The sequence below is a fragment of the Bradyrhizobium sp. 138 genome, from assembly GCF_023074075.1.
Classification (GTDB): Bacteria; Pseudomonadota; Alphaproteobacteria; order Rhizobiales; family Xanthobacteraceae; genus Bradyrhizobium.
This window is the reverse complement of record NZ_JADPKT010000029.1, coordinates 114,235-170,240: the sequence shown is the minus strand read 5'-3', so window position 1 is coordinate 170,240 and position 56,006 is coordinate 114,235. Positions and strand designations below refer to the sequence as shown.

54 protein-coding genes and 1 pseudogene (2 of these 55 only partly in view) are annotated in these 56,006 nt (G+C 63.5%); 22 read left to right on the top strand and 33 right to left on the bottom strand.

Going from position 1 to position 56,006, the window contains the following annotated elements; translation table 11 throughout:
- The 5 genes from IVA79_RS15210 to IVA79_RS15190 form a co-directional block, all read right to left on the bottom strand.
- A protein-coding gene (locus tag IVA79_RS15210; protein WP_247554004.1) for a polysaccharide biosynthesis tyrosine autokinase crosses the window boundary here: on the bottom strand, positions 1-1,006 show its start. It extends 1,259 nt beyond the left edge of the window; only the first 1,006 of its 2,265 coding nucleotides appear in the window; the start codon lies at positions 1,004-1,006; its stop codon lies off the left edge, out of view.
- 252 nt (positions 1,007-1,258) lie between these two features.
- On the bottom strand, positions 1,259-1,870 hold the full coding sequence (locus IVA79_RS15205) for a hypothetical protein (RefSeq protein ID WP_247554002.1): 612 nt from the start codon (positions 1,868-1,870) through the stop codon (positions 1,259-1,261).
- Between the two features lie 142 nt (positions 1,871-2,012).
- A complete protein-coding gene (locus IVA79_RS15200) occupies positions 2,013-3,461 on the bottom strand; it encodes an O-antigen ligase family protein (protein WP_247554000.1) in 1,449 nt (482 codons plus the stop codon).
- Positions 3,462-3,542: 81 nt separating this feature from the next.
- The gene (locus IVA79_RS15195; protein WP_247553998.1) at positions 3,543-4,004 is read right to left on the bottom strand and encodes a hypothetical protein; all 462 of its coding nucleotides are present in this window, start codon (positions 4,002-4,004) and stop codon (positions 3,543-3,545) included.
- A 288-nt stretch (positions 4,005-4,292) separates the two neighbouring features.
- A complete protein-coding gene (locus IVA79_RS15190) occupies positions 4,293-5,495 on the bottom strand; it encodes a polysaccharide biosynthesis/export family protein (RefSeq protein ID WP_247553996.1) in 1,203 nt (400 codons plus the stop codon).
- 276 nt (positions 5,496-5,771) lie between these two features.
- Between IVA79_RS15190 and IVA79_RS15185 the strand changes: the two genes are divergently transcribed.
- From IVA79_RS15185 to IVA79_RS15175, 3 genes are all read left to right on the top strand, one after another.
- Positions 5,772-6,341, top strand: a complete 570-nt coding sequence (locus IVA79_RS15185; protein ID WP_247553994.1) for a hypothetical protein — start codon at positions 5,772-5,774, stop codon at positions 6,339-6,341.
- Between the two features lie 76 nt (positions 6,342-6,417).
- Positions 6,418-6,693, top strand: coding sequence for a hypothetical protein (locus tag IVA79_RS15180; RefSeq protein WP_247553992.1), 276 nt, complete (start codon positions 6,418-6,420; stop codon positions 6,691-6,693).
- A 235-nt stretch (positions 6,694-6,928) separates the two neighbouring features.
- The gene (locus tag IVA79_RS15175; RefSeq protein ID WP_247553990.1) at positions 6,929-8,113 is read left to right on the top strand and encodes a hypothetical protein; all 1,185 of its coding nucleotides are present in this window, start codon (positions 6,929-6,931) and stop codon (positions 8,111-8,113) included.
- Between the two features lie 11 nt (positions 8,114-8,124).
- Here the strand turns inward: IVA79_RS15175 and IVA79_RS15170 are convergent, their stop codons facing one another.
- Positions 8,125-8,751: a transglutaminase-like cysteine peptidase gene (locus IVA79_RS15170; RefSeq protein ID WP_247553988.1), complete on the bottom strand. Its 627-nt coding sequence runs from the start codon at positions 8,749-8,751 to the stop codon at positions 8,125-8,127.
- Between the two features lie 193 nt (positions 8,752-8,944).
- Here IVA79_RS15170 and IVA79_RS15165 point away from each other — a divergent pair, with 193 nt between their 5' ends.
- Positions 8,945-9,682 carry a metallophosphoesterase family protein gene (locus IVA79_RS15165; RefSeq protein ID WP_247553986.1) on the top strand — a complete coding sequence of 246 codons (738 nt, stop codon included), beginning with the start codon at positions 8,945-8,947 and terminating at the stop codon, positions 9,680-9,682.
- Positions 9,683-9,743: 61 nt separating this feature from the next.
- Complete coding sequence (locus IVA79_RS15160) at positions 9,744-10,406, top strand: hypothetical protein (RefSeq protein ID WP_247553985.1); 663 nt, start codon at positions 9,744-9,746, stop codon at positions 10,404-10,406.
- A gap of 3 nt (positions 10,407-10,409) precedes the next feature.
- On the opposite strand, the gene IVA79_RS15155 is transcribed toward IVA79_RS15160, so the two are convergent.
- Positions 10,410-10,712 (bottom strand): hypothetical protein, encoded by a 303-nt coding sequence (locus IVA79_RS15155; protein ID WP_247553984.1) that lies wholly within the window; start codon positions 10,710-10,712, stop codon positions 10,410-10,412.
- A 287-nt stretch (positions 10,713-10,999) separates the two neighbouring features.
- Here IVA79_RS15155 and IVA79_RS15150 point away from each other — a divergent pair, with 287 nt between their 5' ends.
- Together IVA79_RS15150 and IVA79_RS15145 are read left to right on the top strand one after the other, a co-directional pair.
- Positions 11,000-11,392, top strand: a complete 393-nt coding sequence (locus IVA79_RS15150) for a hypothetical protein (protein WP_247553983.1) — start codon at positions 11,000-11,002, stop codon at positions 11,390-11,392.
- A 263-nt stretch (positions 11,393-11,655) separates the two neighbouring features.
- Positions 11,656-12,033: a hypothetical protein gene (locus tag IVA79_RS15145; RefSeq protein ID WP_247553982.1), complete on the top strand. Its 378-nt coding sequence runs from the start codon at positions 11,656-11,658 to the stop codon at positions 12,031-12,033.
- A gap of 31 nt (positions 12,034-12,064) precedes the next feature.
- Here the strand turns inward: IVA79_RS15145 and IVA79_RS15140 are convergent, their stop codons facing one another.
- Positions 12,065-12,301: a hypothetical protein gene (locus tag IVA79_RS15140; RefSeq protein WP_247553981.1), complete on the bottom strand. Its 237-nt coding sequence runs from the start codon at positions 12,299-12,301 to the stop codon at positions 12,065-12,067.
- A 76-nt stretch (positions 12,302-12,377) separates the two neighbouring features.
- Positions 12,378-12,620 (bottom strand): hypothetical protein, encoded by a 243-nt coding sequence (locus tag IVA79_RS15135; protein WP_247553980.1) that lies wholly within the window; start codon positions 12,618-12,620, stop codon positions 12,378-12,380.
- A gap of 160 nt (positions 12,621-12,780) precedes the next feature.
- Here IVA79_RS15135 and IVA79_RS15130 point away from each other — a divergent pair, with 160 nt between their 5' ends.
- Positions 12,781-13,998, top strand: a complete 1,218-nt coding sequence (locus IVA79_RS15130; RefSeq protein WP_247553979.1) for a hypothetical protein — start codon at positions 12,781-12,783, stop codon at positions 13,996-13,998.
- A gap of 15 nt (positions 13,999-14,013) precedes the next feature.
- Here IVA79_RS15130 and IVA79_RS15125 read toward each other — a convergent pair whose 3' ends face one another.
- The 3 genes from IVA79_RS15125 to IVA79_RS15115 form a co-directional block, all read right to left on the bottom strand.
- Entirely contained in the window at positions 14,014-14,250 is a 237-nt protein-coding gene (locus tag IVA79_RS15125) for a hypothetical protein (protein WP_247553978.1), read from the bottom strand.
- 354 nt (positions 14,251-14,604) lie between these two features.
- Entirely contained in the window at positions 14,605-15,021 is a 417-nt protein-coding gene (locus IVA79_RS15120; RefSeq protein WP_247553977.1) for a hypothetical protein, read from the bottom strand.
- Positions 15,022-15,064: 43 nt separating this feature from the next.
- Positions 15,065-15,355 (bottom strand): hypothetical protein, encoded by a 291-nt coding sequence (locus tag IVA79_RS15115; protein ID WP_247553975.1) that lies wholly within the window; start codon positions 15,353-15,355, stop codon positions 15,065-15,067.
- A 1,003-nt stretch (positions 15,356-16,358) separates the two neighbouring features.
- On the opposite strand from IVA79_RS15115, the gene IVA79_RS15110 reads away from it, so the two are divergent.
- The 3 genes from IVA79_RS15110 (at position 16,359) to IVA79_RS15100 (ending at position 19,441) form a co-directional block, all read left to right on the top strand.
- Positions 16,359-16,532: a hypothetical protein gene (locus IVA79_RS15110; protein ID WP_247553973.1), complete on the top strand. Its 174-nt coding sequence runs from the start codon at positions 16,359-16,361 to the stop codon at positions 16,530-16,532.
- Positions 16,533-17,474: 942 nt separating this feature from the next.
- On the top strand, positions 17,475-18,989 hold the full coding sequence (locus tag IVA79_RS15105; RefSeq protein ID WP_247553971.1) for an EAL domain-containing protein: 1,515 nt from the start codon (positions 17,475-17,477) through the stop codon (positions 18,987-18,989).
- An 86-nt stretch (positions 18,990-19,075) separates the two neighbouring features.
- On the top strand, positions 19,076-19,441 hold the full coding sequence (locus IVA79_RS15100) for a VanZ family protein (RefSeq protein WP_346658177.1): 366 nt from the start codon (positions 19,076-19,078) through the stop codon (positions 19,439-19,441).
- A gap of 46 nt (positions 19,442-19,487) precedes the next feature.
- On the opposite strand, the gene IVA79_RS15095 is transcribed toward IVA79_RS15100, so the two are convergent.
- The 13 genes from IVA79_RS15095 to IVA79_RS15035 all read right to left on the bottom strand — a co-directional run bounded on the left by IVA79_RS15095 (position 19,488) and on the right by IVA79_RS15035 (position 32,327).
- The gene (locus IVA79_RS15095; protein ID WP_247553969.1) at positions 19,488-19,943 is read right to left on the bottom strand and encodes a CHRD domain-containing protein; all 456 of its coding nucleotides are present in this window, start codon (positions 19,941-19,943) and stop codon (positions 19,488-19,490) included.
- Between the two features lie 151 nt (positions 19,944-20,094).
- The gene (locus IVA79_RS15090; protein WP_247553968.1) at positions 20,095-20,376 is read right to left on the bottom strand and encodes a hypothetical protein; all 282 of its coding nucleotides are present in this window, start codon (positions 20,374-20,376) and stop codon (positions 20,095-20,097) included.
- Between the two features lie 108 nt (positions 20,377-20,484).
- Complete coding sequence (locus IVA79_RS15085) at positions 20,485-20,931, bottom strand: hypothetical protein (RefSeq protein ID WP_247553967.1); 447 nt, start codon at positions 20,929-20,931, stop codon at positions 20,485-20,487.
- Positions 20,932-21,081: 150 nt separating this feature from the next.
- Positions 21,082-22,803 (bottom strand): chemotaxis protein, encoded by a 1,722-nt coding sequence (locus tag IVA79_RS15080; protein ID WP_247553966.1) that lies wholly within the window; start codon positions 22,801-22,803, stop codon positions 21,082-21,084.
- A 5-nt stretch (positions 22,804-22,808) separates the two neighbouring features.
- Entirely contained in the window at positions 22,809-23,900 is a 1,092-nt protein-coding gene (locus tag IVA79_RS15075; RefSeq protein ID WP_247553965.1) for a chemotaxis response regulator protein-glutamate methylesterase, read from the bottom strand.
- 15 nt (positions 23,901-23,915) lie between these two features.
- Entirely contained in the window at positions 23,916-24,770 is an 855-nt protein-coding gene (locus IVA79_RS15070; RefSeq protein WP_247553964.1) for a CheR family methyltransferase, read from the bottom strand.
- Positions 24,771-24,908: 138 nt separating this feature from the next.
- Positions 24,909-26,717 carry a methyl-accepting chemotaxis protein gene (locus IVA79_RS15065; RefSeq protein ID WP_247553963.1) on the bottom strand — a complete coding sequence of 603 codons (1,809 nt, stop codon included), beginning with the start codon at positions 26,715-26,717 and terminating at the stop codon, positions 24,909-24,911.
- Between the two features lie 65 nt (positions 26,718-26,782).
- Positions 26,783-27,271 (bottom strand): chemotaxis protein CheW, encoded by a 489-nt coding sequence (locus tag IVA79_RS15060; protein WP_247553962.1) that lies wholly within the window; start codon positions 27,269-27,271, stop codon positions 26,783-26,785.
- A gap of 64 nt (positions 27,272-27,335) precedes the next feature.
- Positions 27,336-29,036, bottom strand: a complete 1,701-nt coding sequence (locus IVA79_RS15055) for a methyl-accepting chemotaxis protein (RefSeq protein WP_247553960.1) — start codon at positions 29,034-29,036, stop codon at positions 27,336-27,338.
- A 42-nt stretch (positions 29,037-29,078) separates the two neighbouring features.
- Positions 29,079-29,540: a chemotaxis protein CheW gene (locus IVA79_RS15050; protein WP_247554048.1), complete on the bottom strand. Its 462-nt coding sequence runs from the start codon at positions 29,538-29,540 to the stop codon at positions 29,079-29,081.
- Entirely contained in the window at positions 29,540-31,642 is a 2,103-nt protein-coding gene (locus tag IVA79_RS15045) for a chemotaxis protein CheA (protein WP_247553959.1), read from the bottom strand. The genes IVA79_RS15050 and IVA79_RS15045 overlap by 1 nt, the downstream gene beginning before the upstream one ends.
- Complete coding sequence (locus tag IVA79_RS15040) at positions 31,639-32,004, bottom strand: response regulator (RefSeq protein WP_247553957.1); 366 nt, start codon at positions 32,002-32,004, stop codon at positions 31,639-31,641. Before IVA79_RS15040 ends, IVA79_RS15045 begins: the two co-directional genes overlap by 4 nt.
- The gene (locus tag IVA79_RS15035; RefSeq protein WP_247553955.1) at positions 32,004-32,327 is read right to left on the bottom strand and encodes an STAS domain-containing protein; all 324 of its coding nucleotides are present in this window, start codon (positions 32,325-32,327) and stop codon (positions 32,004-32,006) included. Before IVA79_RS15035 ends, IVA79_RS15040 begins: the two co-directional genes overlap by 1 nt.
- A 293-nt stretch (positions 32,328-32,620) precedes the next feature.
- On the opposite strand from IVA79_RS15035, the gene IVA79_RS15030 reads away from it, so the two are divergent.
- The 3 genes from IVA79_RS15030 to IVA79_RS15020 all read left to right on the top strand — a co-directional run bounded on the left by IVA79_RS15030 (position 32,621) and on the right by IVA79_RS15020 (position 36,770).
- Positions 32,621-33,745, top strand: a complete 1,125-nt coding sequence (locus IVA79_RS15030) for an HD domain-containing phosphohydrolase (RefSeq protein WP_247553953.1) — start codon at positions 32,621-32,623, stop codon at positions 33,743-33,745.
- A gap of 186 nt (positions 33,746-33,931) precedes the next feature.
- A complete protein-coding gene (locus IVA79_RS15025) occupies positions 33,932-34,600 on the top strand; it encodes a hypothetical protein (protein WP_247553951.1) in 669 nt (222 codons plus the stop codon).
- Positions 34,601-34,619: 19 nt separating this feature from the next.
- Positions 34,620-36,770 (top strand): adenylate/guanylate cyclase domain-containing protein, encoded by a 2,151-nt coding sequence (locus tag IVA79_RS15020; protein WP_247553949.1) that lies wholly within the window; start codon positions 34,620-34,622, stop codon positions 36,768-36,770.
- Positions 36,771-36,783: 13 nt separating this feature from the next.
- Here IVA79_RS15020 and pobA (IVA79_RS15015) read toward each other — a convergent pair.
- Positions 36,784-37,884: pseudogene (gene pobA, locus IVA79_RS15015) on the bottom strand (4-hydroxybenzoate 3-monooxygenase); the annotation flags it as partial.
- An 88-nt stretch (positions 37,885-37,972) separates the two neighbouring features.
- Positions 37,973-39,145, bottom strand: coding sequence for a 4-hydroxybenzoate 3-monooxygenase (gene pobA / locus IVA79_RS15010; RefSeq protein ID WP_247553947.1), 1,173 nt, complete (start codon positions 39,143-39,145; stop codon positions 37,973-37,975).
- A 50-nt stretch (positions 39,146-39,195) separates the two neighbouring features.
- On the opposite strand from pobA (IVA79_RS15010), the gene IVA79_RS15005 reads away from it, so the two are divergent.
- Together IVA79_RS15005 and IVA79_RS15000 are read left to right on the top strand one after the other, a co-directional pair.
- The gene (locus IVA79_RS15005) at positions 39,196-40,095 is read left to right on the top strand and encodes a helix-turn-helix domain-containing protein (protein ID WP_247553945.1); all 900 of its coding nucleotides are present in this window, start codon (positions 39,196-39,198) and stop codon (positions 40,093-40,095) included.
- 344 nt (positions 40,096-40,439) lie between these two features.
- Positions 40,440-41,051, top strand: coding sequence for an NYN domain-containing protein (locus IVA79_RS15000; protein ID WP_247553943.1), 612 nt, complete (start codon positions 40,440-40,442; stop codon positions 41,049-41,051).
- Positions 41,052-41,073: 22 nt separating this feature from the next.
- On the opposite strand, the gene pcaG is transcribed toward IVA79_RS15000, so the two are convergent.
- Positions 41,074-41,700: a protocatechuate 3,4-dioxygenase subunit alpha gene (gene pcaG, locus IVA79_RS14995; protein WP_247553941.1), complete on the bottom strand. Its 627-nt coding sequence runs from the start codon at positions 41,698-41,700 to the stop codon at positions 41,074-41,076.
- Between the two features lie 4 nt (positions 41,701-41,704).
- Positions 41,705-42,493: a protocatechuate 3,4-dioxygenase subunit beta gene (pcaH, locus tag IVA79_RS14990; protein WP_247553939.1), complete on the bottom strand. Its 789-nt coding sequence runs from the start codon at positions 42,491-42,493 to the stop codon at positions 41,705-41,707.
- A 100-nt stretch (positions 42,494-42,593) separates the two neighbouring features.
- Between pcaH and IVA79_RS14985 the strand changes: the two genes are divergently transcribed.
- The 3 genes from IVA79_RS14985 (at position 42,594) to IVA79_RS14975 (ending at position 46,461) form a co-directional block, all read left to right on the top strand.
- Complete coding sequence (locus IVA79_RS14985) at positions 42,594-43,514, top strand: LysR family transcriptional regulator (RefSeq protein WP_247553937.1); 921 nt, start codon at positions 42,594-42,596, stop codon at positions 43,512-43,514.
- A 79-nt stretch (positions 43,515-43,593) separates the two neighbouring features.
- On the top strand, positions 43,594-44,898 hold the full coding sequence (pncB, locus tag IVA79_RS14980) for a nicotinate phosphoribosyltransferase (RefSeq protein ID WP_247553935.1): 1,305 nt from the start codon (positions 43,594-43,596) through the stop codon (positions 44,896-44,898).
- Between the two features lie 249 nt (positions 44,899-45,147).
- Positions 45,148-46,461, top strand: coding sequence for a GGDEF domain-containing protein (locus IVA79_RS14975; protein WP_247553933.1), 1,314 nt, complete (start codon positions 45,148-45,150; stop codon positions 46,459-46,461).
- Positions 46,462-46,835: 374 nt separating this feature from the next.
- Here IVA79_RS14975 and IVA79_RS14970 read toward each other — a convergent pair whose 3' ends face one another.
- Positions 46,836-47,171 (bottom strand): hypothetical protein, encoded by a 336-nt coding sequence (locus IVA79_RS14970; RefSeq protein WP_247553930.1) that lies wholly within the window; start codon positions 47,169-47,171, stop codon positions 46,836-46,838.
- A gap of 61 nt (positions 47,172-47,232) precedes the next feature.
- On the opposite strand from IVA79_RS14970, the gene IVA79_RS14965 reads away from it, so the two are divergent.
- Entirely contained in the window at positions 47,233-49,323 is a 2,091-nt protein-coding gene (locus IVA79_RS14965; protein WP_247553928.1) for an autotransporter domain-containing protein, read from the top strand.
- A 10-nt stretch (positions 49,324-49,333) separates the two neighbouring features.
- On the opposite strand, the gene IVA79_RS14960 is transcribed toward IVA79_RS14965, so the two are convergent.
- Positions 49,334-49,969 (bottom strand): TetR/AcrR family transcriptional regulator, encoded by a 636-nt coding sequence (locus IVA79_RS14960; protein ID WP_247554047.1) that lies wholly within the window; start codon positions 49,967-49,969, stop codon positions 49,334-49,336.
- Positions 49,970-50,020: 51 nt separating this feature from the next.
- On the opposite strand from IVA79_RS14960, the gene IVA79_RS36950 reads away from it, so the two are divergent.
- Positions 50,021-50,287: a hypothetical protein gene (locus tag IVA79_RS36950; RefSeq protein ID WP_346658176.1), complete on the top strand. Its 267-nt coding sequence runs from the start codon at positions 50,021-50,023 to the stop codon at positions 50,285-50,287.
- 360 nt (positions 50,288-50,647) lie between these two features.
- Positions 50,648-54,052, top strand: coding sequence for an acyl-[ACP]--phospholipid O-acyltransferase (locus IVA79_RS14955; RefSeq protein ID WP_247553926.1), 3,405 nt, complete (start codon positions 50,648-50,650; stop codon positions 54,050-54,052).
- Positions 54,053-54,088: 36 nt separating this feature from the next.
- On the opposite strand, the gene tcuB is transcribed toward IVA79_RS14955, so the two are convergent.
- Both tcuB and tcuA read right to left on the bottom strand, forming a co-directional pair.
- On the bottom strand, positions 54,089-55,189 hold the full coding sequence (gene tcuB / locus IVA79_RS14950; protein ID WP_247553924.1) for a tricarballylate utilization 4Fe-4S protein TcuB: 1,101 nt from the start codon (positions 55,187-55,189) through the stop codon (positions 54,089-54,091).
- A protein-coding gene (tcuA, locus tag IVA79_RS14945; RefSeq protein ID WP_247553923.1) for an FAD-dependent tricarballylate dehydrogenase TcuA crosses the window boundary here: on the bottom strand, positions 55,176-56,006 show its 3' portion. Its footprint extends 561 nt past the window's final position; 831 of the gene's 1,392 nt are visible here — the last part of the coding sequence; the start codon falls outside the window, past its right edge — the gene reads right to left on this strand; its stop codon occupies positions 55,176-55,178. The genes tcuB and tcuA overlap by 14 nt, the downstream gene beginning before the upstream one ends.

Below are 56,006 nucleotides of genomic sequence, written 5' to 3'. Positions count from 1 at the left end.
TGCGCAGATTGACCGCAGCGAGGTGGTCCGATCCGTACTTGGCCGACCAAATCGATTCCTTGGAGGCCATGTCGACATATTGCCCGCGCAGCTTGACGATGGTGTCGTTCTTCAGCGCGTCGGTGACGTTGGCGTCCGGAACGTCCTGCTTGAGGATGTCGTTGATGCGGTCCATCCGGGCCTTGGCCTCCGCGGTCGACGCATGCGCCATCACCAGCTGGCTGTTCACCTCGGCGAGCTGCTGCTCGTTCATCAGCCGCCCGCCGCTATCGACGATGTTGTTGGCGATCTTGAAATCGACCACCGCCTTCTGCGCGGCGGAGGCCTGGGTGCGCAGCTCCTTGATGCGGTCCTGCAGCCAGACACTGGCGCGACGCGTCGCCTGATATTTCGCCTCAAGCTGATCGACGATGTAGGCGTCAGCGATCGAATTGGCGATCTTGGCTGCCTTCTGAGGGTCCTTTGAGGTAAAGCCGATCTCCATGACGTAAGTCATACCTAGTCGCTTAATCGTGCGGCTTTTCTCAAATCGTTCGAGCGCCTTGCGAGTCAGCTCAAATTCCGATGGGGACGGCCCGCTCGAGATCAAACTGGATACGAACTGAATCAAAGAGCCTAATGCCCCACCACCGCCGCCCGTGAATTCTGGATCGTCGATGAGATGCAGATCACGAGTTACCGCGAGGCTGATATTCTCGGATTTTAGGATTTCAACCTGCGTTTCTACCGTCGGCGAGTCGACAGCGATGTCGCTCAGCATAGATTGTTGCTGAAAAAGCTGCACCTTACGCGTATCGATCACCATCGAAGCGGTCGAGGTGAATTGCGGTGCGGCGGTGAAGAGATAGAGCAGCGCCAGGATAACGCAGGCCGACACGATTGCGACCATGGTCGGGAACTGGCGGCGGACTATGTCGACATAGGAAGTCAGCGTCTGCGCCTGGGAGCCGTCGGCCTCGGCGAAATCACGGTTGATTTCCGAGGTCGGCTTGTTCACCTGCAACATCTAGCAATTCCTGAAAATGGATCGATGTGTCGTTTAAGGATGACGTTCGCCACAAGCCCACCTGCGCCCCGGAGGAAACCCGATGCCAAGCCCGCGCTGCGTGCAAGACTAGCACAATCCTGTCTGCAATTGAACGTGGTTGATGCAGCGCACAGCGCCGCTTACGCGAGACTTTGCATGAAGCTTAACGACGCAAAAGCAGAGCAGCGCTCGATGGCGCCGCTGCCCTGATGTCTCATGGGCCGGCTCCGATCAGCGCGGGCTGACGCTGTTCGTGCTGCCGCTGACGCCACCGCTGCCCCCGTTGGGAGCGCTATTCCCGGTCGTGTTGTTACCGAACACGACGATTCCGCCGCCACCGCCGCCGGTCGGGAAGCCGTTGCCGGTTGGACCGCCTGCGCCGGTGCCGCCGCCCGCGCCGCCGCCGGTCGCGGCGATCGCGACGTCGCCGGTCGCAGCCTGGTAGGCCGCGATCACGTCGGGATTGCCGGTGCCGGCGATCGCCGCCTGGATTTCATTGGCGTAGGCCTGATCCTGCTGCGCGGCCATGCGGGCGACCTGGGCGAGGCCGGCGACGATCGCGCGCATCTGCTCGGTGGTCGTCGCGGGATCCTTCAGCAGCGCGATCAGGCTCGGGAGCGTGGTCGGATCGGAGGCGCCGAGATCGCGCGCGCGCGATATCAGCTGCGGACCGCCGGTCGGATATTGCTGCAACAGACTGTTTGGAGAAGCCTTGAACTCTGAAATGACTGTGGCCGGCAGCTGGCGCTGCGGCGGGTAAATGGCGGCGCTGGCGGCTGAGGTGATCGTCGCGGCGAGGGCCGCGGCCGCAGCCATGCGAAGCGCAGTCTTGATAACGCTCATAAATCAACCTCCAAAAAATCAGCTGCCCCGATGTGCTTCCTCGGCCCGGGCAAATGGCTGTGCAGTGCAGGAAACTTATCCGAAGAGAAAAGGGCTGTCCATTTATTCTAAAGACTTCGTAAACGACGCAACTGCTTCAAATCTAGACACTTTTGTGAAGCTGGGGCGTTCGCCGCAGGGTTGTGTCCGCAGTTGTCGGAGGGCCCTCGCCTCGCCGACTGGCAGAGACTGCATCCGCTGGGATGCGGCCCTCTTTGGTGCGGAAGGATTGCGCCAGGCCCGCGCCGAAAAGCGCAAAGAATGGAATGCTGTAGCCGGGCACCTGGAGCGTGAAATCAAGGCAGGAATGCAACAGCGACAGCGTCGCGGTCGCCGCCGCGGACAGTGGGATAATGACATCGCGTCGGCGTCCGAACACGCCCCGCGCCAACACGAGCAGCATCACCGCCCAGCCCAGCGACACCAGGAGCGCCATGGGAATGCCCACCTCGGAGGCAAGCTCCAGCGGGGTCGAATGCGCGGCATCCCAGACGCCACGAATCGAGATGTTGGGGCTGCGGTACGGCGGGAAGGCCCATTGGAAGGTGCCCATGCCGGTGCCGAACCAGGGATTGTCGCCGATGATCCGCAATGTGGATTTCCAGGCCTCGATGCGGCCCTCGTCGACGAGGCCCTGGCTGTCGAACCGGCTGGAGACGCGGCCACCGAACAGCTGCAATAGGCCAAGCGCAATCGTTACGCCGGCACCCAGCGCAATCCAGATGCCGGTTCGTGGCGGCAAATCCTTTCTGAGAAAAATTGTCGTCGAGACGATCATCGCCAGCAGCGACAGGCCGACACCGGCGCGCGAGCCAGTCATGAACATCGCCATCAGGCACATCAGCAGGCAGCCAAGCTGCGGCAGGATCTCTTTTGGCGGGATCGCGCGCACATCGAGCGACAGGCGCCGCCACTCGATATGACGCTCGGGAAGGCGGCGGCGGACATCCTCCAAGATCAGCAGCATCCAGATCACCGCGCAGGAGCCGAAATAGGCCGCCGCCGTGTTGCGGTTGATGAAGGTGCCGGTGACGCTGCCGAGATAGGCGGTCTTGTCCCGCCAGAGGATCATGGTGGGCTCGATCAGGAACGAGAGTACGCCGTAGAGGGCATAGAGCGCGCCCGAGATCGCGATCACCCACAGCAACCGGCGTGCGCGCTCGCGATCGGCACCGACGGTGATGCCAAGGATGATGGCGAGGATGTTGGCGAGCGGCGCGCCGAGCGCGAAGAACGCCTCGTTCTTCACGATCGAAGCGGACGGGGCAATCGGCACGCCGAGCAGATCCGAGGCCTGCTTCCAGATCGGCTGGAAAGGCGCGACCCACGGATGGTCGGAGAGCTGCTCGTGCAGCACGAATGCATAACCGGCGACGATCACGCCGATGCCGGCGAGCAGCCAAAGACGTGACGCCCGCAGATCGCGCGTCGGCGCGAAGATCACCGCCATTCCGAGACACAGGCACCAGAACGCGATCGACAGATCATTGGTCGAGCCGAACGGGAACGGCGCGGCGGCGGCCACGAAGAACAGGATGAAGGTCGCAGGCAAGCTCCACGACCAACGAATCCTGGACCAGTCTATGTTGGGAGGCCAAAGGCGCATTGTCGTTCTTGCGAGCTCTGTTCGAGCCTATGGGAAGCAATCGATCGGATAGATCTTCAGATCCACGTTCAGGCGGCTGTTCCGGGTCTGCGCCCGGAAGGCGTAGAATAGCCCAAAGCTATCACTCCCCTGATCGAGTTTTATTCCGGGGGTTAATTCGTCGGGCGGGACCAGGACGCCGATGTGCCGGTTGATCGCGGAAATCTCAATCCGTCCCTCGCCTTCCGCAAAATGCCCGCCGAGCTGGGTCACGGTGACTTTCGGCAACCCGCGGCGCTGATGGCAGACGTCCTCCTCCCACAGCTTGGTCTGTTGGACCAGCGGTATGCCCGGACCATCGGGAACAACGACATTCGGGAACGACGGGCGCAGCATCCCGAAGAACTTGCTCTCCCTGGAGTTCGCCGACAGCCGAACCGTGAACGAAAGCTCGCCCCTGGCCCCCTTGAGGCGCGAGAAGATCGGGGCATCCGGCTCGGCGGAGATCATCACGTCGATGCGATGGCGGACGCCCAGCTCTGCGGCAGCGCCGACAGCCGTCCCGACCGGTGCAAACCCGAAGGCGGGCGGGACGAGAGCGAGAAGACGCCAGAATGTTCGAAAGCCCATGAAGCCCCTTGCAACACTGCGCGGTGCCCGATGACCGGCGTGCCGTGCTCAGCGGCGCCTTGATCCTATTCCGAACTCGTAGCCGCAGCAGAACCGCTTCGATCTAAACGAAAGTGGCACCGGGACAAAGCCCCGGTGCCACTACCTTTGGTCGATCAAGCCCGCGTCTTACGGCGCCAGCTTGATGTTGTTGCGGAGGATCAGCGCATCGTTGGTGAGGTTCACGGCATCGCCGCCCGTCGCCATGATCACCCGCAGGTAATTCAGGAACTTGGCAACTTCGACGTTGCGCGAGTTCGAGACGTAGATGATGTCCTGATTCTTCATCATGACCTTGGTGGCGAGGAAGAAGCCGCCGGGGTCGCGGAAGTTGACGTTGAAGATGACCGGGATCGTTTCTGACGTGTACTTGCTCACGTCGATGCCGAGTTGGGCAGCGACCTCACGTGGCTCGCGGCGATAGAGATACACGGAAGCTGGATCGGCCTGACCGTCGAGCAGACCACCAGCCTTGCCGACGGCTTCGCCGAGATTGATGCGCCAGGCATCGAAGTTGAACTCGCCGCTCTGACCGCTGGCGCCGAACGCCAGGAACTTCTGCTGCTCGCGATAGACGTAGATGCTGTCGTCCGGGCGCACATAGACGTTGTTCTCGGGCGCCATCACGAGATTTTCGAACGGCACAGTGGCCCGCCGTCCGCCACGCTCCAGCATGACCCAGGTCTCGAAGCCCTGGCCCTTGATGCCGCCGGCGCGGGTGATCGCGTCGAGCACCTTGTCCTTGGCGCCCGCCGCGCTCGCCGGATAACGCGCCGGCGAATTGACTTCGCCGAGCACGCTGATGAGCTGGGTCCGCTGCGAGGACATCGAAACCACCGCCTGCGGCTCGATGGCGCGGTTGCCGATCTTCTCGACGATCGCGCGCTGGATTTGGACTGCCGTCAGGCCCGCGGCCTTGATCTGGCCGGCATAAGGCACCGTGATGAAGCCATCATTGTCGACCGACTGATCCGGGATCGTCACATAGTTGCCCGGGCGGACGCCGGCTTCCGCCGGGATGAACAGACCGCCTGCCGCGGCTTCGAAGATGGTGACACTGACGACGTCGCCGATGCCAAATACGATGCTGGCCGGCGGCCGCTTGTCGGTGAACACGCCGGCGAGCCCCTTGGGCTCGTGGGTGTGCAGGATCTTCACCGTGGCCGGATTGAGCGGCACCAGTTCGTAGGCCGGCGCGTTTTCGGTTTGGATCTTGTTGTTGACGTCGTCCGTCAGCGGACCCGAGCCGGGATTGGTCGAACAGGCTCCGAGCGCCAAAGCGGCTGCCAGAAACGCTGGCTTCAAAACATAGATCTTGGAAATAGATGACATGAATCGCGCCCGTGGGTCCCCAGTTGACGTAAATTGGTACGGCCTAGGGGGTGGTGCGACAAGGGTTCCCGGTGGTTAACGGAGCAATCGGTCGGCTACTGTGGCGTGCCGGCCACTCTTTGGGGCTTGGTTTAACCCTTTGTGACCATTTGTTGTATTTCGTGTGCCCGGTTGCCCAGCAAACCGCCCAACTCAAGGGCTCCGTGTGTCGAGCTCGAGGCTTCTTGGCCTCGAGCCCGTCTGCTAAGAGCTGGAACCATTAAGATAGGACTCCCTGTGCCTGGCCTCCTTCTGTTCGCGTTCCTGGCAGGATCGCTTCTTGGCGGCGCCGACCGCCTGTTGGAGCGGGCCGCTTCCTGCGCTGGCGCGCGATCTTCGTGCCAGGGCGCAGCCATCGTTGCGGTGGCCACCCCAGCCCCCTCCTCCGTCTGGAAGTTCAGCCGCACGCAAGGGGCCAAGGACGGCGAAAGCTTCGCGGCCATCACCAAGACCGCGGATACGACCCAATCTGACCCGGACTTCGCCGGCCTGATCGTCCGCTGTGCGCCAAAAGGCAAGATCGACGTGCTGGTGGCCTTGATCCGGCCCTTCCCGCCGCGGAGCCGTCCCAAGGTCACCATTGCCGCGAGCGGCGGCGGCACCTTGACCTTTGACGCCAGCATGGCCGCCGCAGGGGCGGCGGTGCTGTTGCCCGATGAGGTCTCGGCCTTTGCCGCCGGCAAATGGCAGACGACGCCCTCGCTGTCCGTGGTGGTCAGGGAAAGCGACAGCGAGATCAAGGGTACGGTGGCGCTGAACGGCTTGCGGGAGGCCTATCATTCGCTGCTGGCAAATTGCAGCCAATAGGCCAAATTTAGCCATACAGCTTAAGGGTCTTTTTAAGGTCGGGAACCTAGGGTCCGAGGCACGGAGAGTGTTTCGGATGACCGCCTTTTTGATTTTCAGCTTTCTCGTGGGTGCCGTGCTGGGCCAACGCTTTCGCGTGCTGGTGCTGCTGCCACTGACCTTCGTCATGGTGCTCGCCGCCATCCCGGTCGGCTGGATGCTCGATCTCACGGTGCTCGACAGCCTGAAAGGCGTGGCGTTCGCAGCCATCGCCCTCCAGGGCGGCTATCTCTTCGGGTCAGGGGCGCGCTTTGGCCTTGCCGCCGCGCGTGCCGGCCGCGTCTTCGCTCGGCCGATCAAGGCCACCCGCTGATCGCGCTGATCAACCCTGCGACGAGCTCGCGCCTACCGCGCGGCTCACGGTCGAGCTGTTGGTCCGACGGAGACCTCTGTTTGAAAACCAATCGACGACTTGTATGGTGACCTGACCGTTTCAGGATTCCGTTCGAGCGCGCCGTTTGTCCCTCGCTTATTTTGCCCTCATCGTTTCAATCGTCTCAGCATCCGCTCTCGAAATCGCCGGCGCCAAGGTCGGCGCGCAGCTCGGGATGATGGCCGCAGCGCTGAGCTTGCTCGCGGCCGCTTCAGCTGCGCGCAAGGCCGATTACGAACACTATGTGCGCGCACTGGCCTGGGGTCGGTGGATTCTGATCGCGATTCCCCTTTGCATCGCTGTCCAGCTTGCCCCGCTTCCGCTGAGCTTGGCGCACCCGATCTGGCCGAGCACCCGTGAGGCCCTGGGCGGCCTGCCCATTGGGTCGATCTCTGCCGATGTCGGCCTGACGCTGAATGCGCTGTTCCAGGCGCTTGCGGCGATCGCGTTGCTCGGTGTCACCATCCTGGTGGTCCGCGACCGTGGCCGCGCCGAGCTGGTCCTCTTCGTCCTCGCTGGTGTCACTGCAGTGTCCGCCTTGACCTTGGATCTGCATCGGCTGTCGCCAACCGTCGCCGAGGCCACCGCAACGTCCGAGCTGGCAACAACCCTGGCCGGCTTCGGCCTCATCTTGAACCTGGCGGTCATGCAGCTCGCGGCCGAACGCGCCGAGACGCGTCATTCGCTGCTTCGCTCGATCGTGCTTGGTCTTTTGGGCCTGGTGGGCGCACTGGTCAGCGCGCTCGCGATCTTCGGCCTGTCCGGCACGAACAGCGCGATCGCAGCAAGCTTCGGCATCGTGCTGATCCTGCTGATCCTCGTCATCCGCAGGCTCGACCTGTCGCCATTGGCAGCCGGCGCGCTCTCGCTGGCAGCTCTGATCGGCGCGGCGATCGTCCTGACCTTTCTCTTTGAGAAGAGCTCCGGACCGGTCCTCTTGCGGCTGGTCCCGGAGATGGGGACCGAGACGAAGGCCGCCCTCGAGCGGATGCTGGCCGACACGCGCTGGTTCGGCGCCGGCGCCGGGACCTTTGCCGCGGTGGGCAGGATCTATCAGAGCGACGCTGGAGCTATTTTGACGGCGCCCTCCACGGCGACGGCCATCTTTGCAGAGATGGGATGGATCGGCTTGGCTGCCATGATCGCGGTGAGCCTGATCGCTCTGGTGCGCCTGTTCTTCGGCGCTTTGCAGCGCGGCCGCGACTCGTTCTTCCCCGCGGCAGCGGCGGCCTGCGCTCTCTTTGCGCTGGTTCAGAGCTTCGCGGGCCCCGGATTGCTGCGGCCCGCAGCAATCCTGTGTCTTTCGGTGATCGTGGGATTGGGGCTGTCGCAGAGCGTCAGCCAATCCTCATCACGCTAGAGCGCCGGGCATCAGACCGAGCGATCGCCCAGTGAGGCCCAGTAGTTCGGGTTCTTGGGCGACTGAATGCGAACCCAGCGATAGGGCTTCTTCGACCAGGGCATGATGTGGCCGGAGAGATTGTCCAGCACGAGATCGCCGGCGAAGGTGCGGACCACGACCACGAGATGATGCTCGCCCCAGGTGGTCACGACCTCGCTGAGCAGCACCGAGCGCGCCGGAAAGCCCTTGGCGATCAATTCGTGGCGTTTTGTCACAGCGTAATCGTTGCAGTCGCCGCTCGCCGGATGCAGCAGCCATTTCTCGCCGCGCAGCCCTTCCAGATTGGCCTCGGGACGGATCGCGGTATTGACGCGCTGGTTGACCTCCTGCATTTGCGCCAGCCGCTCGGCCGTGAGCTTCAGACGGCCGCCCCTGAACACGATCTGCTGCGGCCGCGGCTTGCATTCGTCCTTGTACTTCAAGCAGAAGATGGTGAAGGCCATCGGCGCCAGCGTCGGCTGGTCGAACTTGATGTACTGGATGGCACCGCGCAGCCCCAAGGGCGCACCGACGAAAGCGGCTTCAGCGCGCTGCTGCACCCCCGCAGCAACGACGATTGCGGCCACGGCCGCCAGGAACTTTACAACTTTGCGCATGTCGCGCTCCCCGTTCTTGTTGAGGAGACGCTACGCGAGACGTCTTGAAATACGGCTCAAAGGCCGCGCGATCCTTTAATCAAAATGCGAGCTCATCGGTCGGAAACAATTAAGAATACCGATGTGTGACTTGTTCTGCTAAGAGCGGTCACGACGTTCCGCGCGTGACGCCAGAAGCGATTCGACCGACCTGATGGGCCTTTCCCGACGCTTTCGAAAGAAGACCAAGCCGCGGCTTCCCGACGGCATTCGCGTCTATGCCATCGGCGACGTGCACGGACGCGCTGATCTGCTTCAATCGCTGTTAACCGTGATCGACGCTGATCTGGCCCGCTCCGCCCCCGAGCGCGCCATCCAGGTCTTTCTCGGCGACTATGTCGACCGCGGCCCGGACTCACGCGCCGTTCTTGATCTGTTGATCGAACGCTCGAAATCGCATGAGACGGTCTGCCTCAAGGGCAACCACGAGGTCTTCCTGCTCGAGGTGCTCAAGGACCCCGCCCGCCTGCAGGAGTGGCGCCACTATGGCGGCCTCTTGACGCTGGTCTCCTACGGCATCACGCCGACTATGAATCCATCGGCGGAGCAACAGGTCGAGCTGATCGACGGACTGAAGCGCGCGCTGCCGCCCGAGCACTTAGCCTTCCTGCAGCAGTTGCCCTCGTCCTTTACCTGCGGCGACTTCTTCTTCGTCCATGCCGGCATCAAGCCCGGCGTCGCGCTCGAGCGCCAGAAGGAGGAAGACCTGCTCTGGATCCGCGAGGAATTCCTGGCCTCCGAGGAGCGCTTCGGCAAATATATCGTCCACGGTCACACGCCGGTCAGCGTGCCCGATATTCGCCCGAACCGCATCAACATCGACACCGGCGCCTATGCGACCGGAAACTTGACGCTGTTGACGATCCAGGGCGATAGTCTGATGGCAATTTAAGTCCCTGCTTTCCTTTCAATCCCGCGTTCGCTCCGCCCTCACAGGCCTCGCCGATCCCACCATGAACCGCATGATCCTGCTTCGCACCATCGGCATCTCTACCGCGATCGTGCTGGCGCTTCATGCCGGCATGGAATTCTACGGCGATCTCATCCGACCGAATTTTCGCGCGAGTGATCTGTTCTCTGGCGCGATTCCACCCGACAAGGCCAAGCTGGCGGCCGGCGGTGTTCTGGCATCGTTGTCGCTGGAGGGGGATCTGCTCGCGAATTACGCGGCGGCAATGGCTGCTAACGTTCTTCACCGCCCTTCAGCCGATGCGGGCGGACGGGCCAGCGAGAACAAGGCCGCGCAAGCCGCCGTCGTCGCTGCCTTGAAAGTATCGCCGATCCGGCCCGCGCTGTGGCTCACGCTCGGCACGCTGCAGGCCCAGTCTGGCGAAGCGGCGACGCCTGCGGTGAAGATGTCCTACTTGACCGGATCGGTGCCGATCGACGTTGCTATGTCTCGCGTCCGGACCGTGACCTCGAGCGCAGCCGCAACGGATGAGGAGATCAGGCTGCTGGCGCCATCCGACATCCGCTCGGCGCTGGCCAATCGCTCTCGTTACGAGCCGCTGCTGATCGCGGCCTACGTGCAGGCAACGCCGCAAGGCAAATCGATGCTGCTTGACACCACGAAAGTGACCGATCCCAAATTCAACGAGATCTTGCGGCGGTACTGAACCTCAGCGCACCGATTTCGGATTGACCGGCACAAAGTCCTGATCGCGGCGCGGTTGGTCGGATCGGCCCTGGTAGACGAACATGCCCTTCTTGGTCGTGACGATGTCGCCCCGTTGCAGGCTATCGTCGCGGAGCAGACGTTCGGTCGCGACGAGGTCCGGATCCTCCGGAATCGGCTTGTAGAGCTCGGGGTGTTCGCGCCGCTCGCGCGAGGCCTCCTTGGCCCGACGCCGCGCATCATCGATCCGCTGCCGCCATTCGTCGCGCGTGATCTCCGGCTCGCTCGGTGGAAGATAGTCGCTCACCGAGGGCTCAGGCTCGCTCTGCGCGAGGCACAAGGACGGGTTGGCGAGACCAAGACCAAGCGCACCGGCAAGGGCTACGACTGCTCCAGCCAGTCGCCATAAGCCGGCGTCCGTCATCTGGCAATTGGTCGGGTCGAGCGGTTTGCATACTGATAATCCAAAGACACATCATAAGAACGACGATTGGCCGGAAATGCTCGGCGCAGGCTTCAGTCTATCCCTTTGCCAATTGCAAGGAAGCGAATTCGCGGGCAAGATTTCCTCTTTGGCTTTAAGGATTTTGGCCCGTGTTTCGCATTGTGGCTTTACTGCTTTTGATCATCCTTCTTGGCGTGCAGCCGGCAAGACCCGGTCAGATCGAATACCCGCAAGTCATCCATACGCAGTATGAAGCCGTCGATCAGAAGACCGGTGGGCACTTCGTATTGTGGTCGGAGCGCGAGAAGATCTTCTACGGCCTCGACCAGAAGCTGTTTCCTGGCGCTCGCTACGTCGACATCACGCAGGTGACCCCGAGTGTCGGCTCGATCACGTTGACTTACATCGAGGTCCGCACGGTTGGCAGCACCACCTCGGACTATCTGTATCTCGCCGGAAATGTCCGCTTCCGCGTCAGCGGCATGACCCTCAAGGCCAGCAATTTCCCCACCGGCGGTGGGATGACACCCAACGGGCAATAATCGGAGGCCTGCCTTGCGGCCTTCGGGAAGACCGCGCCATCAAAAATCGAAAAACAACCCCATGCACAGTAGCCGGCATCAGCGGGATCAATGGCTTACGGATTTTCCGGATTTGCGATTGACTCGCCGGGCAAAACGCCGAGGGATGATTTCGTGGACCCGAGATCGGCATCACGATTGGCCAAAGGCGACCAGCTCCGCCCTAAGACCTCATTAGATCATTGCTGCTAACTTTCGGCATCCCCTCGTGGAAACTGCCAAGCATGCGTACAAGAGCGATATTGCTGTTAGGTGCTGCCGTCGCGGCTTCTGCCGTGTCCGGCCTCGCGGCGCGCGCCAGCCCGCTCTGCATCAAGGAGCGGACGCCGTTTGCGCTGTCGCACGACACGGTGAAATGGACGATGTCGATCGCGCCTGGCGCGGAGTGCATCCAGGGCCTGCGCTGGTCCTACATGCAGATCTTCAACGTATCGATCGTCAGCGCACCCTCGCGCGGACAACTGGCCGTGGTCGGGTCCGGCTTCCGCTATTCGGCAGAAAGCCAGACGCGCACCGCCGACAAGTTCACGTTGCTGATCTCCGGCAAGAATCGTCATGACCCGGGAACCTCGACCCTGGAGGTCGAGGTCAACCCGCAATAGTCGAGTAAGCCCCGAAGGGTGAACGGCGCGGCTAGCGATGGACGCTGCCCCGGGTTCTGTTCCCGTAATACGGCCGGGCGCGCCCGGCACCGGTCGTTATCGGTGGCTCGATCCGGCTTGGGATATTGCGCGTCGCGTTGGGGGGCGCGGGCTGCGACGGATTGACGATGGTCACGTTGCGGTTGGGTGTCGATGCATCATTGACGCCCTGGCCCCAGGCGGCGGCAGGCATAAGCAACGCAATTGCGATCAGGACTGGTCGTTTCATACGGTATCTCCCGAGCAAGAACGTCGGGAAGGGCCCCCCGTTCCTTCACGGTCGCTTCACGGTTCGTTGCGTCGCCTCACCGAGGCACGGCAACCAGCTTGCCATCCCGCCAGACGCCTTGGGCCGACTTTCCGCCCGGAAGGTTCCCCACATGCCGGACCGCGGTCGGCCGGGACGCCGCTTGGGTGGTTTGCGCCTTTTTCGTCGGTGTCGTGATGATGCTGGAGCTGGTGGTGTTGGCCTGGTCCTTGATTCCTTGCGCAGATGCCGGCTGAACCAGGAAGGCCAAAAATGTGAATGCTGTCAAAACGCCGCGCATGGTCAAACACCGGAATGAGGAGCTTGGCGAAATGTCACAGGTTTCCGCCCAAAAGCAAGCTCTTCGAGACGATCGCGTAGGGGGCCTCTGCGGAGGCCAAGCGATCCGGGCCGAAAAAGCCTAGCGGAACAGCTGTATCCGGGCTAGTTGATCGCCCTTGATGACGGAGCCCGGCGACACAGCAGCCAACGCCTTGAAGGCGCAAGAGATCAAGGCGGGGCTTGTCCGTCTCTTATCCGGACGGATCCGCGAAATCTCGGACGATCCCCGGCAAATGCGGGAGGTCGTTTACGAACTGGCCCGCATCAAGCTCCTCGAGCAATTCACCCACGCCGATGTGCGCGAAGCGCGAGAGCTCCAGCAGGTCCTTGAACGCGCCGTCCGGGAGGTCGAACGGTCCTTTGAGCGAAGTGCGGCGTCTTCATCGGTGAAAGTTACTGCCACCGTTACGCCCAATTCTCCGCTGGTCGATGTCTCTCCTGCCCCGCCGGTTACTCCCCCGCCGCTTCCAACGTCGCCGGCTTTGGCTTCACCGGCCCCTCTCGAGGCGACGGAAACGCCGGGCCGTCCCGTGGCGCCGCAATCGACCGATCAGCCCAAACGGAGCGGCACCTTTGCTTTTTTGGTTCGACTGGCCGGCATTCTCTTGCTGATGGCCGGAGCCAGCGCCGCGGTGATCTATTGGCCGCGCGTGAAGACACAAATGGCCGCACTGTCACAATTGGCGCAGCCATCCGCGCGAGTGCCGACCAGCCCCGAGCCCCACGCCACCACCGCGCCCCCATCGGAGATCGCGACCGTCGAGCGACCGCCCGACAGCGCAAAGGAGCCGGCTGCTCAACCCTCGATACCTCTGCCGACGACCTTCGGCGTCTACGCGTTGAACGAGGGGCAACTCCAGGAGCTGAAGCAGGTCCCCGGAAAGATTCCAGACCGCCGCGTCGCAATCTCGGCGGCCATCAACACACCGAGTGCAACGACGCTGACGAGTGGAGACGTCCGATTCATCGTGTTCAGGCCTGACGGAAGCATCGACGCAAGCGTGACCGAAGTTCGCGTCGTCGCGAAGGTGTCCCGGTCGATGGGCGTCGATGCCTCCGGCAAAGCGGCCATGGTCAGTGCGGGCGATTCCTGGGTCATTCGCAGCATGTCCTACCCCTACAAGGTGGGGCCGGTCGACGATCAGCCGAGGATGCTGCTGCTGCAACCGGAGCAGGACGGCTTCACGTTGTCGCCCGGCCGCTACGTCGTCGTCGTCAAAGGCATGGGCTACGATTTCACCGTGGCCGGGACCGTCATCGATCCCAACCAATGCGTCGAACGCATCAATGCGGCGAACGGCGCGTTCTACTCGCCCTGTCCGCCACCGCGACGCTAACCGAGCCGTGGTCTCTTATTTGGCCGGCTTGCTGTCCTTTGGCGCGTCCGCCGGCATGTCGTCGACCTTGCCATTGTTGGCGACGCATTTTTGGAAGTATTCGCGCTGATCCTTGGCCGTCCCCTTGGCGCTACCCGCCGCCGGGTTGCCGATTTGCCTGGGCGGAAAGGCCTTCGCCACCGCCGCGTCGCATGCGCGCGCGACCTCGGCGGTGATGGCCGACGCCGTGGCCGGCGCGGCCAGTGTCAACACGCATGCCAATCCAACCAACCTTCGCATATTTCTGACCGGCACCTCGTTGCTCCTTCAATCCATAAATGCTTGTCGGGACCATAGCAAAAAGGACCGAAGCGCCAAACCGCAAAGCGGTGCCGAATTGCCGCGCGGTCTGCCCTTTGCCGCGTGGGTATCGCACTTGGCATTTGCGCGACCTGAGCGCGCGCCTCGTGCTTCGAGACGACCGCATTCAGCGGTCTCCTCAGCATGAGGCTAGGCGGCATCGATGCTCGTTGAAACTGTCGCAGCGCACTGCGTCCTCATCCTGAGGACCCGCCGACGGCGGGCGTCTCGAAGGATGGCCACAGCGCGTGCAGCCTATCCGCGATGTTAGCTGTTGAGCTGTGGCGGCTTGAAATCCGGGAAACGCGTGAGCATTGCGGTCCTGACGAACTTCAAGTGAGCAATGGAGCTTGCCAATTCCTTGAGCCGGCGCTGACCATTGGAGATGTCAGCCGCGAAGAGATCCTGGTGATGATTGTCGAGCGGCTCGCGCTCAAGATACTCGTCGGTGCCGTTTCCGAAGGTGACGGATGCACGCGCAAGTGCGTCATCGACACGCCGGTTGAGGCCGGCCTGCTCCCTCTCCGCCTCCTGCAATGCGGTTTCGATGGCCGCCAGGACGGCACCGATCCGCGTGCGGTCGGTCTCCGCGTCGCGCTCGATGGAGCGGGCTTTGAAGCCCTTGTCCTCTCGGCGGGAGCCGAGCAGGTTGTGTGCGCGCGCTCTCAGGAACAGCTGAAACATTTGGGCCATCCCCACATTCGAGATTTTAGGCGGCTACCATCGGTCAGACATAGTTAACAAAGCCTAAATCCTGCGTCCGCTCCGCCTGGCTCTGTGCGATCCACACCCGCCAAGCTCCTTCGTGCTTGGAATAGAGCTCTAGCCATCGAACGTCGTCAACAGCGGCGGCTCCCTTGTCCATGCCGGTTTCGGCCGTGATTTGCAGCGTCTCCGTCGCTGCGACATCCAGCGCTTCGAATTCCGCCGTCTCCTCCGGCGACAGGCCGATCAGAACGCGGTGCCCTTGTGCGTCAACGAAATACCTGCGGGGCGCGTTGGGCCGCTGATCAATCATTTGAATGACCCTCGTTCATGATCCAGGGACCTGGAAGATCCTTCAGATGCCGGCCATAGGAGCAAACAAACGCAATCAAAATGAGGGCGCAGATCGTCGCGCCTAGCAACGCAATGAGATACGTCATCTATGCCTACCTGCGCACCCCGGAAAAAATCGAGGCGGCTCAACGCTCGCAATAAACTGATCCGTCTTAGGCTGCCTTTCCAAAGCGCTCAAGGACGGCGACAAGTTAACCTAACCACACATGGTTATTTCGATTTTCGCCCCGACCATTGAGTTGGACCGCTCGCGGTGGTCTGCGATTACGACGGCTGCTGGGGCCGACCGGCCTCCATCGATGCGGGGGTATAAGGCGCGTAAAGACGATATCGCTCCGACCGCTTCCGCGAGCGCCACGCCCGTACACCATAGCCGCAGCCAAAGCCCGCTGCGAAAATCGAAACCAAAATCAAAGCAGCCAACATTTGAAATGTTCCCACGTTTGCCGGAACGTTCCTCCCGCACTCATTCTCATCTTTTCGTTGCGTCGACTTCAAGATCGGCAGCGCCGAAACTTTTGTCAGACGATGATGAAGTTTGTGCAACGTGGTGCTTGAAGATTGGTCGGCACCCGAGGACACGAAGTGCGGCGAAGTCCAGTTCTTTTTACCAGAACTCGACGCGCCGACACCATGAACCTTCGTTCATTGCGCTTCAAATGTTACCGGCGTGGCGGCTCGATGATCGGCGCAGCTTCATTGGCCGCGATCACCATCATCGACGGCGTGCACCTGACACCGGCGAGATCACCGTGGTTATACGGAGCATCGCGCGCCGATTTCATCGCGGTAAGGTTGAGCGGTTAGCTTAATCCGCGTTGTTTGTTGCGAAGTCTCACCGATCGCATATCCATCTTCGCACCGGGCTCCCCCAAGCTTGGCCCCACCCAAGCAAAGCCGTCGAGCGAACATGGGTCGCTTGGCGGCTTTGTCGTTGTGTCGACGAGAGGATCATTTCGGTTATGGCTCGCAAGCCCTGGTCGTTTAAGGAAGACCGCCGGCTCATGGAGCTGGCGAAGTCTTCGGCTTCGCTGGAAGAGGCGGCGAAAGCTCTCGGACGCTCGCCTGATGCGATCAAGCGCATGGCCTTGCGGCTCGGCCTTTCGCTAAAGTCGAAGACGGGCAAGAAGGGCTAGTCCCGCAAACAGCTCGTCGCGGACGGCAGCTTTCTGTTGTCCTTATCCCGCCATCGCGGCAACCCTTCTCTCCGAACTCCATGCAGCTTTTCGTCTTGCAGGACGGAACCAAAGCAATCACGACCGGTTGATCCAGACTTCGCCGCGAGGTCTGGCCGTGGTCCATTTTGTGATTTCCGCAATGTTGATTTGGCTGGCGATCAACATCGCCTTCGTGGTGCTTCGGCTGCGGGCCACCCGCCATCCCGCCGCACCCCGCCTCCATAGGCCCGGCCCACCATCTGCAGAGGCCATTCCCCTCCGCCACCGCCTCGGTCGGTGAGCATCGATCGAGCGTACTGCGGACGTCCGCTCGTTCAGCCTTAGAGCGCGATGCGATTCGGATGAATCCGTCATCGCGCAATAAGTTATTGTTCAAGCATAATCTTTTCGGAAGACCGCGACGCGCTTTTCCGGATCGTGCTTCAGTTGCGCGTCTTCTTCTGGGAGCCCATCCCGGGGCTGGTTCCGTAATTGGGGGTCCCCGTCCCCTTGAAAGCTCCGCCCATGCTGTCCGAGCCGGAATTCGTCGCCGTGCCGGTGCGAGAGGTGGGCTGGGTGCCCGCTGGCTGGTCTTTGGTTCCCTGCGCCCAGGCCGCGGAGCTTCCGAGGACCAACGACAGGAGAAGGCTTAACGTCCTGATCATACTGCTCAACTTTCCATGCTCGGGCCGCGCGACCATCGGTCAGGCAAACCACTCGGTCGCCCTTCCGGACCGGTCCGCCCGTTAAACCCTATCTTAGCCCCCGCTGGCTAGGATCATTTCCTGAGATCAATTCCCAAGATCAATTGCCAAGTTCAGACATCAAGCCTCTCCTGAATTCCGCCCGGACCGGATGAGACTAAAGCGATCGAACCTTCCGTTTGTGGCGCTCGTGCTTGCGAGCACGATGGCGTTCGCCATGGCGGGCCATTTCGCGGCAGAAGCCGTCATTCGCCACCAGCAGACGCACCAGCTGAACGAGTTGACCGAGGTCGTTCTGCGCCGCTCCGAATTCGCCGTCGATTTTGCCGCCGCCAGCCTCGACGAGCTTGCCAAGCGTGATCTTGCCAGCTGCGCGCCGGCCGCGCTGCAAGCCATCCGCCTCCACGTCTACCAGCGCTCGGCCATCAAGGACGTCCGTCTTGTCAATCCGGACGGATCGGTGATCTGCTCGGCCTATTCCGAGACGCTCGAGTTCGACAAGGGATGGGCAGGCCGCCACGACATGCTGGCCTCGCACGACAAGACACTGTCGCTGTTTCGCGTGGAGCAATTTGGCGGCGACGCATTGGGCGTGCTCAGGGACGTCAATCGCAGCTCCGCCCTGGTCGCCATTGTCGGCATCAATGCCAATTTGTTCGATCTCATGCCCGCCGAGCTGCGCGCGCACAGCGAGGTGATCCTCGCCTTGAGCAATGGCGAGAAGCTCGGCGATTTCCGGCTCGATGCCGACAGGCCTCTGCTCGGGCCGATCAGCTTCGACAGGCATTCCACGCGCTTCCCGCTTCACGCCACGATCCGGCTCGAGCACGCGGTCCTTTCGAACTGGAACAGCGAGGCTTATTGGCCGGCGCTCGCAGTGTCCCTCGGACTTGGTGCCCTCTTCGGCATCCTGCTGGCACGCAGCCGCCGGATGGAAGGGCCGGTCGCCGATCTCGATCGCGCCCTCGCCGCCGGCGAATTCAAGCCATACTACCAGCCCATCTTCGATCTCAGGACAGGCAAGATCACGGGCTGTGAGATTCTGGCGCGCTGGGTTCGTCGGGACGGCTCGGTGGTGCCGCCGATGAACTTCATTCCGCTGGCCGAATCCAGCGGGCGCATCCAGGCGATGACCTGGCAGATCCTGCGATCGGCGCTCTCCGACCTGCGTCCCGTCCTGAGGGCCGACAAGACCTTCAAGATGTCCCTGAACGTCGTGCCCAAGCACCTGCTGAGTGCCGGCTTCGTTGAAACGCTGCGTCGCACGGTTCTGACGGCCAGAGTCTCCGCACGCCAGATCGTGGTCGAAGTCACCGAGCGCGATGAGCTCGACGATCTCGCGCGCGCCGCGGCGATCGTGGCCGAGCTGCGTGACCATGGCTTCCGCGTCGCCATCGACGACGTCGGCGTTGGCCATAGCGGGCTGTCGCGGCTGAAAGGGCTCGGCGCCAACACGATCAAGATCGACAAGTTCTTCGTCGACACCATCACCCTGGACGCATCGACCACGACGATCGTCGAGATGCTGGTCGCGCTCGCCAAGGACTTCCGGATGACGGTCGTCGCGGAAGGGATCGAGACTGAGGAGCAGCGCCGCGCCCTGATCGCGTCCGGCGTCGAAGAAGGACAGGGCTATCTCGTCGCCGCACCGCTCGCGTTTGCGAAATTCAGCGAACTCCTCGAGTCACGCCGCAGCTCCGCATGTCCGACCGGCGATGTCCGGGTTGCCTGACCATCTCCGCCGGGCGAACGACAACGCGCTTTAACGATGTTCTCGTCTTTCGAAGCGGAACGGCACCCGAGCGGCTATGGTGGGCCATGCGTCGAAATCACCTCATCGCAGCCGCGGGAATCTGCCTCGCCCTCATCGCCTATGCCACTTTGGCAAGGCTGGCGGGAAGGCCGGCGCTGATGGGGCATCACGAGGCCTACTGGATCGTGGTGATCGAGCGCTTCAGCGCCTATGGCCTGCTGGGCTTCCTCCTGGCCTTTCTGTTGCCCGGCCGGCTCGCTTTGGCCTGCTCGCTCGTCGTGGCCGTCGCAATGGGGCTGGAAGTCCTGCAATCGCTGATCCCCGATCGCGACCCGGGCTTCCTCGACGTGCTGCAAAAGGCGGCGGGAGGCACCGTCGGTGTCATCCTCGCCCAGACGATCCTGGCCTTCTTGCCCCGGCCGCCAACCTGAAGCTCACGGCGCTGAAAATCTTTTCCAGCGCCACGGGACATCGCACTTACTTCATCATCTGCCCGCGCAGCTCGCCGCCTGGGTTCGCGGCGGTATGGATGTTCGCGTACCACTTCCCGGCCAACAGATCCGCCGCCTGAGCATCCGTGAGCGTGGCGCTGCCCTGGATGGGGCTTTGCACCGTCTTGAACGGCAAAGCGATGCCGGCGTTCTTGCCCGCTTCACCGGGACCATGGAAATGAGCCCCCATCGCCGGACCAGTCAGACCGGCAAACGTAATCGTATAGGTCAGGACTTTCGACTGGGTATCGAACGCAGCCTCGGCCTTGCCAGAACCGGATGAGCTGTTCGGAGGCACTTCGTTGCTGCCCTTGAGGTCGGCCTGCAGCTTGACGACCTCCGCACGTGACGGCGCGGCTGTGACGATCAGCAGCCCGCCGAGCATCGCCGCTCCCAACAGCGTCACGCCGACTCGACCCTCCCAACCCTTGGCTTTCCTCATGGCAATCCTCCTACGGGCTCTGGGACTCATTGCGGGTTGAAACCCCGGCCCCGGCTTGAAATTCCGCAAGGCAAGTCTATGCCTGATTCGCGAAAAGCGATCGGGATCCCAAAGTGCGGTGGCCGGAGCGGCGCCCGACAGGCGAAGCGGGCTAAGCTGCCCCGCGCTCGCGGAACCTGGTCGGTGCCAGCAGCTCGGCCATTTGCCTATGCGTGCTCTGGAGCGCGGCGATGGCGCCGTCGAGATCGAAATCCGCTTCGCGGATCGATGCGAAGAACTTGGCGGTCAGCGCGAGGTCAAGCTTGACGCGCGTCGCGCCGTCGCGGCTCTTGCGGCGGTCAAGCGACAGATGGAGGGCTCGCAGTCTGGCTTCTGCCGGCGTGCAGCCGCTGAGCGTCGCCAGTTCGTCGTATGTCATCCAGATCTGAGGCATGTTCGCGTCCGTCCTTTACAGCGGCCTCATTCTAGCTTTGTGCGCCTAAATACACCGTTGCCGCGCCACGGTCGCAGCCGGTTTCACCGCGATAGCGTCAACGCAAGACTAAGATAGGGGAGGCCTGGAAGGTGCAGGGAATTGACGCGGCCGCGAACGGCTGTCGAGGCCCTTGGGCAATTTGTCGTTGAGCTTCACGATAGCGCCTCGCGCTTCCGCAACCGGCGCATCCTCCTGGCTGTAGATCAGCGTCACCTCGAACATCACGTCGGGCGCTTCCCTCGCCGTTCCCGAGCAGGTCGCCATCGCACCGGTGCACACGCCCGCGAGATTGACCTCGACCTCGTCCAGACCGAACACCGTCGGCGGGCCGTCGGCATACCGCCGCGTGGTCAGGACGGCCGTGAAGCGCTGCTCGTCATCGAACCGGTACGAGCCGCCATAGGTGAAGAAGCTGTCGCTGCCGGAGATCCGTCCTTCCGCCAGATGCACGATGCCCGTGCCCTGTGCGCGCGGGGTCCTGAACCAGGCCGCGTATTTGCCGTCTCTCATCATGGAAGCATCCACCGTAAAATTCACCGGTATTTGCAACCAACTCTGGGGCGCGGCAATGACCTGCGCGGCGAGCATTCCGCCACGGTTAACGCCCTGCAAAATCAACCCGTCAAATTGCCGCCGCAGCACGAGGCGAGGCCGGCGGCGCCGTCAGAACAATTCTATGCCGTCGTCCGCGGTCCCCACCGCCTCGACCCGGCGCGTGGCGGCGGTCGACACCAGTCCCAGCGTTTGCAGAAATTCGCGATGAACGTCCCGCTCGCGCTCCATCGTGTAGCGCGCGAAGAGATCGTCGAGGATCGGGTGATCCTGCGCCTGCGGCTGTAGCCGCTGCGCCGCGCTCGCAGTCTCGAGCCGCATGGCGACCGCAGGCAAGGCCGCCGAGCTTTCGCCGAGCGTGGTCATCAGGCCCTGAGCCGAATTCATCAGCCGCTCGAATTCCGCGCCTTCGTTCACGAGCCGGCTCATCAGCTTGCCGAGCCGCTCATTGCCGGCCTCGACCTCGCGCAGCGCCAGAAGGATTTGCGGCTCGAGCTTGGCAAGCTGCGTGGGATCACCCTGCACGCGGAGCTGCTTCAGCTCATGGGCCGATCGCTCGATACCGTCGAACACGGGCCTCAGGCGACCCGCCCCCGCCGCGACCTGGTCCGCGGTCGCCTTGAGCTCGTTGGCGATGACGACGAAGGCGCTGCCGCGACTGCCGAGATGGCTCGCCTTGAGGCCGGCATTCATTCCGATCAGCGTGATGTCGACCGTCGCCTCGGCAAGCCCGGCGATCGCCTGGCGAAATTTCGCCAGCGTGTCCTCGACGATCGCGAGCGCCTCATCGACCGCGCGGCCCGCACTCTCGCAGGTTCCGATCAGGGCCGAGGCGTGCGCCAGCGTCTGCTTGATGCGTGTCAGGAACGACGAGCCATCCTCCTCGCCGCCGAACAGCGTACGGCCGTGGCCGGCGACGCTGCCCGCATCGCGCAGGATGGCGGTAAGCGCGCCGACGATCTGGCCGACGTCGCCGCCGAACTCGCGCTGGGCATCCCTCAGCTGCGCCGCCTGCAACTGGCAAATCGCACGCACGCCGTCATCGCTTGCGACAGGTTCGGGGACGAGGCTTGGCGCGGATTCCGAGGCAAGCTTGATGCCGTGGGATACGTGCTCGAGACGCTGACGCGTGCTGTCGCCAGCCTGCAGCGAGATGATCGCGCTGCCGACCGCCTCGGCGATCTTCCTGGTGCTGGAACTTGCGCGATCGGCCAGATGGCTGCTCTTGCTGCGCTGATCGCACAATCCGGAATAGGCCGCGCCGAGCTCGGCGCTCTCCGACATCAGTTGAGCCAGATAACGGCTCTCGAACTCTTTCTGGCGGCCAGAGGCGGTGGCGACCGCCTCGGACAGGCGCTGCTGGTCCCGCGCACAGCCTTCGATGGAGCGCTGCACGGCCCTGCCGAGATCATAGGCTTCCTGGGTGAAGGCGAGAAAGCCTTCGCGGTCGCCGTCGAGCGAGGCCGCCTCGATCCGCGCACTGCGCGCGATGATGGTGATCATCTGGATGTGCTTGAACAGCGGCTTGAGCAGCGAGGACGCTTCTGCCGTGCTCTTGCCGATCGTCTCCAAGAGGGCGCTCTCCGCCGGCAGCGCCTGCGCCAGCTCGGTCAGCCGCGCGGCGATCTCCTGAAGCGCCGTTGCCGCGCCCTCGATCTCGGCGCCGGACAGCTCGCCCGAGAGCGTCGCGAGGCCCTGGTTCAGCTCCTTGAAGATGAGGTGGCCGCGTCCGAGCTCGTGGCCGACGCGCGCGAAGACGTCCTCGATCCGCGAGGAGACGTCCTCGATCGCGGCGTTCGCCTCAGCGAGCGTGTCAGACGGAATGAGCGACATGGCCATCAACCTGCCACCGCGGCGTGCCCGGCTTGATACCAGAGCATGATCTCGCGCGGGATATGATGCAGCGAAACGACCTTCTCGACGCCGCCATGGGCGATGGCTTCCTTGGGCATGCCGAACACCACGCAGCTCTCCTCGTCCTGCGCCCGCGTCGAGGCGCCGAGCTTGCGCATTTCCAGCATCCCGCGCGCGCCATCGTCGCCCATGCCGGTCATGATGACGCCGAGGGCGTTGGCGCCGGCGTGCTGCGCCGCCGAGCGGAACAACACATCGACCGAGGGACGATGCCGCGACACCGGCGGACCGTCCTTGATCGCGATCTGGTAACGCAGGCCGATGCGCTGGAGCAGCATGTGACGGGCGCCGGGGGCGATATAGGCGCAGCCCGGCAGCACGGGCTCGCCGTCCTCGGCCTCCTTGACCCTGATCTGGCAGACGCCATCGAGGCGCCTGGCAAAGGCCGCGGTGAAGCCTGCCGGCATGTGCTGGACGATGACGATCGGCGGGCAGTGTGGCGGCAGCATCTCGAGGACGTCGTTGAGCGCTTCAGTCCCGCCCGTCGACGCGCCGATGCAAACGATGCGTTCCGTCGTCGGCCGGACCCTGCCCTGCACCGGCGGCGGGATGATGGCGTCGGCGGTCAGCTTCTTCTCGATCGCCCGTCGCTCGGAACGCGGACGAACCCGCGCGCGCGCAGCCGACCTCACGGCTTCGCGCAGCCGCGTCGAGCATTCGAGCAGCGCCTGCCGCGTGTCGATCTTCGGTTTCGGCACGATGTCGACCGCGCCGGCCTCGAACGCTTCGAACATCACGTTCGAACCCTCTTCGGTCAGCGAGGAGCAGATGATCACCGGGATTGGGCGCTGCGCCATGATTTTGCGCAGGAACGTCATGCCGTCCATCCGCGGCATTTCCAGGTCGAGGATCATGACGTCGGGGATTTCGTTCTGGAGGCGTCGCGCCGCAGCGAACGGATCGGAAGCCGCTCCCATCACCTCGATGTCGGGATCCTCACACAGGATCGTTTGCAGAATTTGGCGGACCGACGCCGAATCGTCCACGATCAGTACGCGAACTTTCTCCCTCGGCATCTCGCTGCGCTCCGGCTAGGCCTGGAAAATGGTTGGCTGAACTTGCTTCAGCCCGGGCACGGCACTGTGAATCATCGATTCCGAGTGTCCGACCAGCAGATAGCCGCCCGGACGCAAATGGCTGCACAATTGCTCGACCACTTTGCGCTGGGTCTCGCGCTCGAAATAGATCAGGACGTTACGGCAGAAGATGATATCGACGTTCCGATCGACGGGGTAGGATTTGTCCATGAGGTTCATCCTCATGAAATGTACCATGCGCCGCAATTCCGGCACGACCCGTACCTCACCGCGCGACTTGTCCCGCGACGAGGAAAAATATCGTTTCACGAATTGCTCCGGCACCGGAGCGAGCACGTCGCGGGTGTAGATCGCCGTCTTGGCGAGGCGCAGCACCGCGGTCGAGATGTCGGTCCCGAGAATGCGGTACTGGAAACGCGAGCCGTTCCGCGTCATGTCGTCCAGCACCATCGCGGTCGTGTATGCCTCCATGCCGGTGGAGCTCGCCGAGCTCCAGACCTTGAGGTTCGCACTCGTGCGGCCATGCGATTTGAGCAAAGCGGGGATCGCGACATCCCGCAGGAAAGTGAAGTGCTGCGGCTCGCGGAAGAAATCGGTCTTGTTGGTCGTCACCACATCGATGAGATGGGTGAGTTCGGTCTCGAAATGATCGGCGTCGAACAGGTTCTCGACATATTGGTTGAGGTCGGAGAAGTTCAGCGCGCGCACGCGCTTGTGCAGCCGCCCCTCCAGCATCAGCCGCTTGCCCTGCGGCAGCTTGATGCCGACCTGGCCCTCGATCAATTCGGCGATGGTCCGGAAGTGACGGTCCGACAGATGCACGGCGGTATCCTGCACGGCGGGCATCATGGCCGCCTGCTCCGGTCCGGGATGGCCGCCTGTACTGAATGTCGGGCCGTACCGGCCATCTTCGATCCTAAGCGTTTACGCAAACGTTGAAAGCGGACCGGTTCACCGTCGCAAGGCGAGCCGGTCCACAAGAGACTCTTAGCGCTGGAAATCGGCGTCCCGATCGTCCTCGCCCTCGTTCATGTCGAAAGCAAAGCCGCCACTGCCACCGGCCGCTTTCACAGCGCGCGCCGGCTTGGCCGGCATCACCTTCTTCGCCGGACGCTCGACGGCCGCCATGGTGGCCGCCTTGGCGCGCAACTGGCTCACCGCCCGGTCGATCGGCGCCGACGCCTGGCTCTTCGCGCCCTGCTCGATGCGGAAATAGGCGATCGTGGACTGGAGCTGCTCGGCCTGGGAGGCAAGCTCCTCCGAGGTCGATGACACCTGCTCGGAGGCGCTGGCGTTCTGCTGGCCGACCTTGTCGAGCTGCTGGATCGCCTGGTTGATCTGGGCCGATCCCACGTCCTGCTCGCGGCAGGCCGCGGTGATTTCCTCGACGAGCTCAGCAGTCTTCTTGATGTCGGGAACGAGCTTGGAGAGCATCGCACCAGCCTCCTGCGCCACCTTGACGGTGTCGGCCGAGAGCGTGCCGATCTCGGCCGCGGCCGCCTGGCTGCGTTCGGCGAGCTTGCGCACTTCGGAGGCGACCACCGCAAAGCCCTTGCCATGTTCGCCGGCGCGCGCGGCCTCGACCGCCGCGTTGAGCGCCAGCAGGTCGGTCTGGCGCGCGATCTCCTGCACGATCGTGATCTTCTCGGCGATGGTCTGCATCGCGTTGACAGCGCGGCCGACGGCAGCGCCTGAGGCTTCCGCATCCTTCGCCGATTGTGCGGCGATCTTCTCGGTCTGGTTGGCGTTGTCGGCGTTCTGCTTCACGTTGGAGGCCATCTCCTCCATCGAGGACGAGGCTTCCTCGGCGGACGAAGCCTGCTCGGTCGCGCCCTGCGAGAGCTGCTCTGCGCTGGCCGAGAGCTCCTGGCTGCCGGCCGAGACGTTCTGCGCCGCCGTCAGGGCTTCCGACACGATCTGGCGCAGCTTCTCGACCATGCGCTGAAGCGCAAGGCCCAGCGTGTCCTTGTCCGACAGCGGCTTAGCCTCGACCATCAGATTGCCTTGTGCGATCTCGTTGGCGACGGCAGCCGTCTGGTTGAGATTGGCGGTCATCGCGTTCAGGGATTTCACGAGATCGCCGATCTCGTCATTGCTGGAAGCATCGATCTTGTGGCTGAGATCGCCGATCGCGACCGCATCCGCCAGCCCGACGGCCTTGGCGAGCGATCGGCTGATATTGATCGAGATCCAGAATGCGCTAATCGCAGCAACGATGAGCGAGACGACGACCAGGACGATGAGAATCAGTTGCGCGCGATGACTCTCTTCGCTGGACTGCGCGGCCTGCTCGGCCATCTGTCGCTTGGCGTTCGAAACATAGGCTCCCATCGCCTCAGTAGCGTCTGCGACCACCTTGCGCCCGTCACCCATCGAGCGTTCCGTTGCCTTCGTCTTGTCCGTCTTTGCCAGCCTGATCGTCTCTTCCTGATAGACGTTCATTCTGGCGTAGGCACCCGCAAAGTTGTCGAGCAGCTTCCTGCCGCCCTCGCTGGCGAGCGCGTAGACCTCGTCCCTGATCTTGGTCGCCTCCTCGCGGAGCTTGGCGGCCTGCGCGGCGAATTCATCGGCTTCGCTCGGCGTGCCCAAAATTGCGTTCTTTTCCGCCCTGAGCTGCTGCCAGATGATCTTTTCGACCTCGGCGGCCTTCTCCATCCGCTTGGCGCGAAGCACCATGGACTCTGCGGTCGCGGCCATGTCGGCCAACTTCATGTAGCTTACGGCGCCTGCGACAATGAACAGAAGGATGACCAGGCCGAAGGCGCTGGCAAGCTTGGCTTTGACGGTGAATCTCATGTCAATCTCGTTGTTCGAATTTGATTTGGGATGATTACGCGCGTCCACGCTTCACTCTTGCAAACTCAGGCGGCGCGAGGCGCATCTGCGCCGGCGTCGCGTACTTCCGGAAACTTGTCGTTCGCCATCAGCTTGGCGAGATCGAAGATCACGACGAACTTCTCGCCCTTGCGGCCGATGCCGGCGGCATAATCGGATTGCCATCTGCCGCCGACCTCGGGGATGGGCTCGATCGCCTGCTCGTCGATGTCGGTGACCTCGAACACGCAATCGGCGACGAAGCCGACGCCGACCAGGCGATCCTTCATGGGCACGTCGAGGATGATGATGCGGGTCGCTTCGGTGGCCGGCACGCTCGGCAGGCCGAGCTTGGTCCTGAGATCGACGATCGGATAGCCGCTGCCGCGCACGTCGATCATGCCGAGCAGGAAGCTTGGGGCGTGCGGCAGCCGCGAGATCGGGCGCATATCGAGAATTTCGCGGACGTTGCGGATGCTGATGCCGAACGTCTCGCCGGCGAGCCCGAGCGTCAGATATTGCGAGGTTGCGGCCATGATGCGGTCCCGGGGGTCGATGGGTTGCGATGGGTGCGGTCCGGCACTTGGCCGGACCGGTTGATCAGCGTCGAAACTCTGCGTCGCGATCGTCCTCGCCAGCGTCCATATCGAAGGCGAAACCGCCGCCGCTGGCGACTTTCAACGCACGTGCCGGCTGGCGCGCAGGCGCAGGCTTCTTTTTGCCGCGATCGGCGGCCGTCATCTGCGCGGCCTTGGCACGGAGCTGGGTGACAGCCTGGTCGATCGGCGCGGCCGAGGCGTTCTCCTTGCGCTTGTCGTTCTCGATCCGGAAGAACGAGATGGTCGACTGCAGCTGTTCGGCCTGCGAAGCGAGCTCTTCCGAGGTCGAGGACACCTGCTCGGACGCACTGGCATTCTGCTGGCCTACCTTGTCGAGCTGCTGGATCGCCTGGTTGATCTGCGAGGAGCCGACGTCCTGTTCGCGGCAGGCGGCCGTGATTTCCTGCACCAGCTCTGCCGTCTTCTTGATGTCAGGGACGAGATTGGAGAGCATGCTTCCCGCCTCCTGAGCGACCTTCACGGTCTCGCTCGAGAGCGTGCCGATCTCTGCAGCGGCCGCCTGGCTGCGCTCGGCGAGCTTGCGCACCTCGGAGGCGACCACCGCAAAGCCCTTGCCGTGCTCGCCGGCGCGGGCGGCCTCGACCGCGGCGTTGAGGGCGAGAAGATCGGTCTGACGCGCGATCTCCTGCACGATGGTGATCTTCTCCGCAATCGTCTGCATCGCCTCAACGGCACGACCGACGGCGGCGCCGCTGGTTTCGGCATCCCTGGCGGACTGAGCCGCGATCTTCTCCGTCTGGCTGGCGTTGTCGGCGTTCTGCTTCACGTTGGAGGCCATCTCTTCCATCGAGGAGGAGGCTTCTTCGGCGGACGACGCCTGCTCGGTCGCCCCCTGCGATAGCTGCTCGGCGCTCGCCGAGAGTTCCTGGCTGCCGGCCGAGACATTACTCGCTGCGGTCAGAGCTTCCGACACGATCTGCCTGAGCCTTTCAACCATCGCGTTCAGAGATTTTACCAGATCACCAATCTCGTCATTGCTGGACATGTTGATGGTCTGGGTGAGGTCGCCATTGGAAACTGCGGCGGCGAGGCCTACGGCCCGAGCAAGGGCGCGGCTGATTCCAAGCGCGATCCACATTGCCGCACCAACGGCGACTATGAGCGATATACTGATGATGCTGAGCAGGATCGTCTGGGCGCGAGCTCCGTCTTCGTGAGCCTGCTCGGATCGATCAGCCACCTGTTTATTCACGTAAGCGATGTACTCGTCGCCAGCCGCAAGCGCCTCGCCTCCGGCCTTACGCACCTCCGTGGAAGAATGCGCGGCCGCTTTCGCCCGATCAATCTTGGCCAGCTTGAGCCCCTCATCCTGGGCGGCCATCATCTTGACCTGAGCTGCAGAAAGCTTGTCAATCAGCTTTTTGCCATTTTCCGTAGCGATGGCATAGAGCTCGTCTCTCTTCCTTGTAAATGTGCTCCGAAGATTGCCGATCTCGCCTGCGATGCGGTCCGTCTCCGCGTCGGATGGTGCCAGGATCGCGTTCTTTTCGGCACGAATCTGCATCAGGATCTCCTTTTGCAGATCCGCCGCTTTCTGGATGCGCCCTGCCGCAGAGACCAGCGCGTCGCTCGCTCCGATCAGTTCGCTGAGCTTCACGTAGGCGACGCTACCGGCGATCATGGAAAGCACAATGACGACGCCGAATGCGCTGGCGAGTTTTGCTTTGACTGTAAATCTCATGAAATATTGCCCCTACCATTAGAGCCTCGACTGGAGACCCGATCAATTCAGAATTCGCTCCATATTCGGAACGATGACAAACTCTTCACGCCACTTGGTGATGAAGCGGATGAACTCAGGCTTCCAATGCATGCCGACGCGCGGCGTCTGCTGCACGTCGGTCTGCGAGATTTCCGTAACCTCGTAGACCTTGTCGGCGGTCACGCCGACCAGAACCGGTTCGTTGTCAATCTGGATCTCGATGACGACGATGCGTGTGTCGGCGGATGCGTCGGTCTGCGGCATGCCGAAGCGGATGCGCAGGTCAGCCAGGGGAATTACATTGCCGCGCACGTTGATCACGCTCGGAACGAAGGTACGCGCACCGGCGACTTTCGTGACCAGCACCGGATCGATGATCTCGCGCACGAGGCCCGCGTCGAGCGCAAACTTCTCCTCGCCGAGACCGATCATCACGACCTGCATCGCACCCGACTGTTGCACGCCCGCCAACCCGTCGTTCATCACGCTGCCTCGCTGATTTGTTTCTCGGTCTGCGCCTGCGCCAGCGCAACCAGCTGCGCCACGTCGAGGATCAGCGCCGCCGTGCCGTCGCCCAGTATGGTCGCGCCGGAGAACATTGTGACGTCCGAATGCAACTTGGAGAGCGACTTGATCACGGTCTGGTGGCTGCCGATGATCTGGTCGGCGACAAGCCCGACGTGGGTTTCGCCGGTCGAGATGATGATGGTCTTCTGGTGCCGGTCGGGCGTACCCGATGCGGACATGATCTCGCGCAGCCGGAGGAAGGGCACGAGATTGCCGCGCACGTTGAGGAAATTGCGGCCGCAGGAGCGTTCGTCCTCGGCGGTCAGCTCGATGCATTCCTCCACCGCGGACAGCGGAATGATGTAGCGGCCTTCGCCGACGCGGATCAGGAGGCCCTCGATGATCGCAAGCGTCAGCGGCAGGCGCAGCGTCACGGTGGTGCCCTGAGTCGGCTTGGTCGACAGGTCGATCGAGCCGCGCATGTTCTCGATGGTGCGCTTGACCACGTCCATGCCGACGCCGCGGCCGGACAGCGCCGAGATGGTCTGCGCGGTGGAGAAGCCGGGATGGAACAGGAACTGATGGACCTCGTGGTCGGATAGCGCAGCTCCGGTTGCGATCAGCCCCTGCTCTTCCGCCTTGGCGCGGATGCGCGCGGTATTGAGGCCGCCACCATTGTCCTTCACCGTGACCAGCACCTGCGCGCCGGAATGCACGGCGGCAAGCTCGATGCGGCCCTGCTCGGTCTTGCCATGGGCAGCGCGCGTGGCGGTGTCTTCGATGCCGTGGTCGATCGCATTGCGGATCAGGTGCACCAGCGGATCAGCCAGGCACTCGATCATGGTCTTGTCGAGCTCGGTGTCCTCGCCCGAGGTGACGAATTCGACCGGCTTGGACAGATCGCGCGACAGATCGTGCACGAGGCGGCGGAAGCGGCCAAACAAGGAGCCGATCGGGACCATGCGCGCGCCCATCGTGGTGTCGCGCAAGGAGGATGCGAGCCGCTCGATTTCCTCGGCGATCATCTTGATCGAAAGGTCCGAGCCGGCCGATGCGAGCTGGGTCAGACGCGCCTGGGCGATGACGAGCTCGCCAACGCGGGCCATCAGCTCGTCAAGGCGCTCGGCCTGGACGCGGACGGTGGCGATGCCCCGTTCCTGCTTGGCCTCCTCGCGGCGCGCGGGCGCCGTCTCGGACTTGATGTCGGACTTCGGTTCGCTTGCCACTTCAGCCTTGCGCTCGGGTTTTGCAGCAAGAGGCGGCGCGACGGCGGCAGCCGGCGCCATCATTTGCGCAACCGTCTCGACCGGCGGGGCCGGCTCTTCGTCGAGGAGTTGGAACAAAGGCGCCGGCGCACGCGCTTCGACCTGCTCGAGCGGCGAGAGCGTCAGCTTCATCTCGTCCTGGACGAACATGAAGACGTCGTCGATCGCGTCCTTGTCGCAGGTGGCATGCAGCTTGACGTCCCACTTCAGATAACAATCTTCCGGATCCATCTCGTCGAGGAACGGGACACCGTCGGTGACAGGCACGACGAAGCACGGACCGAGCTTGCAGAGATCTTCCAAGAGGTCGAGCGGATTCGAGCCGTTGCGCAGGATGTGGGATTCGAAGTCCAGGTACAGGTGCCAGCCGGCCTGCCTGCTCTCGCCGGGCGCCAGCGGCCGCGCCTCGGCAATCTCGGCCACGGGGGCGGAGGGCTGGTCCGACGACACGAAGCGCTTGAGATCGTCGAGAATGGCTTCGCCGATGATGTCGTCGGTCGATTGCGGGTCTTCGATCAACGCGCGGATGTAGTCCTTGGCGGCGAGCGCGACCGAGATCAGCTCCTGCGTCGGCTTGATCTCGCCCCTGCGGACGCGGTCGAAGGCGGTCTCGAATTCGTGAGTGAAGGAGGCGACCTTGTCGAAGCCGAACATGGCGCCCGAGCCCTTGATCGTGTGCAGGGCGCGAAAGGCGGAATCGACCAGCTCGCGATCATCGGGACACTGGCCGAGATCGAGCAAGGCTCCTTCGAGAACTTCGAAGAGCTCGCTGGCTTCCTGACGAAAAACCTCGGTCGGGTCCATCGCGGTCATGAGCGCACCAGTTTGGAGACGACGGCGAGCAACTGCTCGGGCTTGAACGGTTTGGTGATCCAGCCGGTGGCGCCGGCGCTCTTGGCTTCCTGCTTGACCGCGTCGTTGGATTCGGTGGTCAGGAACACGATGGGCATGCCGACCGCTGCCGGCAGCTTGCGCAGCGCCCGGATCAGCTCGAGGCCGTTCATGACAGGCATGTTGAGGTCGGTGATCACGAGGTCGAGCTTGGTGGCCTGGGCCTTGGCGAGCCCCTCAGCACCGTCGCCGGCCTCAATCACGTTGTGGCCAGCCGGCTCGAGGACCACCTTGATCATCTGCCGGATGCTGGGAGAGTCGTCGACGCTCAATATCGTGGCCATTAGACGCCATCTTTCTCTTGTCGGAAGTGCTGCTCGACCATAGCGTCGGTGGTGAAGCCGGCGCGGCGGAGGGTATTGCGCAGAGACTGGGAAAAATAGGTCAGGACCACCGGGCGGCCTTGGGCCTCGCCCGTCTTGGCGGTCGACAGCAGAAGCTGGATGGAGGTCACGTCGGCCTTGTCGACGATCGAGCAGTCGATTTCGAGCCGGTGCTGGCGGCCGAAAGCGTCTCGGATCAGATCGTAGACGCCGCGGATCGCCGCGATACTGCAATCGGCGGGCAGGCGCACGGACCACTTCGATTCGGTGGCTTCAGGTGGCATTCGTCCCCCAATCTGCTCGCGGTTTTCCCCACACACGCAACACGAGAATGTCGTGCGAGCACTATTGGCGCGGGTAGTGAGCAAATCCCTAATTCGACGGACCGTACAACTACGGGTTACAGCGCGCTGAAGGTTCGTGTGTGCACGCAAGCGTGCATAGCGGTTCTAAAATCTCATGCGCGGTATGCATATTCCTGCAGCATGAGCTCAGTCCGCGCATTTGCCTCGCGTTAAAGTTGATCGGGTTATGCCTAGGGTTCGTGACCTGCCAGCGAAGAGAGCCCCGGCCGCCGATGCTGACCCAAGCGCTTCTGGTTGACGACAGCCGCTCCGTCCTCAACTTTCTGAAACGTCACATCGAGGCCGAAGGTCTGGTGGAGGCCACCACCTTCCTCGATCCCGTGGAAGCGCTGGCCTGCGCGCGCGAGCGCGTTTTCGATCTCGTGCTGGTCGACTACGAGATGCCGCATATGGACGGCATCAGCTTCATCCGCACCTTCCGCAGGCTTCCTGGCTGCGCCGACATTCCGATCGCCATGATCACGTCGCGACAGACCGATGACGTCAAGATGGAAGCGCTGCAGGCTGGTGCAACCGATTTCTTGCCGAAACAGCCGCAGAGCGTCGAGATGACGGTGCGCCTACGGAATTTGATTCAATTCGGTGCAGCCGTGCGCAAGCTCAGCGATCGCGCCGCGCATCTGGCCAGCGAAGTCGCAGCAGCGACACGAAAGCTCGGTGAGCGCGAGGAGGAGATCATCCTGCGGCTCGCGCTTGCGGTGGAATATCGCGACAACGACACCGGCGAGCACGCGCTGCGGGTCGCCCGCTACAGCCGCATCATCGCCGAACAGCTCGGCCTGCCGGCCCGGCTCTGCCGCGACATCTATCTGGCCGCCCCCCTGCACGACGTCGGCAAGGTCGCCATTCCCGACAATATCCTGCTCAAGCCCGGCAAGCTGACCGACCAGGAGATGGCGGTGATCCGCACCCATGCGACGATCGGCAAGAAGATCTTGGCGGACTCGAGCTGCGAGCTGATCCAGCTCGGTGCGCAAATTGCCGCAGGCCATCATGAGCGCTGGGACGGCGCCGGCTATCCGAGCGGTCTCAAGGCGGACGAGATTCCAATGGCCGCACGCGTGGTCGCGGTCGCCGACGTCTTCGACGCGCTGACCACACGACGACCATATAAAGAGCCGATGCCGATCGAGGTGGCACGCAACTATTTGGTCGAGAACAAGGGGCGGCAATTCGATCCGGCCTGCGTCGAGGCCTTCTTGTCGCGTTGGGACGAGGTCCTCGATATCGCCGCCGGAGGGCAGGCGACGCCATTCCACAAGGTTGAGGCTCCTCTCACCCCGACCATGGAGTGTCCGGTCGAGGGACCTTCGCCCGAATTTGCCGCCACCACCTGATGTCGTCGTCCGGCCAACAGCTTGACGACCCTCTTTGTCGCCGATGGCCGGCTTGAACCAGTTCCTGCTAGAGTGCACCAATAGTCAAAGGGTGATTCTGGTCACACTTACCTGGGCGCTCCGCTGCTAGACATCGGGCCGGGACGGGGACCAGCAAAGTATCGGTCGAATTAAATGAGCATACCCATGAGAAGCCTGATCGGCGTCGTCGTCGGCGCATTCTGTGTTGCGGCCCCCGCCCTGGCGGAAACGCCAGCCGCGATCGTCGAGGATGTGCAAGGCAAGGTCGACGGCGTCGAGTTCATGGACTATGTCGCGCCCGGCAAGATCATCAAGCTCGGGCCCAAAGCGAGCATTACGCTCAGCTATCTCAAATCCTGCCTGCGCGAGACGATCAGCGAAGGCGTCGTGCTCGTCGGGGCCGAGCAAAGCACCGTGCAGCTCGGCGACGTGCAGCGCGCCAAGGTGCCCTGTGACACCAAGGCGGCACAGCTCTCCGAGCGCGAGGCCAACCAGAGTGCCGCGACCACGTTCCGGACCATGCGGTCCGATGCCAAGGGCACGCCATCCAAGCTGCCGACGATCTACGGCGTCGCGCCGCTGGTCCAGGCCAAGAGCGGGAGCACGCTGGTGATCGAGCGCACCGACGGCAAGGAACCCACGATCAGCATACCGCTCAAGAACGACATCATGATTCGCGGCAAGTTTTATGATTTCGCCAAGGCCGGGAAGTCGCTGACCCCGGGCGGCAGCTACCTCGCAAGCCTCGGCGGCAAGCGTTACACCTTCCTGGTCGACGCCAGCGCCACCTCGTCGCCGACCCCGATCATCGGCCGCCTGCTGCGGCTCGAATAAGCAGCCTAGCGACGGGGCGATGCGGCGGATCGGGGGACGGGACATCGTTGCAGCTATCCTGATTGCGCTCCTCGTGGGCGCAATTTTCACGTCTCCGCCGCTCCAGACGCTGCAAGGCCTCTCGCTCGACATCCTCACGGCACTGCGCGGCAAGCTCATTGGCGACCGCCGCGACCCCGCCAATGCGCCGGTCGTCGTCGTGGCCATCGATGGCGAGACCTACGACACGCCGCCCTTCAAGGGATCGCCGACGCAGACCTGGACGCGCGAGATCGGCCGCGTGCTCGGCAGCATCACCGACGGCGGCGCCAAGGTGATCGGCTTCGACGTCATCTTTCCGAGCTCGATCGAGCAGTCGGAGATTCCCTTTGGCGACACCTCGGTCGGCAGCCGCATGAAGGGCTTCGACCGGGATTATCTGATCGCGCTGCGGCAGATCTCCGACGGCGGCAAACTGGTGCTCGGCGATATCCTGCACAACGACCATCCGGAAGTCCCCTATCGCGCGCAGCAAGTCGCGGTGCGCAACAGCATTCGCGCGCTCAACGTGCATACCGACGCCGATGACGTGATCAGGCGAATGCCGCTGAGCTTCTCGATCGAGGGCAAACCGGTGCCCGCAATGGCGGTCGAGCTCGCGGCGCGTGCGCTCGGCGGAAAGCTCGAGATTGCCCCGTCCGGGGCGAGCGAATTGTTGGGCTATGCGATTCCGAGCGCAGTGCCGAATACAATGACGCTCAACTTTCGGGGACTTGGCCGCGACGTGCCGGCCTATTCCTTCGCCGATCTGCGCGCTTGCGTCGAAAAGGGCGACCGCGATTTCTTCCGCCGCGCCTTCGAGGGCAAGGTCGTTCTGCTCGGCACGGTCCTGAATTTCGAGGATCGCAAGCTCACATCGATGCGCCTGTCCGGCGGGTATGACGGCACGCCGGCGGCACGATGTGCTCTGCCCGCGCAGGAGCGCGCAACGAAACGCGCCCGCAGTGACGTCGCCGGCGTGTTCGTGCACGCCACCGCAGTCCGCAACCTGATCGAGCGCGATGCCGTGACCGAGCTCGGCTTCCCCGCGCGGAGCATTCTCACGATCGCGTTCACGCTCGTCATCGCTTGTGCGGCTTGCATGCTCGCGCCGAGCGGAGCGCTGATCGCCTGGTTCGCTCTCACCGCCATTTACGCTGCCATGGCCATCGGCGCGTTCATCCATGCCTTGGCACTGCCGCTGACGGAGCCGGCACTCGGCAGCCTCGCCGCACTCGCGATCATGATCGGCTATCGATTCGTGTTGGCCGATCGCGACGAGCGCTTCCTGCGCAAGAGTTTTGCGCTTTACCTCGCACCCGAGGTCATCGAGAGCATGGTCGCCTCCGGCAAGATGCCGGCGCTCGGCGGCGAGATGCGCAACGTCACCATGTTCTTCTCCGACCTCAGCGGCTTCTCGTCCATTGCCGAAACCATGACACCGGGCGAGCTGGTGACGTTGATGAACGAATATCTCTCCGCCATGACCGACATCATCGAAAGCCATGGCGGCTATGTCGACAAATACATCGGCGATTCCATCGTCGCCATGTTCGGCGCGCCGGCGGACGATCCCACACACGCACGCAACGCGGTTCGCGCCGCGCTGAAATGCCATGAGAAGCTGGCGGAGCTGAACGCCGGTAATGCCGCTTTCGCCGGCCACGGCCTGTCGCATCGCATCGGACTCAACAGCGGCGAAGCCGTGGTCGGCAATATCGGCTCGCGCCGCCGCTTCAATTACACCGTGATGAGCGACACCGTGAACGTCGCCTCCCGGCTCGAGAGCGCCAACAAATATTACGGCACCGCAATCATGGCCTCCGAAACGACGATGGTGCAGACCGGCGATAGTTTCGCCTGGCGCGAGCTGGACGCGATCAGGGTGCAAGGCCGCGGCGAGGTCATCAAGGTGTTTGAGCCATTGGCGGACAAGGGCGCGGAGAGCGCCAACCAGACGACGGTGACCGCGGCCTATGCGGAGGGCCTCGCCTGCTGGCGCGCGCGGGATTTTGCGAAGGCGTCTGATGCGTTCGGGCGTGTCGCAGAGATCGATCCGGCATCGGCGCGGTTTGCCGAACGCGCGCGAGCGCTGATCGCCAATCCGCCGCCGTCCGATTGGACACCCGTCAACACGCTGGAAGGGAAGTAGCGGCCACTTTACCCTAAAACGGCAGCCCCACATAATTCTCCGCGAGCAGGCGCTGCGCCGTCTCGGAGGAGAGCAGATAGTCCAGCTCGGTCTGCTGCAGCCGGTCCTCGTAGTCGAGCCGGTCGGGAAAACGGTGCAGCAGCATCGTCATCCACCAGGAAAAGCGCTGCGCTTTCCAGATCCGCGCGAGCGCCTTGGCGGAATAGCCTTTGAGGCCCGAATCATCGCCGCTCTGATAATGCGCGAGCAGGGCGTGATAGAGATAATAGATGTCGGATGCGGCGCTGTTCAGCCCGCGCGCGCCTGTCGGCGGCACGATGTGCGCGGCATCGCCCGCGAGGAACAGCCGGCCATAGCTCATCGGCTCGGCGACAAAGCTGCGCAGCGGCGCGATGCTCTTCTCGATCGACGGCCCCGTGATCAGGTTGCCGGCGACCTGGTCCGGAAGGCGACGCTTCAGCTCGGCCCAAAACGCATCGTCGCTCCAATCCTCGACCTTGTCGGTCAAGGGCACCTGGATGTAGTAGCGGCTGAGCACCTGGGAGCGCAGAGAACAGAGTGCAAAGCCACGCTCGTGCTTCACATAGATCAACTCGGGCGACACCGGTTTCGTGCGCGACAGCACGCCCAGCCAGCCGAACGGATAGACCTTCTCATATTCGCGCAGCACGTCCTTCGGGATCGACCTGCGGCTGACGCCGTGGAAACCATCGGCGCCGACAATGTAATCGCAATCGACGCGGATGATCTCGCCGTTCGATCGATAGGTCACGTAGGGCCGGTCCGACGTCAGATCATGCGGCGTCACGTCTTCCGCGTTGTGCACCACCTTGCCGCCGAGGCGGTCCCGCGCCTCGTAGAGGTCGCGCGTCAGCTCGGTCTGGCCGTAGACCAGCACCGAATTGCCGCCGGAATGCTTGTGCAGATCGATCTTGGAGAGCACACCGTCATGGGCGATCTCGAAGCCGTTATGGATTTCACCCTCGCGGTCCATCCGCTCGCCGCATTGCGCCTCGCGCATCAGTTTCGCAAAGCCATGCTCGAGCACGCCGGCGCGGATGCGGGCGAGCACATGGTCGCGGCTGTATTTCTCCAGCACGATTGTGTCGATGCCCAACGCGCGCGAGCGCTGATCGCCAATCCGCCGCCGTCCGATTGGACACCCGTCAACACGCTGGAAGGGAAGTAGCGGCCACTTTACCCTAAAACGGCAGCCCCACATAATTCTCCGCGAGCAGGCGCTGCGCCGTCTCGGAGGAGAGCAGATAGTCCAGCTCGGTCTGCTGCAGCCGGTCCTCGTAGTCGAGCCGGTCGGGAAAACGGTGCAGCAGCATCGTCATCCACCAGGAAAAGCGCTGCGCTTTCCAGATCCGCGCGAGCGCCTTGGCGGAATAGCCTTTGAGGCCCGAATCATCGCCGCTCTGATAATGCGCGAGCAGGGCGTGATAGAGATAATAGATGTCGGATGCGGCGCTGTTCAGCCCGCGCGCGCCTGTCGGCGGCACGATGTGCGCGGCATCGCCCGCGAGGAACAGCCGGCCATAGCTCATCGGCTCGGCGACAAAGCTGCGCAGCGGCGCGATGCTCTTCTCGATCGACGGCCCCGTGATCAGGTTGCCGGCGACCTGGTCCGGAAGGCGACGCTTCAGCTCGGCCCAAAACGCATCGTCGCTCCAATCCTCGACCTTGTCGGTCAAGGGCACCTGGATGTAGTAGCGGCTGAGCACCTGGGAGCGCAGAGAACAGAGTGCAAAGCCACGCTCGTGCTTCACATAGATCAACTCGGGCGACACCGGTTTCGTGCGCGACAGCACGCCCAGCCAGCCGAACGGATAGACCTTCTCATATTCGCGCAGCACGTCCTTCGGGATCGACCTGCGGCTGACGCCGTGGAAACCATCGGCGCCGACAATGTAATCGCAATCGACGCGGATGATCTCGCCGTTCGATCGATAGGTCACGTAGGGCCGGTCCGACGTCAGATCATGCGGCGTCACGTCTTCCGCGTTGTGCACCACCTTGCCGCCGAGGCGGTCCCGCGCCTCGTAGAGGTCGCGCGTCAGCTCGGTCTGGCCGTAGACCAGCACCGAATTGCCGCCGGAATGCTTGTGCAGATCGATCTTGGAGAGCACACCGTCATGGGCGATCTCGAAGCCGTTATGGATTTCACCCTCGCGGTCCATCCGCTCGCCGCATTGCGCCTCGCGCATCAGTTTCGCAAAGCCATGCTCGAGCACGCCGGCGCGGATGCGGGCGAGCACATGGTCGCGGCTGTATTTCTCCAGCACGATTGTGTCGATGCCCTTCAGATGCAGGAGCTGGGACAACAGCAGCCCGGACGGCCCGCCGCCGATGATACAGACCTGAACTTTCATTTTTGCGTCCTCCGGTCGCCACTTTTTTGCAGATTTTCCGCTGCGGACCGATGGAGGGTTTCGCCATTATCTTGTACTATTCGAACATGAGACCCACAGCCCCGACGATCCGCATCTACAATCTGTTCGGCGAGTCCGGCGATCTGCCCGACGTCGTGCATTGCGAGACCATCGCGTCCCGCTCGGTGCTGCACGACTGGACCCTGGCCGTACATCGCCACGCCCGGCTGCACCAGGTGCTGCTGATCGAGCGCGGCGGCGGCGAGGCGACGCTCGACGGACGGGTGGTGCCCCTAAAGCCGATGCAGATCGTCAACGTGCCCGTCGGTCACGTCCACGGCTTCCGCTTCGTGCCCGATACGCAAGGGTGGGTGCTGACCATCGCCGCGGAGATTCTGGACGAGGCGCTGCTCGCCGCCGAGGGCCTGCGCGGTGCACTGTCGCGCTCGGCCGTGGTGCGCGGCACACCGCAGATCCGCGCCATCATGAAGCAGATCTTCGCCGAACACGCCGGGCGCGATTTCGGCCGTGCGCATGTGCTGCGCGCGTTGTCATCCGCCATGATCGGGCTGGTGGCGCGCGCGCTCACGAGCGAGAGCGGCGGCAACGGCGCGGTCGAGTCCAGCCTGTTTCGCCGCTTCGAGGCGCTGCTGGAGCAGCATCATCTGGAGCGCTGGAGCGTCGCGGACTATGCCGAGGCGCTGGCCGTGACACCGACGCATCTCAACCGGATCACACGGGCGGCGACCGGCGACACCGCCTCGCACCTCATCCTCAACCGGCTGATCCGCGAGGCGCGGCGCAACCTCGTCTACACCAATTTGCCGGTCTCGACGATCGCCTACACGCTCGGCTTCGAGGACCCCGCCTATTTCAGCCGGGTCTACGCCGCAGCCACGGGAATATCACCGCGCGCGTTCCGCGCGCAGCTCCATGGCGACGAAGGCTGACGCATCGGAGGAAAGACCAAGAACGCTTGTGGTCGAAGCCACGCTGCGAACGGCTATGGCTCTCGTCGCCACTTACCTTCGTATAGAGGGTCCCATCCTTTGGATAGAGCCCCTTTACCTCCGTACAATTGAGCAGGGAATGGGTACGCCTTAGCGTGGCTGCATTCGGCGCCCTGGCGCTGGTGGCATGGAACCTCCCTAACCTTGGCGCAAGGCGGCCACCCCTGTCCGGTCGTCTGCGCCGCTTTTTCAGCAAGCGGCACCTTCCGTGCTTTCCGGCGGACACACCGCGCCATTTCGGCTGGACCGTCCGCCTTTCGTGCGGAACTGGGGATTTTTGCATAATGTCTTCGATTGAGAAGATCGCGCTCTTTATCGATGGCTCCAATCTCTATGCCACCTCCAAGGCGCTCGGTTTCGACATCGATTACAGGCGTCTGCTCGGTGAATTCCAGAGCCGGGGTAGCCTGTTGCGGGCCTTCTACTACACGACCATCATCGAGGATCAGGAGTATTCGTCAATCCGTCCCTTGATCGACTGGCTCGACTATAATGGATACACCGTCGTCACCAAGCTCACCAAAGAGTTCGTCGACGCCACCACCGGCCGCCGCAAGGTGAAGGGTCGCATGGATGTCGACCTCGCCGTAAGGGCGATGGAGCTCGCCGAGCATGTCGATCAGATCGTGTTGTTCTCGGGCGATGGGGATTTTCGTTCGCTGGTGGAATCCCTGCAGCGCCGCGGTGTCCGCGTGACGGTCGTCTCCACTCTCTCTACTCAGCCGCCCATGGTCGCCGACGACCTGCGCCGACAGGCGGACATCTTCATCGATTTAGCAGACCTGAAACAAAAAGTGGGGCGCGACCCGGTCGAACGACCGGGATCGCGCGAGATGCGTCAAACATCACAGTTCCTCGCACGCGGAGCGATCAGTCGCGGCGACCCGGTGGAGTGATCCTGGGACGGCCGCCGGCCCCTCACACGTCGAAGAACACCGTCTCCTCCGGCCCCTGCAAATTGATCGTGAAGGAATACACGACCTTGCCGGCGCGTTCGCTACGCGTGGCAACCAGCGTCTTGCGGCGCACCGGCGGCTCGATCAGGTTGAGCACGGGGTCGGTGGCGTTGGCGGCCTCTTCATCCGAGAAATAGACTCGCGTGTTAAGGCCGATATTGATGCCGCGCGCGACGATCCAGACATTGACATGCGGCGCGCATGTCCGGCCCGCTCTGTCGATGATCGCGCCCGGCTTGATGGTCTCGAACGTCACGAGGCCGCTCTCGAAATCGGAGCCGGCGCGGCCCCAGCCGCGAAACTCCTCACTCAGCGCGCCGGCCGAGCGATCGGCTGGATGGTTGTAGCGGCCGCTGGCATTGGCTTGCCAGATCTCCAGCAGCACGTCGCGCAGTGGCGTCCCGGCGCCGTCGAGCACCTTGCCTTCCAGCGTGATGCGCTCGCCCTGCGTATTCGGCGTTGTCAGGACATTCGAGAAGTTCTTCTCGAAAATGTCGAAGCCGGCCATCGCCGGGATCAGACCGATATGGACGTAGGGCCCGGCCGTCTGCGAGGCGGTTTCCTTGAGGTAGTTGAGCGGCTGCGGCATGGACTTAGTTCCCCGCGGTACGATTTTCAAAGTAGGTGGAGCGCTGGCCGCGCAGCACGATGTCGAAGCGGTAGGCGAGCGAATCGAACGGCGTCGAGGCGTTGAGGTCGAGCGGCGCCACGAGGCGGTCGAGCGCATCCTTGTCCGGAATCGTCGTCAGGATCGGACAGACCGGGATCAAGGGATCGCCCTCGAAATACATCTGCGTGATCAACCGCTGCGCAAAGCCCGAGCCGAACACCGAGAAATGGATGTGGGCGGGCCGCCAGCTGTTGACGTAGTTGCGCCAGGGATAGGGCCCTGGCTTCACGGTGCGGAAGTAGTAGTAGCCGGTGTCGTCGGTCAGCGCGCGGCCGCAGCCGCCAAAATTCGGATCGATCGGCGCCAGATAGGTGTCCTTCTTGTGCCGGTAGCGGCCACCGGCATTGGCCTGCCAGAACTCGACCAGCGTGTTCGGCACGCCGCGTCCGGTTTCGTCGAGCACGCGGCCGTGGACGATGATGCGCTCGCCGACGGGATCGCCCTCCTTGGCGTAGTTGCGGATCAGATCGTTGTCGAGCGGGCCGAGATCGTTATGGCCGAACACCGGCCCTGTGATCTCCGAGACGGAATTCTCCAGCGACAGCAGCGCCTGGCGCGGCGAGCGCAGCACCGAGGATTTGTAGCCCGGCGCATGCGCCGGCGGATGGATGGAACGGTCGCGCTGGAAGAAGCCGCCATCGCCGAGCGGCGGCGTAAAGGGCTCGGGACGGTTGAGGCGGGGATCCCGCAAGGCTGACGCCTTTGCATTCATCGTGTCTCTCCCTTGGGGCGCCCGGTCCGGACGCGCGGCTTATCGGGAGATCATGGGCGGGTCTATTCCCCGGATAAATAGATCGATTATAATATATTGCATGAAGAAAATCGATCATTTGGCCCTCGACGGCCACGCGCTCGAACTGTTCCTCGCCGTGCTGGAGGAAGGATCGGTCACCGCGGCGGCAACGCGGCTCGGTCTGACGCAATCGGCGGTCAGTCACGGGCTGAACAAGCTGCGGCGGATCGCAGGCGATCCGCTGTTCGCGAAATCCGGCCGCGGCATCGTCGCCACCGCGCATGCGCGGGCCCTCGCCGCGAAGGCGCGGGCTCTGATCGACGAGATGCGGAGCTTTGCCGGCGGCGTCACGTTCGAACCGGCTCGCGCGCAGCTTTCGCTGACGATCGCCGCCAACGACTTCCAGCGCGATCTGCTGCTGCCGCGGTTCTTCGATCACGTCGCCGCGCAAGTGAAGGGCCTGAATTTGCGGGTGATCCCCTCGCAGTCGCCCTCGCCCGCGATGCTGCGCGAAAACCGCTGCGATCTCCTGATCACGCCGCTGCCGCCGTCCGGCGTCGATATCGTGCAGAAGCGCCTCTTGAGCGATCACTACGTCTGCTACTTCGATCCCAAGGCGCGTACCGCTCCGGTCGGGCGCAGCGCCTATCTTGCGGCACGTCACGTCACGGTGGTCTATACCGACAATGAGCGGCTCGACTTCGACCGCCGGCTGGCGGCCAACGGCTTCCATCGCGACATCGCGATCTCGGTGCCGAGCTTCTCCGGCGTGCCGTCCTTTCTTCGCGGCTCGCAGATGCTGGCGAGCATGCCGAGCCTGCTGGCGTCCGGGGTCATGCGCGGGTTCGCGCAAGCGCGGATCCCGCTGGCGTCCCGCACGCGGACGCTGGCCGAGCTGCCGATGTTCATGGTCTGGCACCAGCGCTATCAGAAAGACCCGGCCCATCGTTGGGTCAGGAGCCAGCTCGAGAGTGTCGCAGCGACGGCCGCCAAGGCCTGATAGCCGATACCGTCTTTCGGAAGACCAGCCCTCGCCAAACCCACTGGTTGCGCAAAGGCAGCCACGCTAAAATGCCCCCATGACAGTGACCGACATTGCAAGCCGGACCTACAATCACAGCTGGCGGCTGGATCCCATCATCCGCAGCCTGCTTGATACCGACTTCTATAAACTATTGATGTTACAAATGATTCGGGAAGACTACCCGGATCAGCGGGTGACCTTCTCGGTCATCAACCGTTCGCGCCACGTCCGGCTCGCCGAGATCATCGATGAGGGCGAGTTGCGCGCCCAGCTCGACCACGCCCGCACCATCCGCTTCACCAAGAAGGAGCTGATCTGGCTTGCCGGTAACACCTTCTACGGCAAGACCCACATGTTCTCGGCGGACTTCATCCGCTGGCTGGCCGAATTCCGCCTTCCCGAGTATGAGCTGCGCAAGGTCGAGGGCCAGTACGAACTGCATTTTCACGGGCCGTGGACCCACACCACGATGTGGGAGATTCCGGCGCTCGCAATCCTCAACGAGCTGCGCTCCCGTGCTGCGATCAAGGGCCGCGGCCGCTTCGAGCTCGACGTGCTCTATGCGCGCGCCAAGGCCAAGCTCTGGACCAAGGTGGAACGGCTGCGCGAGCTGGAGAATTTGCGCCTGTCCGACTTCGGCACCCGCCGCCGTCACGGCTTCCTCTGGCAGCGCTGGTGCGTGGAGGCGGTGAAGGAAGGCCTGGGCTCGTCCTTCATCGGCACCTCCAACGTGCTGCTCGCGATGGACAACGATCTCGAGGCCATCGGCACCAATGCGCACGAGCTGCCGATGGTCGCGGCCGCGCTCGCCAGGGACGACGAGGAATTACGCTGGGCGCCCTATCGCATTCTCGACCAGTGGCGTCAGACCTATGGCGGCAACCTCCTGATCGCACTGCCCGATGCCTTCGGCACCAAGGCCTTCCTGCGCGATGCGCCGGAATGGGTCGCTGACTGGACCGGCTTCCGGCCCGACAGCGCGCCGCCGATCCAGGCCGGCGAGGAGATCGTCGCCTGGTGGCAGAAGAAGGGACGCAATCCCAAGGACAAGCTGCTCGTCTTTTCCGACGCAATGGACGTCGGCTCGATCGAGGAGACCTATCATCACTTTGCCGGCCGGGTGCGGCTCTCCTTCGGCTGGGGAACCAACCTCACCAACGATTTCGTCGGCTGCACGCCGGATGGCTCGTTCAATCTCGATCCGATCTCGCTGGTCTGCAAAGTGTCGTCGGTCGATGGCCGTCCCGCCGTCAAGCTCTCCGACAATCCGGAGAAGGCGACCGGCATGCCCTCGGAGATCGAGCGTTACCTGCGCGTGTTCGGCGACGCCGGCCGCGTGCGCAAACCGGTGCTGGTCTAGCAAACCGACCAGGCCTCTTTCGATCGGGTAAACCGCGCGCGACGAATCCGAGGCATTGGTCCGCCGATACAGCGCTAGATCCGATTTACGGCATTTGAAGCGATCTGCGCATATCCGCATCACGGTGCCTTCACCCTGCGACGCAGTCCCGCGGGCGTTTCAGGTCGATTTTAAGCAACCATCTGCTCTACTTCGCGTTGCAGGCGCGGCGCATCCGCTGGGGCCGTTGCGCGATTTGGGGAACGCAGGGTGTTTCGCAGAACAGCGACGTCGATGAAGGGACACAGCTTCCTTCACGTCATCAAGCTCGTCTCGCCTTTCGTGATGGTCGTCATGCTCCAGGCGGCGATCGCGGGATTCAGTCTCGAGGTGATGTCGTCGGTTCGCGCCTATGTCGCGGGCGAAGCGATGTGGTCCCGTTCGCAGAAGAACGCCGTCTATTTCCTCAATCTCTATCTGCATTCGGGTGACGCCAGCCAGTTCACGCAATACCAGGCCTCGCTCGCCGTTCCTATCGGCGACGAGTTCGCGCGCTGGGCACTCGAGCGCGATCCGGTCGACGTCGATGCCGCGCGCATCGGCTTCCTGCAGGGCGGCAATCATCCCGATGACGTTCCTGGATTGATCTGGCTGTTTCGCCATTTCAACCGCGTCAGCTTCCTGCAGGAAGCGATCCGCGAGTGGACCGCTACCGATCCGATGCTGCTGGAGCTGAGCGTCTTCGGCGAAGTCATCCGGTCCGAGTTGGAGAACGGCCCTGTTCGAGACCCAAACCGCCTGCAATTTCTGTCGTCGCGGCTGTCCGAGCTCAACACCCAGTTCACGGTGCATGCCAAGCGGTTCTCCACTGTTCTCGGCGAAGGCTCCCGCGCCATCAAGCTGACACTGACCGGCATCAACATCGTCACCGCTGTCACGCTGGTCCTGCTCCTGATCTGGCACACCAGGCGATTGGTGCTGCAACGGCAGGCATTCGAAGACGCCCTGCATTCCGAGAAGGAGCGCCTGGCCTGGCAGGCCTCGCACGACTGGCTGACCGGCCTGTCCAACCGCCGCGCCTTCGAGGCGCGGCTGCAACGCGAGCTGGACGTTGCCGCCGCGGGTTCGCTGGGCCTGATCCTGCTCGACCTCGACCAGTTCAAGAGCGTCAACGACACCTGCGGGCACCTTGCCGGCGACCGCCTGCTCGGCCGGGTCTCGCGCCTCCTGCAACAGGATCGGCGTCCGCGTGACCTGGTGGCCCGGCTCGGCGGCGACGAATTCGGGCTGATCCTGCCGCAGTGCCCGCCGGCGACTGCCGTCGACATCGCCGAGCGGCTGCGGCGGTCGCTGGAGCTGCTCAACTTCGCCTGGGACGATCGCTGCTTTGCGGTGACCGCCAGCATCGGTGTCGCCTGCATCGCCGACGGCAACGCCACGATCGAGGACGCCATGCGGCGCGCAGATGCCGCCTGCTATCGCGCCAAGGAAAAGGGACGCAACCGCGTTCAGGTCGATGGCGGCAGACTGGACGTCATCGCCGTTGCGGCCCGGCCACGCGAAGCCGTCGCAGCGCGAGGCTGACAGCTCGCGAGCCGCGTAAACGGCGCGTTGTGGTGCCCTGGCCACATTACTCCCGAAAACGTTGCGTCTTTCGCATTTCGACACTCCGTTTTGCGCGCTGGTCCAAGAAAGCCAAGGCCTCCATCACTAAGCATGGCAACTGCCCACCGTTGCGGCAGGATTCCGTTCGGGCCGCATCGTGAAAGGAGTTTGCAGGTGCCTTGGAATGATTGGAAAACCTCGCCGGATATTCGTCGTGCAAAGACGCGCCGGCGGCATGCGCTCCTCTTGAGCACCGCGATCAGCGCTCTTGCTACGGGCACGGCGCCGCCGTGGCTCATCGCGCCCGCGGCGGCGGCCTGTGTCGTTACCGGAAGCGGTTCGCAGACGTCGCTTCATTCGGGCGATTCAATCACCTGCACGGGGGCAGGCAATACACGAGTCAAGACGGCGCCTGTGGTCAGCGGTGTGACCGTCAATATCGGCGATGGCACCGCAACTTCCGTGAACGATCCCAGTTTTGCGAGCGTTACCTTCGAAGCGGCATCCAATGGCACGATCAACGTTTCCGGCAACGCGTCGATCGCGTCCGCGAACAGCGACGGCATTGCATTGGTCAGCGGCAGCAACAACAACGCCATCACGATAGATGCCGGTGCTGTGGTCGGATCATCGGCCTTCGGCTCGACAGGGGTCGTCCTTTCCAATTCCAACAACAACATCGTCGTCATCGGAGGTATCGTTGGAAGCCTCGCTCCCATAACCAGTGGGGTCGGCATCGGAGCCGGGGCGATGAACAATCAGGTGAACATCCTGTCGGGCGGCCTCGTCTTTTCCGGCAGTAGCGCGGCCATCGACCTCAACAGCGCCGGCGACGGCAACACCATCAACAACGCAGGCACGGTCTCAAGTGCTTCGGGCGGCGCAATCCTCGGTTCGGCCAATCAGGATATCGTCATCAATTCCGGCACGATCTTGACCGGCGCCAGCACGGCCGTCGATCTCAAGGACGGCAGCGACGTCTTCGAACTCCGCGCCGGATCGAACATCACGGGCTGGGTCCTGGGCGGCAACGGAACGGACACGCTGCGCTTGGGTGGAACGGCCAATGGCACGTTCGACCTCGACACATTCGGCGCGGGCTTGCAGTTCCGGGAATTCGAGGCCCTGGAAAAGACGGGAAGCTCGACCTGGACGCTGACCGGCACGACGCCAGATGCGGGGACCATGAATATCCAGGCCGGCAACCTCATCGTCAACGGCACGATGCCCAATGTTGCAACGACGGTCAGCGGCGGCACCCTCGGTGGCAACGGCGCCATCGGCGATCTCACCGTGCTGTCGGGCGGCAGGGTCGCACCCGGCAGCTTCGGTTCGCTCGTTGTCTACGGCAATACCACGTTCAACGCCGGCTCGACCTACGCGATCTCCGTCAACGCGGCAGGACAATCCGACAAGATTGCCGCCGTAAGCGCGACGTTGAACGGCGGCACCGTCGCCGTCACCACGCTTGCCGGCGCCTACAGCGCATCGACGCAATATACGATCCTCAGCACGACGACGGGCCTCACCGGATCCTTCGCAAGCGTAACGATCAGCGGATATAATCCGCAGTTCTTCACCTCCGCCCTCAGCTATGACGGGTTCTCTGTCTTCCTGACACTCAACTACAACACGGCTGCCTTCTCCACCGTCGCCCAGACGCAGAACCAGAAGGCTGTCGCCGGCGCGCTGAGCGCATTCGGCCCCAACCTGCCCTTCCTGTCCTCGTTCGCTGGCCAGAGCGATGCCCAGCTCCGTTACAATCTGGACCAGCTCTCGGGCGAAGCTGCCACCGGCGCGCAGCAGGGCGCCTTCCAGTTCACGAGCCAGTTCCTCGGCCTCATGCTCGATCCGTTCGTGAGCCGACGCGGCGGCCCAGGTACTGGGCCGGGCGACACGGCGCTCGGCTTCAACCCCGAGCGCACCGCGCTGCCTGCGGATATCGCCCTCGCCTACAACAAGGTGCTAGGTGCGCCGCCTGCGAAAGCACCGGCCTTTGCGGAGCGCTGGACGGCCTGGGGCGCGGCGTTCGGCGGCACCAACCGCACCAGCGGCGATCCGGTCGTGATCGGCAGCCACGACCTCAGCGCGCGCGCTGGCGGGGTCGCGGCCGGCGCCGACTATCATTTCAGCCGCGACGCGATCGTCGGCTTTGCGCTCTCCGGCGGCGGCACCAGATGGGACCTCGCGCAGGCGATCGGTGGCGGCAAGAGCGAGGCGATACAGGCCGGCGTCTATACCGCGGTCCGCACAGGCCCGGCCTATTTCGCCGCCTCGCTCGCCGTGGCCAATCATTGGATGTCGACAGACCGCTTCGCACCGTTCGGCAACCAGCTCACCGCGAAGTTCGACGCGCAAACCGTCGGCGGCCGCATCGAGGGCGGCTATCGCTTCGCGACGCCGATCGGTGGCCTCACGCCATACGCGGCAGCGCAGGCGCAGGCGCTTCGTACCCCGACTTATAGCGAGACGGATCTGGCCGGCAGCGGCTTCGGCCTGACCTATCGGGGACGCACGGCCTCCGACACCCGAAGCGAACTTGGCGCGCGCTTCGATCGGACGACGCTGGTCTCGCCGAATGCGGTCCTGACGTTACGCGGCCGCGCGGCCTGGGCACATGATTGGGTGAGCGACCCGGTGCTCAATGCCGCGTTCCAGGCGCTGCCCGGCGCGAGCTTCATCGTCAATGGCGCGACGCCGGCGAAAGACGCCGCGCTCGCATCTGCCGGCGCCGATCTGAAGTTTTCGAACGGCATTGCGCTGTCGGCCAAATTCGACAGCGAGTTCGCGGCCCGCAGCACCACTTATTCCGGCACCGCGAGCCTGCGATACGCCTGGTAGCGGCGGCACCTCATCGAGATGGCCGTGCGCCCCCCGGCAAAATGCCGAGGCCCGCGAGATGGGTGTCGACAAATTGTTCGACCTGCTGGCGCAGCATCTGCGGCGGCACCGCCACCATGCGCTCCTCGAGACCGAGCGAGATGATTCCGTGGACGGCAGAGAACAAGGTGCGCGACAGCAGCGCGATCTTCACGTCATCCGCGTCCGGCAATAGCCGCACCAGCGGCGCATGCATCAGCGCGAAGGCATCCATCACCATCTGCAGGATGTCATCGGGATAAGGACGGTCGTCCTCCATCCGATGCTCGAACAGCGAGCGCAGCAGATTGGCGTGCTCGGCGAAGAAGTCGAGATAGGTCGCGGCAAGCCCGTAGAGCTGGCGAACGGGGTCCTCGGCCGGAACCCCACCGAGTCGGGCCGTGAGGGCCTGAACGGTCTCGCGATTGACGGTCAGGATCACTCCGTCGAAGTCGCCGAACTCGTTATAGACGCTGCCGACGGAACAGCCTGCGGCTTCGGCAACATCACGAACCTTCAATGATTTCAGCCCTTTAGTCGCGATAATGCTGCGGGCGATCTCCAGGATCTGGAGTCGGCGCCGATTTTTTTTCCGGTCTCGCAACGATTCTTCTTGAACATTGTTCATTTTGGAGCTACTCATGTGAACATTGTTCAAATTAACCCGGAGATCTGCAAAATGCAAACCCTCGCTGTTAATATCGCCACCACCTTCGTCGATGACGCCGCTGCCCTCGTGACCGGCTTTAGCCGGGCCCTGCTGCGGTTCGCCATGGCCCCGATCGATCGCATCGCCAATGCCTGCGACATCGCCGGCGTGCTCACTGAGCGGCGCGCGACCTTCCGGATGTGGCGGGCGAGCCGCGCCCGTGCGCGTCAAGAGGGCCGCCGGTTCAGCCTGCTCGGCCGTCTCTCGCCCTTTCGCCACCTCGCCCATCTCACCTGAGGCGCGCATCCGGCGCGTTCCGATCGGCTCGAATGCAAGACCCGGTTGCAAGGAAGGAATTACCATCTCCCGACTTTCGCAGCCGATCTCGCGGGTCCTGGCGATGCGGTTCAGCTTTTCCTCATCGCCCCACGCGATATCCCGTTAACCGCGGCTATTCCGACCAAGAGACTGGCCGCGACCAGATATTTGCGAACCTAACGAGACCACTTGGAGACCAACAGGATCGGAGGGATCGAGGGGGACAAAGCAGGCCGGCGACCGTCCACCCTGCAATCGTTCGTCCGATACTCTTCCGGTCGTGACGCTTCACAGACAACGTAACGAACCTCAGGCTGCCTTTCCAAAACAGGACTAGTCATGATCAGGGAATTGATGTCGTCACGCCGCTTTGCGCCGCTGTTCTGGGCGCAATTTTTCTCGGCGCTCAATGACAACGTGCTCAAGAACGCGCTCGTCATCATCCTGCTTTACAGTGCCGCGACCGGCCACGGCGATGCCCTGGTGACGGTGGCCGGCGCTGTCTTCATTTTCCCCTATTTCATCCTGTCCGGGCTCGGCGGCCAGCTCGCCGACAAATACGTCAAATCCGTCGTCGCAAGGCGGCTCAAATTCGCCGAGATCTTCGCAGCCGGCTTTGCCGCCGCCGGCTTCTTCCTGCATTCGGTGCCGCTGCTGTTCGCAGCGCTCGCACTGTTCGGCACCATCGCCGCCCTGTTCGGCCCCGTGAAATACGCCATGTTGCCGGATCAGCTCGAGCTCGGCGAGCTCGCGACCGGCAACGCGCTGGTCGAAGGCGCAACCTTCATGGCCATCCTGCTCGGCACCGTCGCCGGCGGCCAGTTCGTGGCGGGGTCCGCGCATATGGGCTGGGTCGCATCCGCCGTGGTCGTGCTGGCGCTGTTGTCCTGGGCCTTCGCCGCCCGCATTCCGCAGACGACGCCGTCCGCGCCCGATCTGCCCGTCAACGCCAACCCCTGGACCTCGACGCTGAGCCTGCTCAGGACGCTGCATGCCGACCACCGGCTGTGGGACGGCACCGTCATCGTCTCCTGGTTCTGGCTGGTCGGCGCCATCGTGCTGTCGCTACTGCCGGCGCTGGTCAAGGATGTCGTCGGCGGCACCGAGGGCGTGGTGACGCTGTGCCTTGCGATCTTCGCGATCGGCATCGCCATCGGCTCGCTGTTCGCCGCCAGCCTGAGCCACGTTCGTCCGAACCTCGCGCTGGTCCCGATCGGCGCCATCATCATGGGGTTTTCCGGCCTCGATCTCGCCTGGGCCATCGGCGTGACCGCCAAGGGGCAGGACATCAGCGCGGCCGGTTTCGCGACGTCGTTCGCCGGCCTGCGCATGCTGATCGACTTCGTCGCCTTCGCCTTCGGTGGCGGCTTGTTTGTCGTGCCGTCCTTTGCGGCTGTCCAAGCCTGGTCGGCGCCATCGGAACGCGCCCGCATCATCGCCGCCGGCAATGTGCTGCAGGCCGCCTTCATGGTGGTTGGCTCGCTGTTCGTCGCGTTGCTGCAGGCGGCTGGCCTCCATATCGGCTGGATCTTCTTCGGCCTCGGCGTCGCCAGCTTCGGCGCAGTGTGGTTCGTGCTGACCAAGTGGGGCAAGGAAGGCGTGCGCGATTTCGGCGGGCTGCTGTTCCGTGCGCTGTTCCGCACCGAAATCCGCGGGCTTGAGAATCTGCCGCCTGCCGGCACCCGCATGCTGATCGCGCCGAACCATGTCAGCCTGATCGACGGTCCGCTGCTGCACGCCGTGCTGCCGATCGACGCCAGCTTCGCGGTCGATACGGGCATCGCCAAGGCCTGGTGGGCCAAGCCGTTCCTGCGCGTGGTCAAGCACTACACCATGGACCCGAGCAAGCCGCTGGCTGCACGCGACCTGATCAAGCTGGTCGCCGCGGGCGAACCCGTCGTGATCTTCCCGGAAGGGCGCATCACCGTCTCGGGATCGCTGATGAAGGTCTATGACGGCACCGCGATGATCGCGGACAAGGCCGATGCCGTGGTCGTGCCGGTCCGCATCGAGGGCGCGCAGCGCTCTCATCTCAGCTACCTCAACTCCAGCCAGATCAAGCGCTCGTGGTTTCCGCGGGTGACGGTCACGATCCTGCCGCCGGTCAAGCTGCCGGTCGATGCGGCCCTGAAAGGCAAGACACGCCGCAACGCCGCGGGCGCCGCGCTCCAGGACGTGATGATCGATGCGATGGTCAAGAACGCGATGCTCGATCACTCGCTGTTCGAGGCGCTCGGACATGCCTATCGCGACCGCGATACCGGCAAGGTCATCATCGAGGACGCGCTCGGCACCAAGCTGACTTATCGCAAGCTGATCCTCGGCGCGCAGGTCCTGAGCCGCAAGCTCGAGAGCGGCACCGCCGTCGGCGAGAATGTCGGCGTGCTGCTGCCGAACTCCGCAGGCGTCGCCGTCGTCTTCATGGCGCTGCAGAACATCGGCCGGGTGCCGGCGATGCTCAACTTCTCGGCCGGTCCGGTCAACGTCCTCGCCGCCATGAAGGCCGCGCAGGTCAAGACCGTGCTGACCTCGAAGGCCTTCATCGAGAAAGGCAAGCTCGACAAGCTGATGACCGCGATCTCCGCCGAGGCGCGTGTCGTCTATCTCGAGGACGTCCGCGCTTCGATCGGCATCGCCGACAAGATCAAGGGCCTGCTCGCAGGCACGACGCCGCGCGTCACCCGCCAAGCCAACGATCCGGCCGTGGTGCTGTTCACCTCGGGCTCGGAAGGCACGCCCAAGGGCGTGGTGCTGTCCCATCGCAACATCCTCGCCAACGCGGCGCAGGCGCTGGCGCGGGTCGACGCCAACGCCAACGACAAGGTGTTCAACGTGCTGCCGGTGTTCCATTCCTTCGGGCTCACCGGCGGAATGATGATGCCGCTGCTGGCGGGCATTCCGATCTACATGTATCCCTCCCCGCTGCACTACCGGATCGTGCCGGAGCTGATCTACCAGACCGGCGCGACGATCCTGTTCGGCACCGATACGTTCCTCACCGGCTACGCCCGCTCGGCGCATGCCTACGACTTCCGTACCCTGCGCCTGGTGATCGCCGGCGCCGAAGCGGTCAAGGACCGGACACGGCAGGTGTTCATGGAGCGCTACGGCATCCGCATCCTCGAAGGCTACGGCGTCACCGAGACCGCACCGGTGCTGGCGATGAACACGCCGATGGCCAATCGTCCCGGCACCGTCGGCCGCCTGTCGCCGCTGATGGAAAGCAGGCTCGATCCGGTCCCCGGCATCGAGGAAGGCGGACGCCTCTCGGTGCGCGGCCCGAACGTGATGCTCGGTTACCTCAGGGCTGAAAATCCCGGCGTGCTCGAGCCGCTCGCCGAGGGCTGGCACGACACCGGCGACATCGTCGCGATCGACGCAGCCGGCTTCATCACCATCAAGGGCCGCGCCAAGCGCTTTGCCAAGATCGCAGGCGAAATGGTCTCGCTGTCGGCGGTCGAGAGCATCGCGACGGCGCTGTGGCCCCAGGCCGCATCGGTCGCCGTCTCGATCCCGGACCCGCGCAAGGGCGAGCGCATCGTGCTGCTGACGACCGAGAAGAACGCCGAGCGCAGCGCCATGCAGGGTCAGGCCAAGACGATCGGCGCGTCCGAGCTGACCGTTCCCGCCGCGATCATGGTGGTCGACAAGGTGCCGCTGCTCGGCACCGGCAAGACCGACTATGTCACCGCAACGACGATGGCGCGCGAGCAGGCGGCCTCGCCGGAGCGCGAGGTGGCGTAGGAGGTTCACCGGGCCCGGAGACGGGGGGTGCGCGGGTCACGCCGCCGTCCGCCGCTCCTGCGCGTAACGCACCAGCGCCGCGAAGCGGTAGATGCCGTGCACGAACTTGCCGTAAGGCATGGTGACGAACAGCGCGAACACCGCGCCGAGATGCAGCGCCAGCAGAGGCCCCATTGCAGAGGTCTCGCGCAGGAGCAGAAGTGCCATGCCGGTGAGACCGGTCAGGAACAGCATGGCGATGAAGCCGACGTCCATGCCGTAGCTGAACTCATCGAGCAGCGCGGGATCGCGTCGCGTCCTGGCCATGAACAGGCCGATCGGCCCGACGATCAGACCGATGCCGCCGAGCGTGCCCAGCACCACCGGCAGGTCCCACCACGGATACGGCGCCTCGCGGCCGAGCAGATAGTGATACAGAGTTGCGACCGAGGTCGCGGCAAAGCAGAGCAGGAAGCCGTAGAACGTCAGGTGGTGATAGAGCTTGCGCCGGTCGGTCGGCTTGTCGTCCTCATTGTAGCAGCCCACACCGCCGCCATGGAGATAGCGCAGCTCGCCGGCATCGCGGATCGCCTGAAGGATCGAGCCGCCGTCGGCGCGGCCGCCGACGGCCGGACCGATATCGCGCCAGAAGGCGCGCACGCTCATGACCAGCGCAAGCACGGCATAGAGGAATGCAGCGCTGAACAATGTGGCCATCGCGTTGTGTGGCATCAGCTTGTAAAAGGCGCCGGGGCCGGTGTGCACGCCAAACAAAACGTCGCGGTCGTTCAAGACGGCGAAGCCGAGGATGAAGGCCGCCATGCTGAGCGCGGCGACGATGCTGATGACGAGACCGTTGCGTGCAAAGGCGCCGGACATCGCCTGCGGCCAGGCATAGGCCGCGTAGGATTCGGCGCGCGCTACTGCCAGCGTCTGCGGGACGTTGACGTTGAACTCATGCGGCGGCGAGAATTGGCAGTCGACGTAGCAGGCGCCGCAGGCATGGCAAAGATTGGCGAGATAGTTGAGGTCGCCGTCGGAGAAGGCGCGGCGCATCTCCATCGCCGGAAACACCGCGCACAATCCCTCGCAATAGCGACAGGAATTGCAGACCGTCATCAGCCGGTCGGCCTCGTCCAATATCCTAGTTCCGTGCATGTTTCGCCGCTTCCCGTCCTGCGATCCGCCCGAACACGCTGCCGATGGTCATACCCATGCCGGCCGCATAGCCCTTGCCGAGCACGTTGCCGGCCATGATCTCGCCGGCCGCGAACATGTTGGCCGACGGCTTCCCGTCAGCCATCAGCATCCGCGCCTCCCTGGTTACGCGCGTGCCGAGATAGGTGAAGGTGATGCCGGGCCGCACCGGATAAGCGAGATAAGGCGGCGTCTCGATTTTGCGCGCCCAATGCGTCTTGGGTGGCGTGATGCCCTCGGTGCGACAATCGTCCAGAATGGTGTGATCGAACGTGCCTGATAGCACCGCGGCATTGAATTCGGTGATGGTCTTTTCCAGTGCGGCCGGATCGAGCTCGAGCTTGCCGGCGAGCTCAGCCACGGTCTGCCCGGCGATCGGCGGGAACAGCGTCGGCATGAAGCTGGTGACAACGGTCGAGTCAAAGATGATGTAGGCGATCTGGTCGGGCTGCGCAGCAACCAGCCGGCCCCAGATCGCGTATCGCTTCGGCCAGATGTCCTCGCCCTCGTCATAGAAGCGCTGCGCGTGCTTGTTGACGACGATTCCGAACACCACCGAATCGTGGCGGGTGATGATGCCGCCGTCGAATTTCGGCGCGCGGGCGTCGATCGCGACCGCATGGCACTGGGTGGGATCGCCGACCTTCTGAACGCCCTTGTCGAGCAGCATCTTCAGGATCGAGCCGCGGTTATACGGCGTGCCGCGGATCAGGAAATTGTCGGCGGCCTCGCCCCAATATTGCTTGAGCCATTCGATGTTGGCCTCGAACCCGCCGGC

Excerpts from the sequence above, each read along its gene's own strand:
- IVA79_RS15065 (WP_247553963.1), bottom strand. The coding sequence starts at position 26,717 with ATGAGATTCACCGTCAAAGCCAAGCTTGCCAGCGCCTTCGGCCTGGTC.
- IVA79_RS15110 (WP_247553973.1), top strand. The coding sequence starts at position 16,359 with ATGGCTCGCAAGCCCTGGTCGTTTAAGGAAGACCGCCGGCTCATGGAG.
- IVA79_RS14960 (WP_247554047.1), bottom strand. The coding sequence starts at position 49,969 with ATGAACAATGTTCAAGAAGAATCGTTGCGAGACCGGAAAAAAAATCGG.
- IVA79_RS36950 (WP_346658176.1), top strand. The coding sequence starts at position 50,021 with ATGCAAACCCTCGCTGTTAATATCGCCACCACCTTCGTCGATGACGCC.
- IVA79_RS15145 (WP_247553982.1), top strand. The coding sequence starts at position 11,656 with ATGCGTACAAGAGCGATATTGCTGTTAGGTGCTGCCGTCGCGGCTTCT.
- IVA79_RS15040 (WP_247553957.1), bottom strand. The coding sequence starts at position 32,004 with ATGGCCACGATATTGAGCGTCGACGACTCTCCCAGCATCCGGCAGATG.
- IVA79_RS15105 (WP_247553971.1), top strand. The coding sequence starts at position 17,475 with ATGGCGGGCCATTTCGCGGCAGAAGCCGTCATTCGCCACCAGCAGACG.
- IVA79_RS15205 (WP_247554002.1), bottom strand. The coding sequence starts at position 1,870 with ATGAGCGTTATCAAGACTGCGCTTCGCATGGCTGCGGCCGCGGCCCTC.
- IVA79_RS15035 (WP_247553955.1), bottom strand. The coding sequence starts at position 32,327 with ATGCCACCTGAAGCCACCGAATCGAAGTGGTCCGTGCGCCTGCCCGCC.
- IVA79_RS14965 (WP_247553928.1), top strand. The coding sequence starts at position 47,233 with ATGAACAATCAGGTGAACATCCTGTCGGGCGGCCTCGTCTTTTCCGGC.
- IVA79_RS15070 (WP_247553964.1), bottom strand. The coding sequence starts at position 24,770 with ATGATGCCCGCCGTGCAGGATACCGCCGTGCATCTGTCGGACCGTCAC.
- pobA (WP_247553947.1), bottom strand. The coding sequence starts at position 39,145 with ATGAAAGTTCAGGTCTGTATCATCGGCGGCGGGCCGTCCGGGCTGCTG.
- IVA79_RS14985 (WP_247553937.1), top strand. The coding sequence starts at position 42,594 with ATGAAGAAAATCGATCATTTGGCCCTCGACGGCCACGCGCTCGAACTG.
- IVA79_RS15030 (WP_247553953.1), top strand. The coding sequence starts at position 32,621 with ATGCTGACCCAAGCGCTTCTGGTTGACGACAGCCGCTCCGTCCTCAAC.
- IVA79_RS15075 (WP_247553965.1), bottom strand. The coding sequence starts at position 23,900 with ATGCCGAGGGAGAAAGTTCGCGTACTGATCGTGGACGATTCGGCGTCG.
- pcaH (WP_247553939.1), bottom strand. The coding sequence starts at position 42,493 with ATGAATGCAAAGGCGTCAGCCTTGCGGGATCCCCGCCTCAACCGTCCC.
- IVA79_RS15170 (WP_247553988.1), bottom strand. The coding sequence starts at position 8,751 with ATGCGCAAAGTTGTAAAGTTCCTGGCGGCCGTGGCCGCAATCGTCGTT.
- IVA79_RS14955 (WP_247553926.1), top strand. The coding sequence starts at position 50,648 with ATGATCAGGGAATTGATGTCGTCACGCCGCTTTGCGCCGCTGTTCTGG.
- IVA79_RS15080 (WP_247553966.1), bottom strand. The coding sequence starts at position 22,803 with ATGTCGCTCATTCCGTCTGACACGCTCGCTGAGGCGAACGCCGCGATC.
- IVA79_RS15180 (WP_247553992.1), top strand. The coding sequence starts at position 6,418 with ATGACCGCCTTTTTGATTTTCAGCTTTCTCGTGGGTGCCGTGCTGGGC.
- IVA79_RS15140 (WP_247553981.1), bottom strand. The coding sequence starts at position 12,301 with ATGAAACGACCAGTCCTGATCGCAATTGCGTTGCTTATGCCTGCCGCC.
- IVA79_RS15195 (WP_247553998.1), bottom strand. The coding sequence starts at position 4,004 with ATGATCTCCGCCGAGCCGGATGCCCCGATCTTCTCGCGCCTCAAGGGG.
- IVA79_RS15160 (WP_247553985.1), top strand. The coding sequence starts at position 9,744 with ATGAACCGCATGATCCTGCTTCGCACCATCGGCATCTCTACCGCGATC.
- IVA79_RS15025 (WP_247553951.1), top strand. The coding sequence starts at position 33,932 with ATGAGAAGCCTGATCGGCGTCGTCGTCGGCGCATTCTGTGTTGCGGCC.
- IVA79_RS15175 (WP_247553990.1), top strand. The coding sequence starts at position 6,929 with ATGATGGCCGCAGCGCTGAGCTTGCTCGCGGCCGCTTCAGCTGCGCGC.
- IVA79_RS15095 (WP_247553969.1), bottom strand. The coding sequence starts at position 19,943 with ATGAGGAAAGCCAAGGGTTGGGAGGGTCGAGTCGGCGTGACGCTGTTG.
- IVA79_RS15000 (WP_247553943.1), top strand. The coding sequence starts at position 40,440 with ATGTCTTCGATTGAGAAGATCGCGCTCTTTATCGATGGCTCCAATCTC.
- IVA79_RS15135 (WP_247553980.1), bottom strand. The coding sequence starts at position 12,620 with ATGCGCGGCGTTTTGACAGCATTCACATTTTTGGCCTTCCTGGTTCAG.
- IVA79_RS15060 (WP_247553962.1), bottom strand. The coding sequence starts at position 27,271 with ATGGCCGCAACCTCGCAATATCTGACGCTCGGGCTCGCCGGCGAGACG.
- IVA79_RS15130 (WP_247553979.1), top strand. The coding sequence starts at position 12,781 with ATGACGGAGCCCGGCGACACAGCAGCCAACGCCTTGAAGGCGCAAGAG.
- IVA79_RS15005 (WP_247553945.1), top strand. The coding sequence starts at position 39,196 with ATGGAGGGTTTCGCCATTATCTTGTACTATTCGAACATGAGACCCACA.
- IVA79_RS15090 (WP_247553968.1), bottom strand. The coding sequence starts at position 20,376 with ATGCCTCAGATCTGGATGACATACGACGAACTGGCGACGCTCAGCGGC.
- IVA79_RS15120 (WP_247553977.1), bottom strand. The coding sequence starts at position 15,021 with ATGTTTCAGCTGTTCCTGAGAGCGCGCGCACACAACCTGCTCGGCTCC.
- IVA79_RS15165 (WP_247553986.1), top strand. The coding sequence starts at position 8,945 with ATGGGCCTTTCCCGACGCTTTCGAAAGAAGACCAAGCCGCGGCTTCCC.
- IVA79_RS15085 (WP_247553967.1), bottom strand. The coding sequence starts at position 20,931 with ATGATGAGAGACGGCAAATACGCGGCCTGGTTCAGGACCCCGCGCGCA.
- pncB (WP_247553935.1), top strand. The coding sequence starts at position 43,594 with ATGACAGTGACCGACATTGCAAGCCGGACCTACAATCACAGCTGGCGG.
- pcaG (WP_247553941.1), bottom strand. The coding sequence starts at position 41,700 with ATGCCGCAGCCGCTCAACTACCTCAAGGAAACCGCCTCGCAGACGGCC.
- IVA79_RS15100 (WP_346658177.1), top strand. The coding sequence starts at position 19,076 with ATGCGTCGAAATCACCTCATCGCAGCCGCGGGAATCTGCCTCGCCCTC.
- IVA79_RS15050 (WP_247554048.1), bottom strand. The coding sequence starts at position 29,540 with ATGAACGACGGGTTGGCGGGCGTGCAACAGTCGGGTGCGATGCAGGTC.
- IVA79_RS15055 (WP_247553960.1), bottom strand. The coding sequence starts at position 29,036 with ATGAGATTTACAGTCAAAGCAAAACTCGCCAGCGCATTCGGCGTCGTC.
- IVA79_RS15190 (WP_247553996.1), bottom strand. The coding sequence starts at position 5,495 with ATGTCATCTATTTCCAAGATCTATGTTTTGAAGCCAGCGTTTCTGGCA.
- tcuB (WP_247553924.1), bottom strand. The coding sequence starts at position 55,189 with ATGCACGGAACTAGGATATTGGACGAGGCCGACCGGCTGATGACGGTC.
- IVA79_RS15115 (WP_247553975.1), bottom strand. The coding sequence starts at position 15,355 with ATGATTGATCAGCGGCCCAACGCGCCCCGCAGGTATTTCGTTGACGCA.
- IVA79_RS14970 (WP_247553930.1), bottom strand. The coding sequence starts at position 47,171 with ATGACGACGATGTTGTTGTTGGAATTGGAAAGGACGACCCCTGTCGAG.
- IVA79_RS15045 (WP_247553959.1), bottom strand. The coding sequence starts at position 31,642 with ATGACCGCGATGGACCCGACCGAGGTTTTTCGTCAGGAAGCCAGCGAG.
- IVA79_RS15020 (WP_247553949.1), top strand. The coding sequence starts at position 34,620 with ATGCGGCGGATCGGGGGACGGGACATCGTTGCAGCTATCCTGATTGCG.